Origin of the sequence: Pseudomonas sp. LPB4.O, assembly GCF_038383825.1 — a bacterium.
In the GTDB taxonomy this organism is placed as follows: Bacteria; Pseudomonadota; Gammaproteobacteria; order Pseudomonadales; family Pseudomonadaceae; genus Aquipseudomonas; species Aquipseudomonas putida.
The window spans coordinates 3,030,677-3,087,151 of record NZ_CP151298.1; the positions used below are offsets into that span (position 1 = coordinate 3,030,677).

At 62.4% G+C, this 56,475-nt stretch carries 47 protein-coding genes and 3 pseudogenes (2 of these 50 only partly in view); 31 read left to right on the forward strand and 19 right to left on the reverse strand.

The annotated features are described in order from the left end of the window. The 4 genes from MRBLPB4O_RS13515 to MRBLPB4O_RS13530 all read left to right on the forward strand — a co-directional run. Positions 1 to 1,143: the 3' portion of a glycosyltransferase gene (locus tag MRBLPB4O_RS13515; RefSeq protein WP_341798826.1), read on the forward strand. Its footprint begins 60 nt before the window's first position; the window shows 1,143 of its 1,203 coding nt (coding positions 61-1,203); its start codon lies beyond the left edge, outside the window; it ends in the stop codon at positions 1,141 to 1,143. Then, on the forward strand, positions 1,140 to 2,327 hold the full coding sequence (locus MRBLPB4O_RS13520; RefSeq protein ID WP_341798827.1) for a glycosyltransferase family 2 protein: 1,188 nt from the start codon (positions 1,140 to 1,142) through the stop codon (positions 2,325 to 2,327). Before MRBLPB4O_RS13515 ends, MRBLPB4O_RS13520 begins: the two co-directional genes overlap by 4 nt. After that, positions 2,327 to 3,085 (forward strand): WecB/TagA/CpsF family glycosyltransferase, encoded by a 759-nt coding sequence (locus MRBLPB4O_RS13525; RefSeq protein ID WP_341798828.1) that lies wholly within the window; start codon positions 2,327 to 2,329, stop codon positions 3,083 to 3,085. The genes MRBLPB4O_RS13520 and MRBLPB4O_RS13525 overlap by 1 nt, the downstream gene beginning before the upstream one ends. Before the next feature lie 156 nt (positions 3,086 to 3,241). Further along, a complete protein-coding gene (locus MRBLPB4O_RS13530; RefSeq protein WP_341798829.1) occupies positions 3,242 to 4,663 on the forward strand; it encodes an undecaprenyl-phosphate glucose phosphotransferase in 1,422 nt (473 codons plus the stop codon). Between the two features lie 79 nt (positions 4,664 to 4,742). Here the strand turns inward: MRBLPB4O_RS13530 and MRBLPB4O_RS13535 are convergent, their stop codons facing one another. Then, positions 4,743 to 5,684 (reverse strand): LysR substrate-binding domain-containing protein, encoded by a 942-nt coding sequence (locus MRBLPB4O_RS13535; RefSeq protein ID WP_341798830.1) that lies wholly within the window; start codon positions 5,682 to 5,684, stop codon positions 4,743 to 4,745. 146 nt (positions 5,685 to 5,830) lie between these two features. On the opposite strand from MRBLPB4O_RS13535, the gene MRBLPB4O_RS13540 reads away from it, so the two are divergent. Beyond that, positions 5,831 to 7,207, forward strand: a complete 1,377-nt coding sequence (locus MRBLPB4O_RS13540; RefSeq protein WP_341798831.1) for an L-serine ammonia-lyase — start codon at positions 5,831 to 5,833, stop codon at positions 7,205 to 7,207. A gap of 191 nt (positions 7,208 to 7,398) precedes the next feature. On the opposite strand, the gene MRBLPB4O_RS13545 is transcribed toward MRBLPB4O_RS13540, so the two are convergent. Further along, positions 7,399 to 7,662: a hypothetical protein gene (locus MRBLPB4O_RS13545; protein WP_341798947.1), complete on the reverse strand. Its 264-nt coding sequence runs from the start codon at positions 7,660 to 7,662 to the stop codon at positions 7,399 to 7,401. A gap of 12 nt (positions 7,663 to 7,674) precedes the next feature. Between MRBLPB4O_RS13545 and MRBLPB4O_RS13550 the strand changes: the two genes are divergently transcribed. Next, positions 7,675 to 8,433, forward strand: coding sequence for an RHS repeat-associated core domain-containing protein (locus tag MRBLPB4O_RS13550; protein ID WP_341798880.1), 759 nt, complete (start codon positions 7,675 to 7,677; stop codon positions 8,431 to 8,433). A 439-nt stretch (positions 8,434 to 8,872) separates the two neighbouring features. Here the strand turns inward: MRBLPB4O_RS13550 and MRBLPB4O_RS13555 are convergent, their stop codons facing one another. The 4 genes from MRBLPB4O_RS13555 to MRBLPB4O_RS13570 all read right to left on the reverse strand — a co-directional run bounded on the left by MRBLPB4O_RS13555 (position 8,873) and on the right by MRBLPB4O_RS13570 (position 13,517). Beyond that, positions 8,873 to 9,550 (reverse strand): DUF3313 domain-containing protein, encoded by a 678-nt coding sequence (locus MRBLPB4O_RS13555; protein ID WP_341798832.1) that lies wholly within the window; start codon positions 9,548 to 9,550, stop codon positions 8,873 to 8,875. A 144-nt stretch (positions 9,551 to 9,694) separates the two neighbouring features. Then, a complete protein-coding gene (locus MRBLPB4O_RS13560; RefSeq protein ID WP_341798833.1) occupies positions 9,695 to 10,990 on the reverse strand; it encodes an FAD-binding oxidoreductase in 1,296 nt (431 codons plus the stop codon). 13 nt (positions 10,991 to 11,003) lie between these two features. Continuing rightward, the gene (locus MRBLPB4O_RS13565; protein ID WP_341798834.1) at positions 11,004 to 12,092 is read right to left on the reverse strand and encodes a polyamine ABC transporter substrate-binding protein; all 1,089 of its coding nucleotides are present in this window, start codon (positions 12,090 to 12,092) and stop codon (positions 11,004 to 11,006) included. A gap of 66 nt (positions 12,093 to 12,158) precedes the next feature. Further along, positions 12,159 to 13,517, reverse strand: coding sequence for a glutamine synthetase family protein (locus tag MRBLPB4O_RS13570; RefSeq protein WP_016499593.1), 1,359 nt, complete (start codon positions 13,515 to 13,517; stop codon positions 12,159 to 12,161). A 183-nt stretch (positions 13,518 to 13,700) separates the two neighbouring features. Here MRBLPB4O_RS13570 and MRBLPB4O_RS13575 point away from each other — a divergent pair, with 183 nt between their 5' ends. Next, the gene (locus MRBLPB4O_RS13575; RefSeq protein ID WP_341798835.1) at positions 13,701 to 14,612 is read left to right on the forward strand and encodes a helix-turn-helix domain-containing protein; all 912 of its coding nucleotides are present in this window, start codon (positions 13,701 to 13,703) and stop codon (positions 14,610 to 14,612) included. A gap of 158 nt (positions 14,613 to 14,770) precedes the next feature. Then, positions 14,771 to 16,681, forward strand: a complete 1,911-nt coding sequence (locus MRBLPB4O_RS13580; RefSeq protein WP_341798836.1) for an AAA family ATPase — start codon at positions 14,771 to 14,773, stop codon at positions 16,679 to 16,681. A gap of 38 nt (positions 16,682 to 16,719) precedes the next feature. Here MRBLPB4O_RS13580 and MRBLPB4O_RS13585 read toward each other — a convergent pair whose 3' ends face one another. Then, complete coding sequence (locus MRBLPB4O_RS13585; protein WP_341798837.1) at positions 16,720 to 18,105, reverse strand: aldehyde dehydrogenase family protein; 1,386 nt, start codon at positions 18,103 to 18,105, stop codon at positions 16,720 to 16,722. A 107-nt stretch (positions 18,106 to 18,212) separates the two neighbouring features. On the opposite strand from MRBLPB4O_RS13585, the gene MRBLPB4O_RS13590 reads away from it, so the two are divergent. From MRBLPB4O_RS13590 to MRBLPB4O_RS13605, 4 genes and pseudogenes are all read left to right on the forward strand, one after another. After that, positions 18,213 to 19,082 (forward strand): LysR family transcriptional regulator, encoded by an 870-nt coding sequence (locus MRBLPB4O_RS13590; RefSeq protein WP_016499597.1) that lies wholly within the window; start codon positions 18,213 to 18,215, stop codon positions 19,080 to 19,082. Positions 19,083 to 19,215: 133 nt separating this feature from the next. Further along, on the forward strand, positions 19,216 to 19,659 hold the full coding sequence (locus tag MRBLPB4O_RS13595) for a carboxypeptidase regulatory-like domain-containing protein (protein ID WP_341798838.1): 444 nt from the start codon (positions 19,216 to 19,218) through the stop codon (positions 19,657 to 19,659). Between the two features lie 54 nt (positions 19,660 to 19,713). Beyond that, positions 19,714 to 19,867, forward strand: a pseudogene (locus MRBLPB4O_RS13600) (dioxygenase); the annotation flags it as partial. Between the two features lie 173 nt (positions 19,868 to 20,040). Further along, positions 20,041 to 20,562, forward strand: a complete 522-nt coding sequence (locus MRBLPB4O_RS13605) for an acyloxyacyl hydrolase (RefSeq protein ID WP_341798839.1) — start codon at positions 20,041 to 20,043, stop codon at positions 20,560 to 20,562. Between the two features lie 30 nt (positions 20,563 to 20,592). Here the strand turns inward: MRBLPB4O_RS13605 and MRBLPB4O_RS13610 are convergent, their stop codons facing one another. Further along, positions 20,593 to 22,728, reverse strand: a complete 2,136-nt coding sequence (locus MRBLPB4O_RS13610; protein ID WP_341798840.1) for a TonB-dependent siderophore receptor — start codon at positions 22,726 to 22,728, stop codon at positions 20,593 to 20,595. Positions 22,729 to 22,912: 184 nt separating this feature from the next. Further along, positions 22,913 to 23,803 carry a universal stress protein gene (locus MRBLPB4O_RS13615; protein WP_341798841.1) on the reverse strand — a complete coding sequence of 297 codons (891 nt, stop codon included), beginning with the start codon at positions 23,801 to 23,803 and terminating at the stop codon, positions 22,913 to 22,915. Positions 23,804 to 23,972: 169 nt separating this feature from the next. On the opposite strand from MRBLPB4O_RS13615, the gene hisN reads away from it, so the two are divergent. Both hisN and MRBLPB4O_RS13625 read left to right on the forward strand, forming a co-directional pair. Further along, positions 23,973 to 24,764: a histidinol-phosphatase gene (hisN, locus tag MRBLPB4O_RS13620; protein WP_341798842.1), complete on the forward strand. Its 792-nt coding sequence runs from the start codon at positions 23,973 to 23,975 to the stop codon at positions 24,762 to 24,764. 103 nt (positions 24,765 to 24,867) lie between these two features. Continuing rightward, the gene (locus tag MRBLPB4O_RS13625) at positions 24,868 to 25,599 is read left to right on the forward strand and encodes a hypothetical protein (protein ID WP_341798843.1); all 732 of its coding nucleotides are present in this window, start codon (positions 24,868 to 24,870) and stop codon (positions 25,597 to 25,599) included. 93 nt (positions 25,600 to 25,692) lie between these two features. Here MRBLPB4O_RS13625 and MRBLPB4O_RS13630 read toward each other — a convergent pair whose 3' ends face one another. Then, positions 25,693 to 26,577, reverse strand: coding sequence for an alpha/beta hydrolase (locus MRBLPB4O_RS13630; protein ID WP_341798844.1), 885 nt, complete (start codon positions 26,575 to 26,577; stop codon positions 25,693 to 25,695). Between the two features lie 381 nt (positions 26,578 to 26,958). Between MRBLPB4O_RS13630 and benR the strand changes: the two genes are divergently transcribed. The 13 genes and pseudogenes from benR to MRBLPB4O_RS13695 all read left to right on the forward strand — a co-directional run bounded on the left by benR (position 26,959) and on the right by MRBLPB4O_RS13695 (position 39,890). Beyond that, on the forward strand, positions 26,959 to 27,924 hold the full coding sequence (benR, locus tag MRBLPB4O_RS13635) for a benABC operon transcriptional activator BenR (protein WP_341798845.1): 966 nt from the start codon (positions 26,959 to 26,961) through the stop codon (positions 27,922 to 27,924). A gap of 84 nt (positions 27,925 to 28,008) precedes the next feature. Continuing rightward, positions 28,009 to 28,290: pseudogene (locus MRBLPB4O_RS13640) on the forward strand (RHS repeat-associated core domain-containing protein); the annotation flags it as partial. A 542-nt stretch (positions 28,291 to 28,832) separates the two neighbouring features. Next, complete coding sequence (benA, locus tag MRBLPB4O_RS13645; protein WP_341798846.1) at positions 28,833 to 30,191, forward strand: benzoate 1,2-dioxygenase large subunit; 1,359 nt, start codon at positions 28,833 to 28,835, stop codon at positions 30,189 to 30,191. Continuing rightward, positions 30,188 to 30,673, forward strand: a complete 486-nt coding sequence (benB, locus tag MRBLPB4O_RS13650; RefSeq protein ID WP_004374327.1) for a benzoate 1,2-dioxygenase small subunit — start codon at positions 30,188 to 30,190, stop codon at positions 30,671 to 30,673. The genes benA and benB overlap by 4 nt, the downstream gene beginning before the upstream one ends. 72 nt (positions 30,674 to 30,745) lie before the next feature. Then, complete coding sequence (gene benC / locus MRBLPB4O_RS13655) at positions 30,746 to 31,756, forward strand: benzoate 1,2-dioxygenase electron transfer component BenC (RefSeq protein WP_016499612.1); 1,011 nt, start codon at positions 30,746 to 30,748, stop codon at positions 31,754 to 31,756. 145 nt (positions 31,757 to 31,901) lie between these two features. Then, a complete protein-coding gene (locus MRBLPB4O_RS13660; RefSeq protein ID WP_028613974.1) occupies positions 31,902 to 32,663 on the forward strand; it encodes a 1,6-dihydroxycyclohexa-2,4-diene-1-carboxylate dehydrogenase in 762 nt (253 codons plus the stop codon). Between the two features lie 56 nt (positions 32,664 to 32,719). Next, complete coding sequence (locus tag MRBLPB4O_RS13665; RefSeq protein ID WP_341795512.1) at positions 32,720 to 34,051, forward strand: aromatic acid/H+ symport family MFS transporter; 1,332 nt, start codon at positions 32,720 to 32,722, stop codon at positions 34,049 to 34,051. 56 nt (positions 34,052 to 34,107) lie between these two features. After that, complete coding sequence (locus MRBLPB4O_RS13670; RefSeq protein WP_341795513.1) at positions 34,108 to 35,307, forward strand: benzoate/H(+) symporter BenE family transporter; 1,200 nt, start codon at positions 34,108 to 34,110, stop codon at positions 35,305 to 35,307. 54 nt (positions 35,308 to 35,361) lie between these two features. Next, complete coding sequence (locus MRBLPB4O_RS13675; protein ID WP_341795514.1) at positions 35,362 to 36,612, forward strand: OprD family porin; 1,251 nt, start codon at positions 35,362 to 35,364, stop codon at positions 36,610 to 36,612. A 105-nt stretch (positions 36,613 to 36,717) separates the two neighbouring features. Beyond that, complete coding sequence (locus tag MRBLPB4O_RS13680; protein ID WP_341795515.1) at positions 36,718 to 37,794, forward strand: metal-dependent hydrolase; 1,077 nt, start codon at positions 36,718 to 36,720, stop codon at positions 37,792 to 37,794. A gap of 3 nt (positions 37,795 to 37,797) precedes the next feature. Beyond that, positions 37,798 to 38,490: a TraX family protein gene (locus MRBLPB4O_RS13685; RefSeq protein WP_341795516.1), complete on the forward strand. Its 693-nt coding sequence runs from the start codon at positions 37,798 to 37,800 to the stop codon at positions 38,488 to 38,490. Positions 38,491 to 38,567: 77 nt separating this feature from the next. Beyond that, positions 38,568 to 39,479, forward strand: a complete 912-nt coding sequence (locus tag MRBLPB4O_RS13690; RefSeq protein WP_341795517.1) for a LysR family transcriptional regulator — start codon at positions 38,568 to 38,570, stop codon at positions 39,477 to 39,479. Positions 39,480 to 39,677: 198 nt separating this feature from the next. Then, positions 39,678 to 39,890: a cold-shock protein gene (locus tag MRBLPB4O_RS13695; protein WP_016499620.1), complete on the forward strand. Its 213-nt coding sequence runs from the start codon at positions 39,678 to 39,680 to the stop codon at positions 39,888 to 39,890. 126 nt (positions 39,891 to 40,016) lie between these two features. Here the strand turns inward: MRBLPB4O_RS13695 and MRBLPB4O_RS13700 are convergent, their stop codons facing one another. The 4 genes from MRBLPB4O_RS13700 to MRBLPB4O_RS13715 all read right to left on the reverse strand — a co-directional run bounded on the left by MRBLPB4O_RS13700 (position 40,017) and on the right by MRBLPB4O_RS13715 (position 45,538). Next, the gene (locus MRBLPB4O_RS13700) at positions 40,017 to 41,144 is read right to left on the reverse strand and encodes an alkene reductase (RefSeq protein ID WP_341795518.1); all 1,128 of its coding nucleotides are present in this window, start codon (positions 41,142 to 41,144) and stop codon (positions 40,017 to 40,019) included. 265 nt (positions 41,145 to 41,409) lie between these two features. Beyond that, positions 41,410 to 42,420: an aldo/keto reductase gene (locus MRBLPB4O_RS13705; RefSeq protein ID WP_341795519.1), complete on the reverse strand. Its 1,011-nt coding sequence runs from the start codon at positions 42,418 to 42,420 to the stop codon at positions 41,410 to 41,412. A gap of 72 nt (positions 42,421 to 42,492) precedes the next feature. Beyond that, positions 42,493 to 44,013, reverse strand: a complete 1,521-nt coding sequence (locus MRBLPB4O_RS13710) for an FAD-dependent oxidoreductase (RefSeq protein ID WP_341795520.1) — start codon at positions 44,011 to 44,013, stop codon at positions 42,493 to 42,495. Positions 44,014 to 44,209: 196 nt separating this feature from the next. Then, positions 44,210 to 45,538: an MFS transporter gene (locus MRBLPB4O_RS13715; protein WP_063424194.1), complete on the reverse strand. Its 1,329-nt coding sequence runs from the start codon at positions 45,536 to 45,538 to the stop codon at positions 44,210 to 44,212. A 164-nt stretch (positions 45,539 to 45,702) separates the two neighbouring features. On the opposite strand from MRBLPB4O_RS13715, the gene MRBLPB4O_RS13720 reads away from it, so the two are divergent. Both MRBLPB4O_RS13720 and MRBLPB4O_RS13725 read left to right on the forward strand, forming a co-directional pair. Beyond that, positions 45,703 to 46,800, forward strand: coding sequence for a sugar diacid recognition domain-containing protein (locus tag MRBLPB4O_RS13720; RefSeq protein WP_341795521.1), 1,098 nt, complete (start codon positions 45,703 to 45,705; stop codon positions 46,798 to 46,800). A gap of 225 nt (positions 46,801 to 47,025) precedes the next feature. Next, positions 47,026 to 48,165 carry a glycerate kinase gene (locus MRBLPB4O_RS13725; protein ID WP_341795522.1) on the forward strand — a complete coding sequence of 380 codons (1,140 nt, stop codon included), beginning with the start codon at positions 47,026 to 47,028 and terminating at the stop codon, positions 48,163 to 48,165. Between the two features lie 45 nt (positions 48,166 to 48,210). Here the strand turns inward: MRBLPB4O_RS13725 and MRBLPB4O_RS13730 are convergent, their stop codons facing one another. Further along, positions 48,211 to 49,119 carry a LysR family transcriptional regulator gene (locus MRBLPB4O_RS13730; protein WP_341795524.1) on the reverse strand — a complete coding sequence of 303 codons (909 nt, stop codon included), beginning with the start codon at positions 49,117 to 49,119 and terminating at the stop codon, positions 48,211 to 48,213. 204 nt (positions 49,120 to 49,323) lie between these two features. Between MRBLPB4O_RS13730 and MRBLPB4O_RS13735 the strand changes: the two are divergent. Continuing rightward, positions 49,324 to 49,803 (forward strand): annotated as a pseudogene (locus tag MRBLPB4O_RS13735) (SDR family oxidoreductase); the annotation flags it as partial. A gap of 57 nt (positions 49,804 to 49,860) precedes the next feature. Then, positions 49,861 to 50,970 (forward strand): SMP-30/gluconolactonase/LRE family protein, encoded by a 1,110-nt coding sequence (locus MRBLPB4O_RS13740; RefSeq protein WP_341798881.1) that lies wholly within the window; start codon positions 49,861 to 49,863, stop codon positions 50,968 to 50,970. Here MRBLPB4O_RS13740 and MRBLPB4O_RS13745 read toward each other — a convergent pair. The 4 genes from MRBLPB4O_RS13745 to MRBLPB4O_RS13760 all read right to left on the reverse strand — a co-directional run. Beyond that, positions 50,960 to 51,967, reverse strand: a complete 1,008-nt coding sequence (locus tag MRBLPB4O_RS13745; protein ID WP_341795525.1) for a site-specific integrase — start codon at positions 51,965 to 51,967, stop codon at positions 50,960 to 50,962. The genes MRBLPB4O_RS13740 and MRBLPB4O_RS13745 overlap by 11 nt on opposite strands. A 60-nt stretch (positions 51,968 to 52,027) precedes the next feature. After that, entirely contained in the window at positions 52,028 to 54,352 is a 2,325-nt protein-coding gene (locus MRBLPB4O_RS13750; protein ID WP_341795527.1) for an EAL domain-containing protein, read from the reverse strand. An 81-nt stretch (positions 54,353 to 54,433) separates the two neighbouring features. Then, a complete protein-coding gene (locus MRBLPB4O_RS13755; RefSeq protein ID WP_341795528.1) occupies positions 54,434 to 55,417 on the reverse strand; it encodes an SCO family protein in 984 nt (327 codons plus the stop codon). Between the two features lie 100 nt (positions 55,418 to 55,517). Beyond that, positions 55,518 to 56,475, reverse strand: partial view of an Ig-like domain-containing protein gene (locus MRBLPB4O_RS13760; protein WP_341795529.1) — the end only. 2,438 nt of this gene lie beyond the right edge of the window; 958 of the gene's 3,396 nt are visible here — the last part of the coding sequence; its start codon lies off the right edge, out of view; it ends in the stop codon at positions 55,518 to 55,520.

A 56,475-nucleotide genomic window follows, 5' to 3' on the forward strand; every position in this document is an offset into this window, starting at 1 on the left:
GAGATACTGGCGCTGGAGCGCCAGGGCGTAGAGGTACAACGCATTGCCCTGCGGGGGTGGGATGCCGAGTTGCAGGACGCCGAGGACACGAGCGAACGGGCCAGGACCCGGTATGTGTTGCAAGGCGGCGTCAAGGGGTTGCTGACGCCAACGTTGCAGGTGCTGCGTGCGCAACCGCGACGCTTTTTCCAGGCCTTGCGGGTGGCAATGCGCCTTGGCCTGCGCGCCGACCGCGCGTGGCCCTACCACCTGGTGTACCTGGCCGAGGCCTGCCAGGTGTTGCACTGGCTGCAGGCCGGTGAGGCCAAACACGTGCATGCCCATTTTGGCACCAACTCTACCGAGGTGGTGATGCTGGCCAACCTGCTGGGCGGCCCGGCCTATAGCTTTACCGTGCACGGGCCGGAAGAGTTCGACAAGCCGCAGTTCTTGCACATGGGCGAGAAGGTGCGGCGCGCCGCCTTTGTTGCAGCGGTGAGTTCTTACGGGCGCAGCCAGCTGTTTCGCTGGGTGGCGCACGAGCATTGGGCCAAAGTGAAAGTGGTGCATTGCGGCCTGGAGCGAGGCTTTCATGAGGTGGCGCCAGTCGGTGTGCCGGCGGTGCCGCGGCTGGTGTGCGTCGGGCGGCTCTGTGAACAGAAAGGCCAACTGCTGTTGCTTGAGGCGGCACGTCAGCTTGCGGCACAGTCGATCGCCTTCGAACTGGTCCTGGCAGGTGACGGTGAGATGCGCGGGCAGATCGACGCCCTGATTACCCGGCACGGCCTGCAGCAGCACGTACGCATCACCGGCTGGATCAGCAGCGCACAGGTACGCGAGGAGATCCTTGCCGCGCGCGCGCTGGTATTGCCCAGCTTCGCCGAAGGCTTGCCGGTGGTGATCATGGAGGCCATGGCCTTGCGCCGGCCAGTACTGACCACCTACGTGGCAGGCATCCCTGAGCTGGTGCGCCCGGGGGAGAACGGCTGGCTGTTCCCCGCTGGCGCCGTGGACGAACTGGCGCAGGCCATGGCCGAGTGCCTTGCGCAACCCGCCGAAGTGCTGCAGCGCATGGGCGAGGCGGCTTACCAGCGCGTGCTGCAACGGCATGATATCGACACCGAGGCGGCCAAGCTGGCCGGCTACTTCAAGGCATCCGCATGATGACTGTATTGAGTTGGTTACTGGGCCTGCTGGCGGTCATCGCCCTTGTGCCTGTGTCCGTTTTCTTCCTGCAGATGCTGCTGGCTTGCCTCCCGCCGCGCTCGCGGCCCTTGGGCGTCAGCGTGCGTCCGCGGGTGGCAGTGTTGGTACCGGCCCATGATGAGGCTGCGATCATTCGTGCAACGCTGGCGAGCGTAACCCCGCAGTTGCTGCCAGGCGACCGCTTGCTGGTGGTGGCCGACAACTGCACGGACGACACGGCGCGGCTGGCCCGCGAGGCCGGCGCCGAGGTAGTGGAGCGGTTTGATACGGTGCTGCGTGGCAAAGGCTATGCCCTGGACTTCGGCGTACGCCACTTGGCCGAATACCCGCCCGAGGTGGTGATTGTGGTGGACGCAGACTGCCAGGTAGCCGAGGGGGCGATTGACTGCCTGGCACGCCGTTATCACCAGGCCCAACGCCCGGTGCAGGCGTTGTACCTGATGCGCGCGCCCGCCGGTAGCGGGCTGAAGGTGCAGGTGGCCGAGTTTGCCTGGCGGGTCAAGAACCTGGTGCGCCCGCGTGGCTGGGCGCGGCTGGGGCTACCGTGCCAACTGATGGGGGCAGGCATGGCATTCGGTTGGCACGACCTTGCTTTGATCAACCTGGCCAATGGGCACTTGGTGGAGGATGTAAAGCTGGGGCTGGATCTGTGCCAGCAGGGCAAGCCGCCGGTGTTCTGCCCCGAGGCGCTGGTCACCAGCCAGTTTCCTGCCAGCCAGCAGGGCATGAACAGCCAGCGCACTCGCTGGGAGCATGGCCACCTGGGCTTGATGCTGGCCGATGCGCCCAAGCGTGCGCTGGCCGCCATTCGCCAGCGCAACGGTAGCCTGCTGGCCATGACCCTGGACCTTTTGGTGCCACCTCTGGCGCTACTGGTGCTGGCGCTGCTGGGGCTCAACCTGGTGACCTGGCTGGCTTACCTGCTGTCAGGCCATGCGGCGCCTGCGTGGATCGCACTGGCTGCGCTGGTCATGCTCGGCCTTGCCGTTGTGCTGGCGTGGGCACGCTTCTGCCGTGAGCTGATCCCGTTTTCCGTGCTGTTGTACGCGCCTTTTTACGCCGCAAGGAAAATCCCCCTGTACCTGGGGTTCCTGATCAAGCGCCAGGTCGAATGGGTGCGCTCCAAACGGGATGATGACTGATGGCTCAGTGGCAATGGCAGAAACGCTGGAACCGCATTATCGACACGCTTGAGGTGGTGCCTGACAGCAGCGCGGCGCAGTGCCTGCTCGACCGGCTTGCCGCCCCGAAGTCTGCAACCGTGCTTGGGTTCGTCAATGCCCATGCAATGAACCTGGTGGTGCACGACGGTGAGTATTGTCAGGCGTTGTCGGCGGCCGATGTGCTGTTGCGCGACGGCTCTGGCATGGCGATCCTTTATCGCCGGTTGGGACTGGAGCCTGGGCTCAACATGAATGGCACCGACTTCATACCCAGCCTCATGGAGGCATACCGCGGGCGGCGGGTTGCGTTCTGGGGCACGCAGCAACCGTACCTGAATCAGGCGGTGCAGCGCAGCGAAGCCTTGTTTGGCGTGGTGCCGGTATCGGTCCACGATGGCTTTGCCAGCATCGACACCTACCTGCAGTTGGCCAAGGAACAGCAACCGGAACTGATCGTGCTGGGGATGGGCATGCCCAAGCAGGAAGCGGTGGCGGCCAGGTTGGCAGCCGTTGATGGGCCGTGCCTGATCGTGTGCGGCGGGGCGATTCTGGACTTCCTCGGCGGCAAGGTCAGCCGGGCACCGCAGTGGTTACGGCATGTGGGTGGCGAGTGGGCCTACCGTCTGTTACGCGAGCCGAAACGTTTGTTCATGCGTTATGTGGTAGGCAATCCGTTGTTCTTGCTGCGCACCCTGCTGTGCCGCAAGGCAGCCGATTCGGCCAGGGGCACCGTATGAATCGGCCAAAATCCGCGCTGATGGCGGGTGGCTGCTACAGTGAAAGCAGTGGCTTGGGGGCTGCACGATCCTGCTTCACTGGCGTTGAATAAGCTGTATTCATGACTTGATGTTTGATGGACGGCACTTGCTACGCTCAAATAGATGAGGTCTGAAATGGTTTTCGAACCCAGAAGCAGTCGTTCCTTACTCCAAAGAAGAAGCAGTGTAAGTAACGCCATTCAGGCGGGGCTCGATGGTATTGCAGTAACCGGTATTGCCTGGTATCTCATCTATGATCAGTTTGGTTACATTACCTCCGATTATGTAATCATGTTGCTGTTGCTGATTGGCGCACTGGCCGTCATCTACGACCATTATGCAATCTACCGCACTAACGTCGGCCTTTCGATCAAGGCCTTCCGCCTGTTCAAGGCGTGGTCGGCAACATTCTGTTTTCTTGTGGTCATGGCCTTTCTCACTAAACAGAGTGAAACGTACTCACGGTTGTTGGTCGTGCAGTTGTTCATCATTGGTTACATTGCCCAGTTGTTCTTGCACTTTGCGGTTCGAGAACTGCAAAAACGGTTTACCGCGCATGCGCGGCTGGACAATGCCCTGATTATCGGCAACGGCGACCTGGCCAATTTCCTTTATCAGAAAATCAGCAACAACCCCTGGTTTGGCGAACGGGTTCTGGGGTGTGTGCTGACCGACAAGGCTGGTGAGCAGGCGTACGAAGGTGCCGAGGGCAAGCAGCGCCTGCCCGTGCTCGGTCACATTGCAGATCTGGATGAAATCGTTGCCCAGTATGGCATTCGCACCGTGTACCTGGTGACACCGCTGGGGGGCTCCGAGGTTATCAACGACGTGTACTTCAAGTTGCTGGACAAGTGCATTGCCGTGAACTGGGTGCCGGATATCTTCTCGTTGCGCCTGATCAATCACAGCGTGCGAGAAATTGCCGGTATTCCTGTGCTGACCCTGTCTGAAACCCCGCTGACGGGCATGAGCCTGTTCCTGAAGAATCTCGAGGACCGGGTATTGGCGGCATTGATACTGCTGTGTGCATCGCCTGTGTTGATTGGCGTTGCACTGGCTATCAAATTCACCAGCCGCGGGCCCGTGTTCTTCCGCCAGGAACGTACGGGCTGGACCGGCGAGTCATTCCGTATCTGGAAGTTCAGAAGCATGCATGTTCATCAGCCGGACAATGGCGTCGTCAAACAGGCGCAGAAGAATGACCCGCGATTGACTAAAATTGGTGCTTTCATCCGCCGTACCAGCCTCGATGAACTGCCGCAGTTATTCAATGTGCTGACCGGGGAGATGTCGCTGGTTGGGCCACGGCCACATGCGTTGCAACATGACACGTTATATTCCCAGGACATCGTCGATTACTTTGCCCGCCACAACATCAAGCCGGGCATGACTGGCCTGGCGCAAGTGCGCGGCTTCAGGGGGGAGACCAAGGACATTGAGCAGATGATCCAGCGGGTGGACTCGGACATCGAGTACATCAACAACTGGTCGCTGTGGCTGGACTTTGTGATTCTGGTGCGCACCCTCAATGCGTTTACCGGCAAGCAGGCTTACTAATCATCGAACGCTCGCAAGCCCCCTGTAGGAGCGGCCTTGCCGGGGCCGCTTCGCACCCCATCGCGGCACAAGGCCGCTCCTACACCTTGTTCAGTGGATGCAACTCCCTGAACCCCCGCGCTTCCTCCACCAGCCAGTCATGCACCGCCCGCGCTCCCGGCTGATTCAACCCGCCTGGCGGGTAATGCACCACGTAGCGTTTGTGGTTGGCGATCGCCACGCCAAACGGCACGATCAGCGCGCCGCGCTCCAGTTCGTCATTCAGCAGTGTCCGCCGGGCGATCGCTACACCAATACCGGCAATTGCCGCCTCGATGGTCAGGTGGTTGCGGTTGAAGGTATGGCCACGCCGCACATTCAGGCCGGCGGCGCCAATCCCCTCCAGGTAGAACTCCCATTCTGCATACTCCGAACTGCCACGCCAGGCTGTGATGTCATGCAGCAGCGGGTAGTGCGCCAGGTCTGCCGGCCCATGCAGTGGCGGGCGCCCGCGCAGCAAGGTGGGTGAGCACACCGGGAAGATCTGTTCGTCCAGCAGCGGTGTCGAAAGCATGCCAGGGTAGCTGCCATCGTTCAGGTCGATAGCCAGGTCGAAGTCGCCCGGGGTCAATGCCTGGGCGCTGTCTTCGGCCACCAGGCGCAGCTCGATGTCCGGGTATCGCTGCTGAAAGCGCGGCAGGCGTGGGGTGAGCCATTTGGCCAGGAACGACGGAATGGAGCGCACACGCAAGGTGCCGCGAATTTCACCGGCGTCAAGGCGCAACAGTTCAGCCTCGATACTGCCGTAGGCTTCGGCCACCGTCTGGGCCAGGCGTTGCCCTTCGGCGCTCAACTCCACACCGCGCGCGCGGCGCAGAAACAGCCGGTAACCCAGGCGTTCTTCCAGTTGGCGCATCTGCTGGCTGACCGCGCCGGGGGTGATGTGCAGCTCTTCGGCACAGCGGGTAAAGGACAGATGCCGGGCTGCACAGGCGAATACATGCAGCCAGACGAACATCTGCCCATTGAGTTGCCGTCGCATTGTTTAGTCCTGCTAAAGGCTTGCTTAGAAAGTTTCGTTGGTCATCCATGAGCCAGCGCGTCAGTATCGCGCAAAATCGCATTACCGCTCAATTTCATCAGATAACCGTGCTGTGGATTCATATCAGGGCACGGTCAGGCATTAGCATGGCTATCAGTGTTTTCGACCTTTTCAAAATCGGCATCGGCCCGTCCAGTTCCCACACCGTCGGCCCCATGCGGGCAGCGGCGACGTTTGCCCAGGTCCTGCGTGAGCAGGGGCTGTTGGCGCGGGTAACGCGCGTCGAAGTGCGGTTGTATGGCTCGCTGTCGGCCACCGGGGTTGGCCACGCCACCGATCGCGCCTGCCTACTTGGCCTGATGGGCCAGTGGCCGGACCGCATCGACCCGGCCACCATCGAGTCGCGCATTGGCCAAGTGTTGCAGGAGCATTGCCTGATGCTGGATGGCAGCCACCCGCTGGCCTTCGAGTATGGCCGGGACATGTTGCTGCTCGACGAAAACCTGCCTTACCACCCCAATGCCATGAGCCTGGAAGCGATGGACGGGGAGAGCAGCCTGCTGCTGCAGACCTACTATTCGGTTGGCGGCGGCTTTATCGTCGAGCAGGCCGAGATTGATGCCCCAGCAGCCAAAGCCAATGACGTTGTGCTGCCTTATGAGTTCGACAGTGCTGCCCAGTTACTGGCCTTGTGCAAAGCACACAGCTTGAGTGTGGCGCAACTGATGATGGCCAACGAACAGGCCTGGCGCCCGGAAGCGGAAATACGTGAAGGCCTGCTGCGCATCTGGGCGGCCATGCGTGAGTGCGTGGATAACGGGCTGCGCAACGAAGGCATCTTGCCTGGCGGGCTACACGTCAAGCGCCGCGCTGCCCGGCTGCACCGCAGCTTGCAGGAACTGGGCAAGCCCAACGTGATTGGTTCGACGCTCAGCGCCATGGAGTGGGTGAACCTGTTCGCCCTGGCGGTGAATGAAGAGAATGCCGCCGGCGGGCGCATGGTCACCGCGCCCACCAATGGTGCCGCAGGCATTATCCCTGCAGTGCTGCATTACTACATGAAATTCAACCCGACCGTTTGCGATGCCGATGTGGTCGACTTCCTGCTGGCGGCAGCGGCCGTCGGTATCCTGTGCAAGAAAAATGCGTCGATCTCGGGGGCAGAGGTAGGCTGCCAAGGCGAGGTGGGTTCGGCTTGTTCGATGGCTGCCGCCGGCCTGGCCCAGGTGTTGGGGGCGACGCCGCCACAACTGGAAAATGCGGCCGAAATTGCCCTGGAACACAACCTGGGGCTGACGTGCGACCCGGTTGGCGGGCTGGTGCAGGTGCCGTGTATCGAGCGCAATGCGATTGCTGCGGTGAAGGCGATCAACGCGGTGCAGATGGCGTTGCGTGGCGACGGCGAGCACTTCATTTCGCTCGACCGGGTGATCCGCACCATGCGTGATACCGGGGCGGACATGCATGCCAACTACAAAGAGACCTCGCGCGGCGGCTTGGCAGTCGCCTTTGTCGAATGCTAGTGCGCTGTGAACCAGTGGGGCAAAGGAATTACCTTCGTGGCCATTCGAACGCGCACCCTGTGCTTGTTGGCAGAGCGGATTTTGTTAACGCCAAGGCTGATTCACAGGTTTTTCTTGAGGGATGTTCCCACCGCTCGATACCTGACAAATTTAACAGTAGTATCCGGCCAGCAACGCGCTTAACCTCAAGCTCACTCCCTCTCAGGAAATAAGCCATGGCTGCCGGCGTTGAAAGTCAAATTATACCGTTTGCCAACGCGATAAAAGGGCAGCGCAAAATAGTCGAGAACAGAGCGAGCTTTTACTTTTATCAAAATAGCCAGCTCGCTACCGTTGTCGCGACGCGAGGCAATCAACATATTCTGCGGTTTCAGGATGCGCCAGTGGCACTGCTTGGTCAGGCAAAGTCGGCGATTTTTTTGAAAGCCGATGAGGCTCACACCATACTGGGCCACCAAACTGACGCTATGGCATACACACCCTATGGCTATCTCGGGGTGGCAAGGCCGGAAGCCACACTGCGCTTCACAGGCCATTACTATGATTTTTTGACCGAAGGGTATTTATTGGGCAATGGACATAGGTTATTCAGGCCATTGCTGATGCGATTCTGCAGTCCTGATGCATTCAGCCCCTTCAGTCAGGGAGGGCCTAACGCATATAGTTATTGTTCGAATGATCCTATAAATCGGGTAGATCCCTCGGGTAATGCGCCCGTCTCTCTGAAGCAGAAGCTAGTTCAGGGACTCGTTGAGCGAATAATCGGGCCGCGCTTGCCCGAGCAACACCGTGTTAATTCCTCAGCATCGCTTGGCGAGTCAGGTATGCCGTCTCAGGGGACTAGCCAATCATCAGGTCAGCGTGGGGCTAGCTACACACTGCTTCACGGGCGAGAGATAGCGGAGCTAATAGCTAATCAACTCTCAGGGAAAGACTTGGGCGCTCTTGCCTCTGTATCCCCTGAATTCAACTTACGGTTCCGGGCGATATCTAAAACAAACGCTAAAAAAGTGCCACCGTCGAGGCTCGGGGAAGCTGCGCGTGGCGACGTCAACGGTGTGATTCCCTTCGATGTGAAGGACGTGCGAGCTGCTCAAAGAAAAGCAGAAACAGACCGCAAGCGAATAGACCGAATAGAAAGGTTCGGTAGACCCGAAGGTCCGAGGGGCCCTAGCATTTTTAACACGCCTTCATTCACATGTTTCTTGATACGCAATAGTGGCTAGTGTACTGAGCGGGCAGTTCGTTTACGGAACACACCACCGACATTGTTCAAGTGGCGAGAACGCTACCTGGGCTTGGGCATCAAGGGCTTGAGCCACCCGGGCACTACCTGAGCCCTCCAGACAATGCCGTGGTGCTGTCGGTTGATAAGAGAACCCAGATCCAGGCATTGGATCGCACTCAGCCGAAGCCATACCGGTTTCTTCACGCACCAGGGTGAACTCGAGGCAGGTGTGCCCAGAAAATGCGTGATCGTCCACCCAGGATAGGGATGTGCCAGCCTGTGGGCGATGAAGCCGATGACGTCGACAGCGGGCTCCATTTGTGGGTCTCCGGGATAAGCCATTGGCTTGCTGGATAAAGATCTACCTTCTGCCTCAGTCGCCCGTGCAACACGGGCGGTGGGCAAGTCAATGTCAGCTGTCCTTCCCAGGCACCACGCTAGCGGGCTTTCTGCTTGGCTTCAATGAAGCTCGCCCGCATGTCCTTGGCCCAGCCATCGAGCACCGGCTTGACGTCATTCAAGGTCAGCTTCTGGGTATCGTTCTCCAGCTCCTGACCCGCGCCTTTGCGTACCACCTGGGCGAGTACTTTCTGGCTGGCACCGTCCAGGAACGCCGCCTCCACGCCGACATCCACGTCCTGGTCACGGCCGCCCGTGGCGGTGTTCACGCCTGCGGCGATCAGCGCGATGGGGATCACCTCATAGGGTTTGAGGCCCTCGTTGCTGGTAGACACTGCCGTGATCGCCGGCCGCACCACGATCACGCCCGGGCCAGGCCCGTTGGCCAGCGGCATGACACCGCCGATTTCACGCCGCAGCGCTTCGTTGAAGTAGCGGGTGATTTCCCCCAGTGTCTGCGCGGAGATGACCGGGGTGGGCTGCGGTTTGGGGTAGAACTGGCTGGGCTCGATGAACACCTGGCTGTACTGGTTGATGTTGACCTTGGGGTCGATCCAGCGCATTACCGGGGCACCCGTCGGGCTCTTGGCTTCTTGCAACCGGCTGTAATCCTTGAGGAAGCCGGAGTAATCCTTAGGGTCCACGCGATTGCTGGAGCAGGCGCCCACGGCAAGCAGTGCGGCGCACAACAGGGTAATGCGAGGCAGTGATTTCATGATGAAGGCGTATCCATGAGAGGTCGGCCAGAACAACGCTAGCAGCTGCGCCGCAGTTGGCCAGTGGGCGAGTTCAATCCCCTGTGGAAAAGGCAAAAAGTGGCGGCGCCCGATCTCCCGGGCGCCGCGTGGTTTGCGGTGAACTCAACCCAGCGCTTCGCGCAACCGGTACCACAGCATGCCCATTGCCAGTAGCGGCGAACGCAGGGCCTTGCCGCCAGGAAACGTCAGGTGGGGCACGGCGCTGAAAACGTCCAGGCCTTGGCTGTGGCCCAGGGCGATGCTTTCGGCCAGCAGTTTCGCCGTCCAGTGCGTCACGTTCAGCCCGTGCCCGGAATAGCCCTGGGCGTAGTAGACGTTTGGGTGCTGACTCAGGCGCCCGACCTGGGGGAAGCGGTTGGCGGTGATGCCGATCATGCCGCCCCACTGGTAGTCGATGCGCACGTTGGCCAGTTGCGGGAATACCTTCAGCACCTTGGGCCGCATGTAGGCGGCGATGTCCTTGGGGTCGCGGCCGGAGTAGTGGCAGGCACCGCCGAACAGCAGGCGGCGGTCTGCGGTGAGGCGGTAATAGTCCAGGCCGACCTTCTGGTCGCACAGCGCCATGTTCTGCGGGATCAGGGTAGTAGCCAGTGCTTCGGGCAAGGGTTCGGTGGCGACTACGTAACTGCCGGCCGGCAGCACCTTGCCACTCAGCCGCGGTTCCAGCTCATCGAGGTGGGCGTTGCAGCCCAGCACCAGGCTGCCTGCTCGCACCTTGCCACGGGCAGTGTGCAGGGTCACGCGGGGGCCGTGCTCGATTCGCAGTACGGGGCTTTGTTCGAAGATGCGCACGCCCAGGCTATAGGCGGCACGGGCTTCGCCCTGGACGAGGTCGAGTGGGTGCAGGTGGCCCGAGCCCATGTCTACCAGGCCGCCGGCGTACTGGTCGCTGGCGACGATTTCATGCAACTGCCCGGGGCCTACCAGACGGGTCTCGGGGCGATAGCCAAGCGTTGCCAGGTCATCCTGCTCGTCCTTGAAGGCGGCGAACTGGTCAGCTGTGTTGGCCAGTTCGCAGAAACCCCAGCGCAGGTCGCAGGCAATGCCGTACTGGGCGATGCGGCTGGCCACCAGCGCCACCGAATCGATACCAGCTTGTTTCAGGTAGCGCACGCCGTCCTGACCGACATGCCGGGTAAAGCCGCTGACGTCATGGCCGATGCCGCGGATCAGCTGGCCGCCATTGCGCCCGCTGGCGCCCCAGCCGATGCGCCGGCCTTCCAGCAGCACCACCGACAAACCACGTTCAGCCAGCTCCAGGGCGGTGTTGACCCCGGTCAGCCCGCCGCCGACCACGCACACATCGGCCGTCAGTTCGTCGTCCAGGCTGGGGTAGGGCGCCGCGTTGCGTGCCGTGGCAGCGTAGTACGAAGCAGTGTGTTGGGAATCGAAAGACATGGGCGTTCTCGGCTCAGCGGTTGGACTTGATCTTGCTCCAGGAGCGGGTCATGACGCGCATGATCTTCGGGCTCGGGGTGCTGGAGATGTACAGCTTGTCCAGCACGTCCTGGGGTGGGTAGATCTCGGGGTTGTGCACTAGCGATGCATCCATGTAGGCCTTGGCGTCCGGGTTGGCGTTGGCATAGCCGACCGTGGCACTGACTTTGGCGATCACTTTGGGGTCGAGCAGGTAATTGATGAAGGCCAGGGCCTGGTCGGGGTTGCTGGCGTCCTTGGGGATGGCCAGCAGGTCGAACCACAGGTTGCTGCCTTCCTTGGGAATGCTGTAGGCGACTTTTACGCCGTTCTTCGCTTCCACAGCGCGGTTGGCGGCCTGGAACACGTCACCGGAGTAGCCGAAGGCCACGCAAACGTCGCCATTGGCCAGGTCGGACACGTATTTGGATGAATGGAAGTACGTGATGTAGGGGCGCAATTCGAGCAGGCGTGCTTCAGCCTTGGCGTAGTCCGCCGGCTTTTCGCTGCGCGGGTCCATGCCCAGGTAGTTGAGTATTGCCGGGAACAATTCGTCGGGCGAGTCCATGAAGGCCACGCCGCACTGCTTGAGCTTTTTCAGGTTTTCGGGCTCGAACATCACCGCCCACGAGTCGATATGGTCGACGCCCAGTGCCGCCTTGACCTTGTCGACGTTGTAGCCGATGCCGTTGGTGCCCCACAGGTAGGGCACCGCGTACTGGTTGCCGGGGTCGTTCTGTTCAAGCTGCTTGAGCAGCTTGGGGTCCAGGTGTTGCCAGTTCGGCAGCTTGCTGCGGTCCAGCGGCAGGAAGGCGCCAGCCTGGGCCTGGCGGGCGAGGAAGTGGTTGGACGGCACCACCACGTCGTAGCCGGTGCGCCCGGCCAGTAGCTTGCCTTCCAGGGTTTCGTTGGAGTCAAACACGTCATAGACCACCTTGATCCCGCTGCTGGCCTGGAAGTCAGCCAGGGTGGTGTCGCCGATGTAGTCGGTCCAGTTGTACACACTGACCGAGGGCGTGGCCTGGGTGGTGGTGGCGAACAGCAGGGTGAACGCAGCGGGGATCAGGGCTTGCAGATGACGCATGGGGACACCTCGTTGGTCTTGTTCTTCGAGTTCGGTGTACTGGGGCGCAAAGCGCCCCGGGGTGGGTCAGACGCTCATCATCAGGAACTCACGCTCCCAGGAGCTGATGACCCGCTTGTAGTTCTCGTGCTCGGCACGCTTGACGGCCACATAGCCCTGGACGAACTGCTTGCCCAGGTACTGCTGCACGGTCTCGCAGTCTTCCATGTGCTGCAGGGCGTCTTCGATGGTGATCGGCAGGCGCAGGTTGCGCCGTTCGTAGGCACGGCCTTGTACGGGTGCACTGGGGTCAAGCTGCTCGACCATGCCCAGGTAGCCGCACAGCAGGCTGGCAGCGATGGCCAGGTAGGGGTTGGCGTCGGCGCCCGGCAGGCGGTTTTCCACCCGCATTGCCTCTGGGCTGGAGGTGGGCACGCGCAGCCCGGCGGTGCGGTTTTCTTCACCCCACTCGACGTTCACCGGTGCCGAGGTGTCTGGCAGGAAGCGGCGGAACGAGTTGACGTTGGGCGCGAACATTGGCAGCAGCTTGGGGATGTACTTCTGCAAACCGCCGATGTGGTGCAGGAACAGCTGGCTCATGCTGCCGTCTTCATTGGCGAAGATTGGCTTGCCGGTGGCGATGTCGACCACGCTCTGGTGCAGGTGCATGGCACTGCCCGGCTCGTCGGTGATCGGCTTGGCCATGAAGGTGGCGGCCACGTTGTGCTTGAGTGCAGCTTCGCGCATGGTGCGCTTGAACACGGTGATCTGGTCGGCCAGGTCCAGCGCGTCGCCGTGGCGGAAGTTGATCTCCATCTGCGCAGGGCCGTCTTCGTGGATCAACGTGTCCAGGTCCAGGCCCTGGATCTCGCACCAGTCGTAGACATCCTCGAACAGCGGGTCGAATTCGTTGGCGGCATCGATCGAGAACGACTGGCGACCGCTTTCGGCACGGCCAGAACGCCCCAGCGGCACCTGCAATGGCAAGTCCGGGTCTTCACAGCGCTTGGTCAGGTAGAACTCCATCTCGGGCGCGACGATCGGCTGCCAGCCCTTGTCGGCGTAGAGCTTGAGCACTTTCTTCAGCACGTTGCGCGGCGACAGTTCGATGGGGTTACCTTGCTTGTCGAAGGTGTCGTGGATCACGATCGCGGTTGGCTCGATCGCCCACGGGATCTGGTACACGGCGGAGGGGTCGGGCCGGCAGACCATGTCGATGTCGGCGGCATCGAGCAGGTTGTAGTAGATGTCATCGTCAACGTAGTCGCCGGTGACCGTCTGCAGCAGCACGCTTTCGGGCAGGCGCATGCCACGCTCGTGGAGGAACTTGGCGGTGGGCGCGATCTTGCCGCGGGCGATGCCGGTCAGGTCGCTGATCACGCATTCGACTTCGGTGATGCGGTGTTCTTTCAGCCAGGTGTACAGCTGATCGAAGGGGGCGTTCATACAGACCTCTTGGTTGGGTTTTAGTGTGGGAGCAATGCTTCTCGCGAAAGCCATAGCAAGGCGAACAAGGCGTTGTACTTCCCAGGTGACGCACTGGAGACTATCTTGGTCGCAGCCCCCAGGGCCGATCTATCCATTTTCTTCGGCAAGCAATGCACCAAAAGAGTGCAATTAGGATCTCGCGTGACAACGCCCAATGCGCTGCAAGTCCAGGCCTTCCATACCACCGACGTCTCGGAGCAAGTGCGCGCTACCCCCGGCTGGCAGCAGCAATACCGGCAGATGTCGCCGGGGCATTTCAGCGGAGAGCTGCGCTGGCTGGGGATGGATGGCGTGGAAGTGTACGAGGAGCGACTGAATACTCGCGTAGAGCAGTTTTTCCGGGCGCCGAGCGGTTCACTGGCGTTTTGCTTCGACCGCAGCGAAAACAGCCTGTACCTGCTGAACGAGCAAAGCCGCAACATCTGGATCACCCCGGAGAACTACCAGGAAGTGGCAGTGGTGTTCGACCAAGCCTTCCTGGCCCGCCATGGGCTGGACCCGCAACGCCTCGAAGGGCTGTTCATGGTGCCGCTGGGCAGTGGGCAGAACGCGTTGTTTGGCAGTTGGCTGAGTGCCACATTGACCCGCCTCGGGCAGGCCGACTGCCCATTGCAGGGGCAGGCCCTGGCGGAACAACTGCTGGAGGATTGCCTGTTCATTCTCGATAACGCCAGCCAGCGCCTGCAGGGCATAGCCTTGGGGCGGCGCGACGAAGAACGGGCGATCATGCGCCGGGTCAGCGAGTGGGCGGCGGACTGCCCAGAAGAGACGTTGAACCTGGTGGAGCTGGCAGATGTTGCCGGGGTCTCGTTGCGCCAGTTGCAGCAGGCGTTCAAGGCATTTACCGGCATGCCGCCTGCGCAGTGGCTGCGCTTGCGCCGGCTGAATGGCGCGCGTCGCGATCTGTTACGCGATGGCAGGGCGACCGTGGCCGAGGTCGCGATGCGCTGGTCATTCTGGCATTTAGGAAGGTTTTCAGAGAGTTACCGGCAATTGTTCAAGGAGTTTCCGAGTGAGACCTTGAAGCGAAGCAGGGCTAAGGTAGCAAAATAACTGCTGGCCTCTTCGCGGGCTTGCCCGCTCCCACAGGGACCTGAGGCGGTCCTGTGGAAGCGGACGCGCCCGCCAAGAGGCCGGCCCAGCCAGCACTGAACTCAGCATCTCACGCCGAAAGTTGCTATCGTGCCGCCCTGATCCACACCGAGGTGCCGATGTTCTACCTGCCTTTGCCCAGCGACCAGGCCGACCGCCTCGCCAGCGAACCCAAAACCGACTTTTTCACCACTGCCAGCGTCCTCGAAGCCGCCGCAGTGTTGTTCGCGCAAAACCTGCCGCGCCAGCCCGCCACCGCCTCGGCCGACGCGCAAGAGCGCCGTTTCGCCGAAATCGTGCGCATCGCCAACGAAGTTGAAAGCGCCGCGCCTGGGCGCTTTCAAAGCCAGGTAGCGCAGCACTTCGATCGTGAAGCCTTTGCCATGGGCCTGGGCATGCTGGGCGAAAACGGCATTGCTCTGCTGTCGGCCGAGGTGCAGTACACGCTAGACGAACTGTTGGATACCGAAGGCCAGTGGAATTTCCAGTTCGCCGACACCTACCGCCAGCGGGCCACACCGCTGCATCCGGTGTACCTGCCGTCGCTGGCCAGCGACCTGATGCTCAGCGACCAGCAAAACCGCCTGCTGCGCGAGTTTCTCAGTGGTATCGACGAGTCAGTGGCGGTGCAGGGCTTTGCTGGCACTGGCAAGACCTTCCTGATTCACCAGTTTGCCCGCCTGCTGGAGCCACAGCGCACGTTGCTTCTGGCTTTGACCGAAAGCCAGTTGCGCGCCTTGCAGGCGCGGGTAAAGGACGCTGCCGCCTACACCGCGCTGACCTTCGGTCAGTTGGCTGACGAGCTGCTCAACCGCGACCTCACCAACAACGGCTGGCGTCTGCGCGACCCGTATCGCACCAAACTGTCATGGCGCCCGCAGAATGAGCAGGTTGTACGCTGGCTGGCCATCCCTGACATCGGCCCGCTCGCCGCGCGCGATGTGGTTGCCTTGTGCGTCCGCGCCGTGCGCACCTTCTGCCACAGTGCCGATACCCAGCTTCAGCTGCACCATTTGCCCTGGGCCGGGCCGGGTACTTCGCCGCTGGATCAGGAGGTACTGCTGGAAAAGGCCCGCCTGTATTGGCAAGAGCTGATTCGCCCGTCCGCGCGGGAAGTCCAGCTGCCGGTGCGCGACTACCACCGGGTCAAGTTGCTGTCGTTGACCGGTTATGTGATCGATAGCCGCTACACCCACGTGATCGTCGACGAGGCTCACGAGCTGTCGGCACCGATGCTTGCCGTGCTGGACCGCAGCCCGCAGTCGATCATTGCGCTGGGCGACGAGTTGCAGAACCTCAACGGCCTCAGGCCGCACCATGGCAGCTTCATCCGCCAACGTTACATCGACCATTCCCTGCGTGCCGGGCCGGCGATGGACAATGTGCTCAACCCGCTGATCCAGGCCCACCCGGCGGCGATCCAGGCGGCTTTCAGTGGTAGCGCCGAGCACTACACGCGGGTCAGTTTCTTCGATACGGTGACCGTGCCGGAACAGCCCACCGCGCTGATCGTCGATGACGAATGGGGGCTGTTTGGCTGGTTCCAGCGCCTGACGCACCAAAGTGTGCCGTTCGTATTGCTGAAAAGCGCGCGCAAGGACTTCGAACTGTTCGTCGAGGACTGCATCGAGCTATACCGCTTTGGCACTCGACCGCGTCACCCGATGTTGTTCCGCTACGCCAGTTGGCAGGCGCTGGAGCAGGACAAGGGCGATGACAAGGCGTTTGTTGCCGTCGCCAACATGCTGCGCAAAGGCTATACGCCGGAACATTTTGCCAAAGCCAAGAGCCGTTACCGCTGGGACAAGGCGCCCAAGTTGTTCCTGGGGCGGGTACGGGATGTGAAAAACATGGAATTCGCCCGGGTGATGGTGTCGCCGGAGCTGATGGTGGCGCCGCAGGTGGCGGGCAACCGCAATGAGCGGGCGCGGATGCTGGCGGGGCTGTATACCGCCTGTTCGCGGGCGCGGCATGAACTGATCGTGCCGGGGGAGATGCTGGACTGGGTCAAGGACCAGGTTCGGGATTGAGGCATCTGGGGCCGCAGAGCAGCCCCAGAAGTTTTGAATCAGTTACGGTCCAGCCACACCGTCTGGGCATTGGTGAACTCGCGCACCCCGAAGTGCGACAACTCACGCCCGAACCCGCTCTTCTTCACGCCGCCAAACGCCACGCGGGGGTCAGAAGCGCAGTAGCCGTTGATGAACACGCCACCGGTATCCAGTGCCGCAGTCATGCGCTCGGCCAGCGCATAGTCGGCGGTGTAGATGGTCGCGGCCAGCCCAAACTCGCTGTCGTTGGCCAGTTCTACCGCATGCTCGGCATCACGTGCAGTGATGATCGCGGCCACCGGCCCGAACAACTCCTGCTTGAATGCGGTCATTTGCGGGGTGACGTTGGCGAACACGGTCGGCGCATAGAAGTTGGCCACGCCTTCGACCTTGTTGCCGCCCAGCAGCAGGGTGGCGCCTTCGGCGAGGGTCGCCTGAACCTGGCCGTCCAGCTCGTCGCGCAGGTCGTAACGGGCCATCGGGCCGATGTAGGTGTCGTCTTCCAGTGGGTTGCCGACTTTCAGCTCGCGGGTTGCTTCAACGAACTTGCGCGTGAACTCCTCGACAATGCTGTCTTCCACGATCAGGCGCTTGGCCGCTGCGCAGACCTGGCCGGTGTTCTGGTAACGGCCAATGACTGCGGCCTTGACGGCGGCATCCAGGTCGGCGTCGGCCAGCACGATGAACGGGTCGGAGCCACCGAGCTCCAGTACACACTTCTTCAGTGCCGCACCGGCCTGGGCACCAATCGCCATGCCGGCACGCACGCTGCCGGTCAGGGTCACGGCGGCGATACGCGGGTCGTTGATGGCGCGGGTGACGCCATCCGGGGTCACGTTCAGCACTTCGAACACGCCATCCGGCAGGCCGGCTTCCTTGAACAGCTCGCCCAGCAGGTAGGCGCTGCCCATCACGTTCGGTGCGTGCTTGAGCACGTAGGTATTGCCTGCCAGGATCGCTGGCACGGCGCCGCGCAGTACCTGCCAGACCGGGAAGTTCCACGGCATCACGGCCAGGATCGGGCCGAGCGGGCGGTATTCGATACGGGCTTTTTCAACCTGGGTCGGCTCAGCGGCAAGCATGGCCGGGCCGTGTTCGGCATACCAGCGGCACAGGCCGACGCACTTGCTGACTTCGCCACGGGCCTGGGCAATCGGCTTGCCGATTTCGCGGCTGATCATCTGGGCAAAGGCTTCGGCCTTGGCTTCGAGGGTGCTGGCCAGGGCCAGCAGGTACTCGCTGCGCTGACCCAGCGACACTTGGCGCCACTGGCCGTAGCCAACCTTGGCACGTTGCAGCGCCGCTTCCAGTGCGGCGTCGGTGTCGAACGGGTAGGCGCCGATCTGCTCGCCGCTGTACGGGTCGAGGGAGATGGCGTGGGTCAGGCTGCTGATCGCGCTCATGGCAGGACACTCTCGTTGTTGTTAATCAGTGAGGCCAGACTAGTGGGCTATGGCTTTAATGAAAACTGAATAATAATGAGCGAAACATTCACGTTTGGAGAAAGGCTGTGGACCTGGTGCAACTGGAGATCTTCAAGGCCGTGGCAGAGCAGGGCAGCATCAGTGCCGCCGCGCAGCACATCCATCGGGTGCCGTCTAACCTGACCACGCGCATCAAGCAACTGGAAGAAGACCTGGGCGTGGAGTTGTTCATTCGCGAGAAAAGCCGCCTGCGCCTGTCGCCTGCAGGTTGGAATTTTCTCGAATACACCCGGCGCATCCTCGACCTGGTGCACGAGGCGCGCCTGACCGTGGCCGGTGAAGACCCGCAGGGCACCTTTGCCCTCGGTTCGCTGGAAAGCACGGCAGCGGTGCGCATCCCGGCTTTGCTGGCGGCGTACAACCAGCGCTACCCCAAGGTAGACCTGGACCTGTCCACCGGGCCATCCGGGACCATGCTTGAAGGCGTGTTGTCTGGCCGGCTGGTGGCCGCGTTCGTCGACGGCCCGGTGCTGCACCCGACACTGGAAGGCATGCCGGTGTTCGAAGAGGAAATGATGGTCATCGCGCCGCTCAACCATGCGCCAGTTACCCGCGCCCAGGATGTGAACGGTGAGAGCATCTACGCCTTCCGTGCCAACTGTTCGTATCGCCATCACTTCGAAAACTGGTTCGTCAAGGACCAGGCAGTGCCGGGCAAGATTCACGAGATGGAGTCGTACCATGGCATGTTGGCGTGCGTCAGCGCTGGCGCAGGCCTGGCCATGATGCCGCGTAGCATGCTCGACAATATGCCCGGGTGCAGCACGGTCAGTGCCTGGCCTATGTCGGAAGATTTTCGCTACCTGAAAACCTGGCTGGTCTGGCGGCGGGGCGCGGTATCACGCAGCCTGAGCATGTTCGTGAAACTGCTTGAGGAAGGGCGTACAACCTCTTGATCAGTATCTAAATTTACATTCGATTTATGGGTTAGTGCCGAATGTCACGATGACGACCATGCATCAGCCAGAACACCAATACCCCGGGAGGATCAAATAAGAGGTAAGCCATCCTCTAAAGGAGGGTCGTACCATGCGTAACCACCACTATGCCCTCGGCGCGGCGTTGCTTGTCACCCTGGCCATGCCATGGACCCTGGCTGCCGCTGCCGACCTCAATGCCCCCATCGACATGCAGGCCGTGCAGTTGCAACCGCAGGAACAGAACGGCGTGCGCTACTTGCAAGGCGGCATTGGCCAGGACGAAGCCAATGCGCTGCGCAAGACCACCGGCTATGACCTGCACGTAGAGCTTTCGACTGGCCCGGAAGGCAAGTTCCAGAGCGGTGCCACTGTCGACATCCAGAATGCCCAGGGCCAGCCCGTACTCAGCGTCACGGATGCCGGGCCGCTGCTGTATGTACAGTTGCCTCCCGGCAAGTACAAGGTCACTGGCAATGCCCAGGGTGAGACGGTGCAGCAATGGGTCACCGTGAACGGCAAGGCCGCCACGAACGTGAACCTGAACTGGCGTTGAGGGATAAACGGGCGGGAGTACAGATGTACTCCCGCCTGGACGGAGCGCATCCGCATGAGCCTGGAGCTTCAGCTGAAGATGTTGAACGAGCGGGGCTACGTGTTGCTCCCCGGTGTGCTCGACCCCCATGAGAATCGCCTTGTTGCGCTGCGCCATCGATGACCTGCAGCCGATTCACTGGGACTACCAGAGGCAGCTGGAACACTACATCTTGACTAGCTGACTTCGCCAATAGTGGCAATTCACTTTCAACTTTCTGATTATCTGGACAATAATCAGAAACTATTACTTCGTGTGACCGGCCTGGATGCGCCGGTCACCCAATAAAGATCGAGGGGCAAAAGCCCCCGCTTGCCGTGTAGACCATCAGGAGAGTCGTTGATGAAAACCCGTCTCGCAGCTTCGCTGGCCGCTGCAGTGCTGGCCTTTGCAGGGGCCAACCTGGCCCAGGCCGCGCAGGTGTCAGGCGCCGTAGGCGCCACTAGCCAAGGTGACATGACCTACCGTATCGGCCTGTCGTTCGACTGGGACAAGAAATGGCTGGAAAGCAGTACCGGCTATGTCACTGGTTACTGGGATGCAGCCTACACCTACTGGGAAGGTGGTGACGCCAGTGGTGCGCACTCGCTGTCATTCAGCCCGGTGTTCACCTATGAATTCAGTGGTTTCACCTACACGCCGTACATCGAGGCCGGTATTGGCCTGGCGGCGTTTTCCAAGACCGACGTGGGTGACCAGCGCATGGGGTCGGCGGTCAACTTCGAAGACCGCATCGGTTTCGGCCTGAAGCTGCCAGGGGATCAGAAAATCGGGATTCGCGCGATGCATTATTCCAATGCGGGGATCAAGCAGCCTAACGACGGGATCGAGTCCTACTCGCTGTTCTACAGCAAGGGTTTCTGAAGCAGGGGGCCGCATGGTGGCCCCAGCCTTTCAGAACGTATAGGAAACCCCGGCCTGCACCGTCCGGGGTGCTCCCGGGTAGGCGTAGGTGTTGAACGCACCTTCGTCATATTCCTTGTTGAACAGGTTTTTCACGTCCAGGTTCAGGCGTACGTGCTCATTGAGCTGGTAGAAGCTCAGCAGGTCAACCACAGTGTACTGGTCCATGTTGTAGGTGACCGCCTCGGTCTGGCCATTACGGTCATCCACGTACTTCACGCCAATACCCAGGCCCAGGCCTTTGGCGAAGCCATCCTGGAATTCATAGGTGTTGAGCAGGCTGAAGCTGTTACGTGGAATGTTTGCCAGGCGGGTGCCGCTGGGCAAGCGGTTGTCCTTGGTAACTTCGGCATCGACATAAGCGTAGCCGCCGATTACCCGCCACTCTGGCGTGATGTTGCCAGCAATGTTGATGTCCAGGCCGCGGCTGCGCACCTGGCCAGCGGCGACATTGTAGTTGGGGTCCACCGGGTCGCGCGTCAGTACGTTTTCCTTGACGATATGGTAGACCGCTGCGTCCACGCTCAGCTGGCGATCGAGCGCTTCCCATTTCACGCCCAGTTCGTAGCTTTTGCCCTTCTCAGGGTCAAAACCACCCCCCGTCGCACCTGCAGGCGCACCGCTGTTGGGCTTGAATGAACGTGCAGTGTTGGCATACACCGCCACGGTGTCGGTCAGGTCGTACAGCAGGCCGAAACGTGGAGTAACGCCGTTTTCGCCCTTGCTGAAGTCACCCGCTGCGCTGAGCTTGTTGACATAGTCATGCTCGAAGCGCTCGAAACGCACGCCGGCCAGGGCCTTCAGACGCTCGGTCAGGGCCACCTGGTCCTGGACGAAGAATGCCCAGGTCTTGAGGTTTTCCTTGTCGTGGGTGGTGGTACGGGTCAGGGCAGGGCGCGCCTGGCCCAGCGCCGGGTCGAAGATATCGATCGGGTAGGCGGTGGCGCCTGCTGCGGAGCGCTGGATAATCGAGTTGTAGTCGTAGTCTTCGTACTCGACACCGGTCAGCAGCGTGTGGGCGAAACCGCCGGTGTCGAAGTGGCCGGTCAGGTTGAGCTGGTAATCACGGTCGGTCCACTCCAGCTTGCGGTAGTTGAAGTTGCGCCCCAAGGTGCGGCCGTCGGGCTGCAAGCCATTGGCTTCCACGGCATTGCCTTTGAGCGAGCCGTCCAGCCACTGCATGCCGCCGCCCAAGGACCAGTTGTCGTTGAGCAGGTGCTCGAAGCGTAACTGGGCCATGTTGTTGTCGTTGTGCAGCAGATTGTCGCTGCCTTTTTCCCAGATGTTGGTGTCGCGTGAGGCTGTGCCGAGCTGACCGGGCAGGCGTGTCAGGCCGCGATCCAGCGGGTGGTTGTTACGCATGAAGTCGCCTTCAAAGATGATCCTTGTGGCGTCATTGACCTGCCAGCTGATGACCGGTGCGACATCATAGCGCTCGCTTTCCACGTCATCGCGGAAGCTCTCACCACCTTCGCCCAGCACGTTCAGGCGGTAGGCCAGCGAACCGTCCTGGTTCAGCGGCCCGGTCGCGTCCAGCGTTGCCCGGTGCATGCCTTGGTCATCGAACTGACTGCCCAGGGTGACCTTGGATTCCGGCAGTGGCTGTTTGCTGACCACGTTGAACGTGCCGCCGGGGTCGCCGCGGCCATACAGGCTGGTGGCCGGGCCACGGATCACTTCCAGGCGCTCGACGGTATTGGCGTCGGGGGCGTTAGGGTAGCCGCGATTGATCGGGAAGCCATTGCGGTAGAACTCGCCGGTAGTGAAACCCCGCACAGTGAAGGTGGTCAGGCCCTGGCCGCCAAAGTTGTTGGCACGGCCGACTCCGCCGGCGTAGTCCAGGCCGTCCTGCAGGCGCGTGGCGCCGGTGTCTTCCAGCACATCCTTGGGCACCACGCTGACCGATTGCGGCGTTTCGTGCAGCACCGTGTCGGTGCGGGTGGCACTGGCCGAGCGATTGGCTTTATAGCCGACGACCGGGCCATCGGCGCGTTCACTGTCGGCAGTACTGGTGATGCTCAGTGCCTGGAGTTCTATCTGGGCCGGTTCGCTGAGCGGTTCAGGCTCGGCCAAGGCCAGTGGGGAGACAGCATGGAGCACACAAAGCGAAACGAATGTGCGACGCATCGACGGTACGATCCTGAAGTAGGGCACTGAAGAAAAGGTGGACAAGCGCCGCGAAACTACTACGAATCATTATCAGATGCATTATTTTTAAGTGGCACTGGTGTGCCAGATACCAACAGGTGGACGCCGTGCCGGCCTCCTCGCGGCTCAAACCCCGCAGAGGCCGGCGCAGGCATACTGGCACTCAGCCAACGGCCTTGATCGCCAGCACATTGCACAGTGGGTGCTCCAGCACATGCGCCGTGGTGCCGCCCAGGTAGGTCTGCATGGCGTCATGCCGGTGGCTGCCCATCACGATCACATCCGCCCGGCTGTGGCCGACAAACTGGGCAATGGCCCTGATCGCTGCGCCTTCCAGGAAGTGCCGGCGCTCCAGCGGGACCTGGTGATGGTCACCCAGGCGATTGAACGCCGCACGCTGCGCAGTCCGGACGCTGCCATCGAAGCCGGGCATGGTCACGGTGCCGGCGCCGAAGTCGGCGATATGGGTCTTGGCCGCGTCGCACACATGCAGCAGGTGCAGCTCGCCGTTGCACTGCAGGGCCAAGGCACGGGCGCAGTTGATTACCTGCTCATCCAGGTGTTCGCCAGCACCGTGGCTGTTGAGGTCCACGGCGGCGGCAATCTGCCGGGGCAGGGGCAGGCGGATGTCGCTGACCAGGTGCACGGCAATCGGGCTGTCCTTGAGCAGCAGCCAATCAAGTGGGGTGACCAGCAGGCGTTTGAGCACCGGTTCGTGCTGCACGTCCTTGACCAGCAGGTCACAGCCTTGCTGTTCGACCCGTTCCAGCACGCTGCCCAGTGGGTCGCGGGTCAATAGTAATTCGGTGGACACGTCCAGGCCCGCATTGCCCAACTGTTCGGCCTCATCGGCCAGCCACTGGCGGTTGTCACTGAGCAGCCGCTCACGTTCGCGGCCATCGCCCATCAAGCCAAAGGTGTCGACATCGTCGACGAACACATTGATATCCAGCAGTGCACCGCTGGACTCAGCCAGCGCCGCCGCGCGTTGCAGCGCTGGCGTATGGCGCATCTGCGGGCCGAGCATGACAAACAAACGCTTGAACTGGCTCATCTCACACCTCCACGTGTGGCAGCCCCCCGGTTACCTGGTTCTGTTCAGTCTAGACCCGTGTGCGCCCGGTCAAACCGATCAGGCGTTTTCCACCTGCGCCTGCCTGAGTGCGGCTAGCGCCATGTGTCGGGTATGATGCGTGCCCCATCATTGTCACGAGGCCTGTCCCATGTCCCTGAGCGCTGAACAGATCGGCGAATTTTGCGCTTTCGCCGAGCAGTTGGCCGATGCTGCCGCAGTGGCGATCAAGCCATACTTTCGCGCCAGCCTGGATGTCGAGGACAAGGGCGGGCGCCTGTACGACCCAGTGACCGTGGCTGACAAGGCGGCCGAGGACGCCATGCGCGCGCTGATCCAGGCCCGCTACCCAGACCACGGTATTCTTGGTGAAGAGGCGGGCGTGGCCGTCGGCAGCAGCCCGTTGACCTGGGTGCTCGACCCGATCGACGGTACCCGTGCCTTCATCACCGGCCTGCCGCTGTGGGGCACGTTGATTGCCCTGAACGATGGCGCGCGCCCTGTGGTTGGCGTGATGAACCAGCCATTCACCGGTGAACGCTTTGTCGGTACCCCTGAAGGTGCCTGGCGCAGCGGTACGCCACTGAAAACCCGTGCCTGTGCCGACCTGGCTTCGGCCACGCTGATGTGCACCACGCCGGACATGTTCGATACCACCGAGCGCAAAACCGCGTTCGAGGCCGTTGCCGGCAAGGCGCGCCTGATGCGCTACGGCGGCGATTGCTATGCCTACTGCATGCTGGCCTCGGGCTTTGTCGACGTGATTGTCGAAGCGAGCCTGCAGCCGTATGACGTACAGGCACTGATGCCGATCATCGAAGGGGCGGGTGGGGTGATCACTGCCTGGGATGGCAGCAGTGCACAGAATGGCGGGTGCGTTGTGGCCTGTGGTGACCCGGCGCTGCATGCGCAGATGGTAGAGATGTTGCGCCACGCCATGTGAGCCACCTATCCCCGATCACTGCACTTTTTACGATTTCCGGGCTCTATGCTTGGCCAGGCTGCACTGACCCCCGGTGCGGCCGCCGAATATCGACCCGGTGCCGATGGTTGCAAGCTCCCCGAATTTCCTCCCACGCCTGCTGCTGGCAGGCGCGCTTACATGCCTGTGCGCCTGCACCCAGGAGCAAGGCCGCGATATTGTCAGCCAGTTCGGCAACGGCAAACCCAGTGAGTTGTTCCAGACCAGCGTTGACCGCCTGGCCACGCTATCGATGCGCGACAACCTGCAAAGCCTGTACCTGCTGATGAACAAGCTGTACCTGCGCAACCCCAACCAGTTGAAGATGTCGGGCTATGTGGACGCTGCCACGGCCGAGCGGCAGATCCGCATGGCTATCGAACATCGTCAGCCACTGCCGCAACTGGGCAACCGCCGTGACCTGGCGGCATTGAGCTACGCCCTGAGCCCGGAGTTTCGTGGTGATCGGGTGGGTGCTTTCATCTACGCCATCGGCAGCATGCTGATCACCGCGCATGGCGGGCGTACCGAGTTCTACATGACCGATACCATCGACCCGTTGTTCATCAACAATGCGGCGCGCAATATCGAAAAGGCCACCTGGATGCTCAGCCAGCGGCAGGACGCCAATGGGGTGTTGCTGCTGTTCTCCAACGAGATTTCGGAAGAGGGCAGCAACCTGAGTTTTGCCGTGGAGTTTGGCAAGATCGTTGCGCGGCTGGACCTGTTAGCCGAGTTGCTGGATGAACGTTATCGGCGGATTGGTTTGAATTACGCGCAAAGCCTGTTGCTGATGAACTTTTTGCCGGTGCAGTGAACCGTAGCCGTAGCGCAGGCCCTTGTAGGAGCGGCCTTGTGCCGCGAAAGGGGCGCGCAGCGGCCCCAGGATTTCAGCCACCCAAGGCCAGGTTCAGAGCAGCGCCTGTATCGCCTGCCGGTAACGCTGCCCGGCCAGGCTCATGCTGTTGTTATGGGTCGCCCCCGGCACCAGCAGCAATGTCTTGGGCTGCCGGGCCGCGTCGAACAGCTGCTGGCTGAAGCGCGGCGGTACGAACCGGTCATCCATCCCATGCACCAGCAGCACCGGCAGGCCGATGTCGCTGATCTTGTCCAGCGAGTCGAACTTCTGCGACATCAACCAGCGCACCGGGAGGGAGGTATTGGCCACCGCTGCGGCGACATCGCCCAGGGAGGTGAAGGTCGACTCAAGGATCAGCCCGCGTGCCGGCGCCCCAACACCGCTTTGCTGCGCTTCACGTGTCAGTTCGCTGGCCAGTTCCACCGCCACCGCGCCGCCCAGCGAATGACCGAATATCAGGCGTTTTCCGGCATCCGGCTGCAGCTGGGCAAAGCGCTCCCACGCAATGCGGGCATCTTCGTACACCGTGGCCTCGGATGGCAGGTCGCCCCGGCTCTGGCCAAAGCCACGGTAATCCACGGCCAGCACCGAGTAGCCCATGGCATGCAGCTGCTCGATGCGGAACAATTGCCCGGTCAGGTTCCAGCGCACACCGTGCAGGTAGAGCACCGCCGGGGCATTGGCGCGCTTGGCTGGCCACCACCAGGCGTGCAGGCTCTGGTTATCGCTGAAGCTGCGCGGGCGCAGGTCGAGTTCCTGCACGTCGCTGGGCAAACCGCGGAACCAGCTGGCTTGGCCAGGCTCGATGCGGAACACCAGCTCGCGCTCCTTGTGCTGCAGCATGGCGCAGCTGGAGGGTAGGCCAATGACCAGCAAGGTGGCGCACAACCAGGTGAGCCAGCGGCGGCGCAGGTGGGTAAGGAAGAGGGTAGGCATGTGCGCTTTCTAGCAGAAGCACTGTGCCGGGTGTTGAAAAAGTGACCGAATGGCAGGGTGGTTTGATTGCAAGCTATTTCTTGAAGAACAGGAATATTACCGGTCTCGCGCGGGTTTATTCCCGAAGCGGTCGGTACAGGGACATACTGTTCGATAAACGAACGCCAGCTCCATCTGGCTTGTCCGCTATCCGCCCATCCAATCCCGTCGCCGCATTGCTCAACCCCCGCCATTTTGCTGTAGTGTGCCCATCCACCGGTTGTCGCCTGCCCCCGGCTATCCGCCACCGGCCCGATAGAATGACCGTGACGACCGCAACCACCGCCCACAAGGCCGTAGGAAGCGGCGACCAGAACAATAACGATACCGAGTGCCTTGCCTATGGAAAGCCGCCTGCTGAGCGAGCGCAGTAGCGTGTTTCACCACGCCGACCCTTATGCTGTGTCCGATTATGTGAACCAGCATGTAGGCCAGCATTGCATCGGACTGTCCCGCACCACCCACCCCCAGGCCAGCCTCAGCCACCGCAAGTTCGCCGAGCTCGACCTGTGCCGCATCAGCTACGGGGGCAGCGTGCGCGTTACCTCGCCGGCGCTGGAAACCATCTATCACCTGCAAGTGTTGCTCAACGGCAACTGCCTGTGGCGTGGGTATAAGCACGAGCAGCATCTGGTGCCGGGCGAGTTGCTGCTGATCAACCCGGATGATCCGGTTGACCTGACCTATTCGGAAGACTGCGAGAAGTTCATCCTCAAGGTGCCAACACGGCTGCTGGATTCGATCTGCGACGAACAGCGCTGGCAGCGGCCTGACGGGGGGGTGCGGTTCTTGCGCAATCATTACCGGCTGGATGAACTGGACGGGTTCGTCAACCTGCTGGCCATGGTTTGCCATGAAGCGGAAGTGAGCGATTCGCTGCCCAGGGTGCAGGGGCACTACAGCCAGATTGTCGCCAGCAAGTTGCTGACCCTGATGAGCACCAATATCCGCCGCGAAAGCCTGAGCGCACCGCAGGCCGGGCTAGAGCGCATTCTTGATTACATCGAACGCAACCTGAAACTGGAGCTGTCCGCAGAAGTGCTGGCGGAGCAGGCCTGTATGAGTTTGCGTTCGCTGTATGCGCTGTTTGAACAGCACCTTAGCACCACGCCCAAACATTACGTGCGCCAGCGCAAGCTTGAGCGGGTGCATGCGTGCCTGAGCGACCCGACTTGCGGTGTGCGCAGTGTGACCGAACTTGCCCTGGATTACGGCTTCCTTCATTTAGGTCGGTTTTCCGAGGTGTATCGGCAGCAATTTGGCGAGTTGCCTTCGCAGACGTTCAAGCGTCGGGGTGAGGCGCGCTAACGAGGCCACCTGATATTTCTGCCAGTTGCTGGCATTTCATGCACAGCCCACCATCTGCCTTATTTCGGGTAAAGGGTGGTCACCATGTCGACATCGCAAATTTCTTATTGTGCACTGCGCTACACCGTTTATGGGCGGGATGGCGGCGAGCAATGCGCATCTGTGCTGCGCTTCAATGGGCAGAGTAAAGAACCTGTTACAGGGCACTACTTGCTTGGGAACGGATATCGCGGCTTCAATTCAGCCTTGATGCGTTTCAATTCGCCGGATAGCTTTAGTCCTTTTGGTGACGGGGGGCTCAACGCCTATTGCTATTGCGGGGGCGACCCGGTGAACAAAATTGACCCCAGCGGTCACGCGGGGATTGAGCTCAATAGCTTCGTGAATGGCGGTCTATTCACAAAGCGCTGGGGGCTTCGCACGCTCGCATCGATGGTCGCCGGTCAAAGCTCAAAAGCTCCAGCATTGAAAACCTTGAGTGTGAAGAAGGCTCTCTCTGAAATCGACGCTAGTCTGCAGGGAAGGATGAAGAAGGTGGAGCGATATGAGTCTTGGCAGCCGCGCGACGTACAACGACTAGAAAACGCTTCTTTTTGGCTTTACGGAAGGGCCAATCGGTTTGAGTTGGCAAAAAAAAATTTTGATGCCGGAAATTTCCCATTAGAAGCTCAAGCAGCGTATGAGACATGGCATGAGATTTTAGCTGTAAAAAAATGGGTCGATTCTAAGCTGATTAAGATCAGGCCAATGGTAGAACGCAAGAAATTATTCGAAGTGCTGCCGTTTCCTCCCGAGAATATGCCGAGAATTCGTAGAGATGGATAGCACTCTGCACAATCCGGATAGCCCCCCGCCAGTCGTCTCCCTAACCTGACCAGGTCTAAACAATAACAAGGGAGACCCTGGCCATGTCCGTGGGATTCGACTACCTCAATGCCATGCTCGAGGACGACCGTGAAAAGGGCATCTACCGCTGCAAGCGCGAGATGTTCACCGACCCACGCCTGTTCGACCTGGAAATGAAACACATCTTCGAGGGCAACTGGATCTACCTGGCCCACGAAAGCCAGATCCCCGAGAAGAACGATTTCCTCACCCTGACCATGGGGCGCCAGCCGATTTTCATCGCGCGCAACAAGGACGGTGAGCTCAATGCCTTCCTCAACGCCTGCAGCCACCGCGGTGCCATGCTGTGTCGGCACAAGCGCGGCAACCGCTCCAGCTATACCTGCCCGTTCCACGGCTGGACGTTCAACAACAGCGGCAAGCTGCTGAAGGTGAAAGACCCGAGCAACGCCGGCTACCCCGACAGCTTCAACTGCGACGGCTCCCACGACCTGACCAAGGTGGCGCGCTTCGAGTCGTACCGGGGCTTTTTGTTTGGCAGCCTGAATGCCGATGTAAAGCCACTGGTGGAGCACTTGGGCGAATCGGCCAAGATCATCGACATGATCGTTGACCAGTCGCCTGAGGGCCTGGAAGTGCTGCGTGGCGCCAGCTCGTACATTTACGAAGGCAACTGGAAGCTCACCGCCGAAAACGGCGCTGACGGCTACCACGTCAGCTCCGTGCACTGGAACTACGCCGCTACCCAGAACCAGCGCAAGCAGCGCGAGGCGGGCGACGAGATCAAGACCATGAGCGCCGGTGCCTGGGCCAAGCAGGGTGGAGGCTTCTACTCCTTCGACCACGGCCACTTGCTGCTGTGGACCCGTTGGGCCAACCCGGAAGACCGCCCGGCCTATGAGCGCCGCGACCAGCTGGCTGCCGACTACGGCCAGGCGCGTGCCGACTGGATGATCGAGAACTCGCGCAACCTGTGCCTGTACCCGAACGTGTACCTGATGGACCAGTTCAGCTCGCAGATCCGCGTTGCCCGGCCGATTTCGGTGAACAAGACCGAAATCACCATCTACTGCATCGCCCCCAAAGGCGAGAGCGCCGATGCCCGCGCCAAGCGCATCCGCCAGTACGAAGACTTCTTCAACGTCAGCGGCATGGCCACCCCGGACGACCTGGAAGAGTTCCGCTCGTGCCAGACCGGCTATGGCGGCGGCACTGGCTGGAACGACATGTCCCGTGGCGCCAAGCACTGGGTCGAAGGCGCCGATGAGGCAGCCAGGGAGATTGACCTCGAACCCCTGCTGTCTGGCGTGCGTACCGAAGACGAAGGCCTGTTCGTGCTGCAGCACAAGTACTGGCAGGACACCATGATCCAGGCCCTCAAGGACGAACAGCAGCTGATCCCTGTGGAGGCCGTGCAATGAGCCTGTATGAAACCGTGCGCGACTTCCTCTACCGCGAAGCGCGCTACCTGGACGACGCCCAGTGGGACCAGTGGCTGGAACTGTACGCCAGCGATGCCAGCTTCTGGATGCCGAGCTGGGACGATGACGACACCCTCACCGAAGACCCACAAAGCGAAATCTCGCTGATCTGGTACGGCAACCGTGGCGGCCTGGAAGACCGCGTGTTCCGCATCAAGACCGAGCGCTCCAGTGCGACCGTGCCTGATACCCGCACTTCGCACAATATCAGCAACATCGAGATCGTCGAGCAGGGCGAGGGCAGCTGCCAGGTGCGTTTCAACTGGCACACCCTGAGCTTCCGCTACAAGACCACGGACAGTTACTTCGGCACCAGCTTCTACACCCTCGACCTGCGCGGCGAACAGCCGCTGATCAAGGCCAAGAAGGTGGTGCTGAAGAACGACTACGTGCGCCAGGTCATCGACATCTACCACATCTGATACAGGTTTTTGCGAGTACTGCCCGGTGCGTCCTGCGACGCGCCGTGGGCCGGCTCGCCTGCGAGGTGCAACATGAGCTACCAGATCGCACTGAATTTCGAAGACGGGGTTACCCGCTTCATCGAGGCTACCGGCCATGAAACCGTGGCTGACGCTGCCTACCGCCAGGGCATCAACATCCCGCTGGACTGCCGCGACGGCGCCTGCGGTACGTGCAAGTGCAAGGCCGAATCCGGCCGCTATGACCTGGGCGACAACTTCATCGAAGATGCCCTGAACGAAGACGAAATTGCCGAAGGCTACGTACTGACCTGCCAGATGCGGGCTGAAAGCGACTGCGTCATCCGCATCCCTGCTTCGTCGCAGCTGTGCAAGACCGAACAGGCCAGCTTCGAGGCCGCCATCAGCGATGTGCGCCAACTGTCGGCCAGCACCATTGCCCTGTCGATCAAGGGTGAAGCGTTAAGCCGCCTGGCCTTCCTGCCGGGGCAGTACGTCAACCTCAAGGTGCCGGGCAGCGAGCAGAGCCGCGCCTATTCGTTCAGTTCGTTGCAGAAGGGCGGCGAAGTCAGCTTCCTGATCCGCAACGTACCGGGTGGGTTGATGAGCAGCTTCCTGACCAACCTGGCCAAAGCCGGCGACAGCATGAGCCTGGCAGGGCCGCTGGGCAGCTTCTACCTGCGGCCGATCCAGCGCCCGCTGTTGCTTTTGGCCGGCGGTACCGGCCTGGCGCCGTTCACCGCGATGCTGGAGAAAATCGCCGAGCAGGGCAGTGAGCACCCGCTGCACCTGATCTATGGCGTGACCAACGACTTCGACCTGGTCGAGCTAGACCGCCTGCAAGCGCTGGCGGCGCGCATCCCCAACTTTACCTACAGCGCTTGTGTGGCCAACCCGGACAGCCAGTACCCACAAAAGGGCTACGTGACCCAGCACATCGAGCCACGCCACCTCAACGACGGCGATGTGGACCTGTACCTGTGCGGGCCACCGCCGATGGTCGAGGCGGTCAGCCAGTACGTGCGCGAGCAGGGTATTACCCCGGCCAACTTCTACTACGAGAAGTTTGCGGCGGCGGCCTGACAGATCGCCGGGGCCGCTTCGCGGCCCTTTCGCGGCACAAGGCCGCTCCTACAGGGAAACGCGATCCACGTGGGAGCGGCCTTGCGTCGCGATGGAGGGCGCAGCCCACCCAATTGCCATTAACCGGGTCATGCAGGAAAAACATATGAACAACAGATTCCAAGGCAAGGTTGCCCTGGTCACCGGCGCCGCTCAAGGCATCGGCCGGGGCGTGTGCTGGCGGCTGAAGGCCGAAGGCGCGCAAGTGGTGGCGGTAGACCGTTCCGAACTGGTCCACGAGCTGGCCGGCGAAGGCATGCTCACCCTCACCGCCGACCTGGAGCAACACACCGATTGCGCCCGGGTCATGGCCAGTGCGGTGGAAACCTTCGGCCGCCTCGACATCTTGGTGAACAACGTCGGCGGCACCATCTGGGCCAAGCCTTTCGAGCACTACGAAGTCGAGCAGATCGAGGCCGAAGTGCGCCGTTCGCTGTTCCCCACCCTGTGGTGCTGCCATGCCGCGCTGCCGTACATGCTTGAGCGCGGCAGCGGCGCCATCGTCAACGTTTCTTCCATCGCCACCCGTGGCGTCAACCGGGTGCCTTATGGCGCAGCCAAGGGCGGCGTCAACGCGCTTACCGCCTGCCTGGCCTTCGAAACTGCAGGGCGCGGCATCCGCGTCAACGCCACTGCGCCCGGCGGCACCGAAGCGCCACCCCGGCGCGTGCCACGCAACAGCGCCGAGCAAAGCGAACAGGAAAAACACTGGTACCAGCAGATCGTCGACCAGACCCTCGACAGCAGCCTGATGCACCGCTACGGCAGCATCGACGAGCAGGTGGGGGCGATCCTGTTCCTCGCTTCCGACGAGGCCTCTTACATCACCGGCGTGACCCTGCCGGTAGGTGGCGGCGACCTCGGCTGAGCAACACCCCAAGGCAAGAGCTTTCCATCACAACAAAAACAAGAGCGACAGATGCCATGCGAACCCTTGACGTACACCCGATCATCGATAACGCGCGCTTTACCCCGTTTCACTGGATGGTCATGGCCTGGTGCGGCCTGTTGTTGATCTTCGACGGCTATGACCTGTTCATCTACGGCGTGGTACTGCCGGTCATCATGAAAGAGTGGGCCCTGACCCCGTTGCAGGCCGGCGCGCTGGGCAGTTACGCGCTGTTCGGCATGATGTTCGGCGCCCTGGCATTCGGCAGCCTGGCCGACCGCATCGGGCGCAAGAAGGGCATTGCCATCTGTTTCGCCTTGTTCTCGGTGGCGACCATCTTCAATGGGTTTGCCAGCAGCCCGAGCGAGTTTGGCATCTACCGCTTCATCGCTGGCCTGGGCTGTGGTGGCCTGATGCCCAACGCCGTGGCACTGATGAACGAGTACGCCCCCAAGCGCTTGCGCAGCACGCTGGTGGCGATCATGTTCAGCGGTTATTCGGTGGGCGGCATGCTTTCGGCGGGCGTTGGCATCTTCATGCTGCCGCGCTTCGGTTGGGAGTCGATGTTCTTCGCCGCTGCTGTACCACTGCTGCTGTTGCCGGTGATCCTCTACTACCTGCCAGAGTCCATTGGTTTTCTGGTGCGCAAGGGGCGTACCGAGGAAGCGCGGGCGTTGCTCAAACGACTCGACCCGCACTGCGACGTGCAGGCCGATGACGTGCTGCAGGCGGCTGACCGTAAAGCAGGTGGCGGGGCGTCAGTGCTGGAGCTGTTCCGCAACGGCCTCGCCATCCGCACCCTGGCACTTTGGCTGGCGTTCTTCTGCTGCCTGCTGATGGTTTATGCACTCAGCTCCTGGCTGCCAAAACTGATGGCCAACGCTGGCTACAGCCTGGGTTCCAGCCTGTCGTTCCTGCTGGCGTTGAACTTCGGCGGCATGGCTGGGGCCATCCTCGGCGGCTGGCTGGGTGATCGCTACAACCTGGTCAAGGTAAAGGTGGCGTTCTTCATTGCCGCCGCGCTGTCGATCAGCTTGCTGGGCGTCAATAGCCCGATGCCGGTGCTGTACCTGCTGATCTTCATTGCCGGCGCCACCACCATTGGTACGCAGATCCTGCTGTATGCCGGCGCCGCGCAAATGTATGGGCTGTCGGTGCGTTCCACGGGGCTTGGCTGGGCCTCGGGTATCGGCCGCAACGGCGCCATCGTCGGCCCCTTGCTGGGCGGCGCACTGATGGGCATCAACCTGCCCCTGCAACTCAACTTCATCGCCTTCGCCATCCCAGGCGCGATTGCCGCCCTGGCCATGGCCGTGCACCTGGCCAGCGGCCGTCGGCAAGCCCCGGCCATCGCGGCGCAGGCATGACCCGAAAAGAACAAGAGCCAGCCACAAAGACCGGCCACTGCCTTGCGGGATGCGCCATGAAAACCCTGATCAAGGACAGCTCACTGTCCGCCATTGTCGCGGGCTGCATCGCCACGATGATCTCCTACGCCGGCCCGCTGGTGATCATTTTCCACGCTGCCGAAGCGGCCGGGCTGTCGCACCAGCAGTTGTCATCCTGGGTCTGGGCCGTGTCCATGGGCAGTGCCGTGCTTGGTGCGCTGCTCAGTTTGCGCTACCGCGTGCCGGTAGTGATCGCCTGGTCGATCCCAGGCTCCGCGCTGCTGGTCACTGCCTTGCCGCAACTCGGCCTGGAACAGGCCGTAGGTGCCTATCTGGTGGCCAACCTGGTCCTGCTGCTGATCGGCATCAGCGGGGCCTTCGACCGCATCATCGCGCGCTTGCCGGGGTCCATCGCCGCTGGCATGCAGGCTGGCATCCTGTTCGGTTTTGGTATCGAAGTGTTCCGCGCCTTGCCAGTGCAGCCGTTGCTGGTACTGGCGATGTTCGTCACCTACGTGCTGATGCGCCGGGTTCAGCCCCGTTACGCAGTGGCTGCGGTGCTGTGCGTGGGCGCCCTGGTGACCGTGGCCAGCGGTGCGTTCCGTAGCGAGGCGCTGGTGCTGGAACTGGCTTCACCGCAGTGGATCACCCCTCAGTTCAGCCTGCCAGCGGTATTCAGCCTGGCGCTGCCGATGGTGCTGGTGGCGCTGACCGGGCAGTTCATGCCGGGCATGGCGGTGCTGCGCAATGCGGGTTACGCCACACCGGCCAGCCCGTTGATCAGCGCCAGTGCCCTGGCCGGTGCCGTCCTGGCGCCATTCGGCTGCCACGGGCTGAACCTGGCGGCGGTTACCGCCAGCCTGTGCACGGGCCATGAGGCCCACGAAAACCCACGACGGCGCTATGTGGCGGCAGTGGCTGGCAGCACGCTGTACCTGTTGCTGGGCATAGCCGGTGCCACGTTGATGTCGCTGTTCGCAGCCTTTCCCGCCGCACTGATCGCGGCCCTGGCCGGGCTGGCCCTGTACGGCGCCATCAGCGAGGCGCTGGCCCGCAGCCTGGCAGAACCGGCCGAGCGCGATGCAGGCCTGTTCACCTTCCTGGTCACCGCTTCGGGGGTGGCCTTCCTTGGCCTGTCGGCAGCGTTCTGGGGGCTGCTGTTCGGCCTGCTGGCCCATGCACTGCTCAGGCTGCGCCAGCCGCGTGCCGGGGAGGTGCTGCGCCGCACCCCATGAACCGCCGTGTTCCCAACGCTTTATCCATAAAAACAAGATCAAGAGAGCTTCGGAATGAACAACACCCCTTGCGTAGCCCTGGGCCTGACTTTGCTCAGCCAACCATTACTGGCCGACGAAGGCAGTTTCTTCGAGGATTCGAAGGCCACCCTGAGCGCCCGCAACTATTACTTCAGCCGCGATTTCTCCGACATTGTCGGGGCCAACAAGCAGTCCAAGGCCGAGGAGTGGGCGCAGGGCTTCATCCTCGACTTCAAGTCCGGTTACACGCCCGGTACGGTGGGCTTTGGCGTGGACGCCCTGGGCCTGCTGGGCATCAAGCTCGACAGCAGCCCCGACCGCACCAACACCGGCCTGCTGCCGGTGCATGGCGACGGCCGTGCTGCCGACGAGTACAGCCGCCTTGCGCCCACCTTCAAGGCCCGCCTGTCGAAGACCGAACTGCGCGTCGGTGAACTGCAACCGAACCTGCCAGTGCTGACCTTCAGCGACATCCGCCTGCTGCCGCCGACCTACCAGGGCGCCAGCGTGAGCTCGTCTGAAATTGACGGGCTGACCGTGCAGGCCGGGCATCTGAAAAGCACCCACCTGCGCAACGAAGGCGGCGACGGCAAGATGAACGCAATGCTCGGCCATGTGCCGATGCGCCAGGCCGAGAGCGATGCCTTCAACTACGTGGGCGGGGACTATGCGTTCAATGCCAACCAGAGCAGCGTCAGCCTGTGGTACGGGCAACTGGAGGATATCTACGAACAGGGCTTTGTCGGCCTCAAGCACAGCAAGCCTGTGGGGGACTGGGTGCTCAGTGCCAATCTGGGCTACTTCACCGCGCGTGAGGATGGCGAGGCGTTGCTGGGCAACATCGACAACCAGGCGTTCTTCTCGATGTTCACCGCCCGGCATGGCGGGCACAGCTTCCATGCTGGCTACCAGGGCATCTATGGCGACAGCCCGTTCCCACGGGTGTTCGCCAATATTTCGCCGCTGGGTAACGAGGTGCCGACCTATGAATTCGCTTACACCGACGAACGCTCGTACCAGGTGCGCTACGACTACAACTTCGCCGCCATGGGCGTGCCAGGCCTGGTGGCGACCGTGCGCTACATCACCGGCAACAATGTCGATACCGGGCTGGGCTATGAAGGCCGTGATCGCGAGCGCGACCTGGACATCGGTTATGCGGTACAGAGCGGGCTACTGAAAGGGCTGGGGATTCGGGTGAGAAACGCCATGGCACGTTCCAATTACCGCAGCGATATCGACGAGAACCGGCTGACCCTGGTGTACACCTGGCAGTTGTTCTGAAAGGTCTCCACAAAATCACGAGCATTACGCCGCTCCTACACGGGAATTGCGTATCGGCACAGGTTGAGGGTAGCTTTCAGGAACCACCTTTCAGGGATGCTACCCGTGGACTCCATTACCCAGGCCGTACTCGGCGCTGCCCTGCAAGGCACCGTACTTGGCCGCATCCAGGGCCGCCGCTCGCTGTTGTATGGCGCCGCCCTGGGCACGCTGCCCGACCTTGATGTGATCATCCGCTATGCGGACCCTGTGTCGCAGATGACCTACCATCGCGGCTTCTCGCACTCGCTGTTCGTGCTCACCGGGCTGGCTTTGCTGCTGGCCTGGGGGGTCAATAAATGCTGGCCCGGCAAAGGCTACACCTTGCCCAGGCTGTTCCTTGCCTTCTGGCTGGTACTCATCACCCACCCGTTGCTGGATGCCTTTACGGTGTATGGCACGCAACTGTTCTGGCCACTGCAACCCACCCCCCAAAGCTGGGCCGCAGTGTTCATTATTGATCCGGTCTATACCTTGCCACTGCTGGCGGCAGTCATCTACACAAGCATCAAGGGCGTTACCGGCCGGGCTACACGCCTGTTGACCCTTGCACTGGTGTTCAGTACCGCTTACCTGGGTTTCGGCCTTGCCGGGCGTATGGCAGCCGAGCAACGCTTCCAGGCGGCACTGGACCAGCAAGGCAACGTCGTGAGCGAGGTTCGCGCCGTGCCGATCGCATTCAACAGCCTGGTCTGGCGGGTAATGGCCAAGACCCAAAATGGCGACTACTACGAAGGCATCAGCAGCGGGTTCGACCGGAAGGCGCCGGAAATGCAACGCTTGCCGCGTAACCTGGAACTGGCAAACGCGCTGGCAGGCGACCCTTTGCATCAGCGCTTGCGCTGGTTCACCGGCGACTGGCTGCGGTATGACCAGATAGGCGATGCGCTGGTGGTTACCGACTTGCGCATGGGCATCCCGGGCAACTACACCTTCCGTTTCAACATGGCGCACCGCGACACCCAGGGGCACTGGATTGCCGATGTGCCTTCGGTGTGGGACGGCGCCGGGCCCGGGTCAATGTTCAACGGCAATGACCTGGTGCTGATCTGGCGTCGTATCGTCGACCAGCAGCCACCTTTGCCCCTGGCTGCCTGGACCGACCGGTACCTGGGGGCAGGTGCGGTCGAGCGCGGGCACTGAGGCATGCGTTCGGCCGGGCTGGACCTGGTCAAATGGACAGCGATGCTGACCATGGTTGCCGACCACCTGCGCTTCATATGGCCTGAGGCCGATGGTTTGTTCGTGCTCGGCCGGCTGGCGTTTCCGCTGTTTTGCCTGGCCATTGCGGTGAATGTGGGGCGCGCCAGGGCAGAGCTGTTCCATACCCGCGCCAATCTGCGCTATCTGTCGCTGATGCTGCTGTTCGCGGTGCTCTCGGAGCCTGCCTATCGTTGGCTGGACAGTGGTTCGCAGACGTTCAGTGTAATGCCGACACTGGTGCTGGGGTTGCTGGTTGCCTGGGGTGCGCACCACCCATTGCGGTCGGCGCGCGTGCTTGGCCTTGCAGGCCTGCTGGCGGGGTGGTTGTTCAGTGATCAATTGATGTACGGGCTGGCGGGGGTGTTGCTACCTGGCGCCTGGCTGGTGGCACGCAGGCAGGGCGGATTGGCCTGGTTGCTACCCTGCCTGATGGCCATTGGTGGCAACCTGACCAACAACTGGCTGCGCGAGCACTTTCTGGCCCCCATTACCCTACTGACGCTGGTTGCAGCTGCGCTGGCAGTCCCTGTCGGGTGGCTGTTGTTGCGTCATGATGCTTGGCGGGTACCTGCGGTAGGGCGGTGGGGATACCTGTTCTATCCCGTGCATCTGCTTGTGATCAAAGGCTTGTCGTGAGGCTTGCCGTTCCCGGCGCTTGCAATTCACAGATCCAGACCCATCTAAACCGGCCGCATCACACTTAGGAACCGTCCATGGAACCCAACCGCTTCGGCGATATCGCCGCCTTCGTCAGCGCCGCCAAGGCCGGCAGCTTCACTGCCGCCGCCGCAAGCCTGGGCCTGACCCGGTCGGCGGTGGGCAAGAGCGTTGCTCGGCTGGAGGCCCGCATGGCGGTGCGTTTGCTCAATCGCACCACGCGCAAGCTGAGCCTGACCGATGAAGGCCTCGTGGCATTCGAACGCTGGCGACAGATACTGGATGACCTGGACGAGGTGGAAATCGCCATGGCCCAGCGCCGCGGCAAGCCCACCGGTACCTTGCGCCTGACTGCGCCGCTGTCGCTCGGCCAGCGCCATGTGCTGCCGGTGCTGGACCAGTACCTCAAGCAGTGGCCGGAACTGCGCGCAGACATCCGCTTCACAGACCGCTTTGTCGACCTGGTCGAGGAGGGCGTAGACGTTGCGGTGCGTATTGGCGCACCCAAGGAAGACTCGCAGCTGTTGACCCGCACGGTGGCCTGGCAGCAGTTTGTCACCTGCGCTTCGCCCGCGTACCTCGAAGCGCGAGGTATTCCCTTGGTGCCTGCCGACCTTTATGGTCACGACAAGATTGCCTTCCTCGCGGGCGAGAAAGCCATGCCTTGGCGCTTTGACACTGAAGCAGGCCTGCACCTGTGCGAAGACCCTGGCCGGTTGAACATCGACAGCTCGGAGGCGATGCTCGACGGCGCCCGGGCCGGCTTCGGGCTGATTCACCTGCCAACCTACATCACCGGTGACGACCTGCGCGCTGGCGCCCTGGTGGAAGTACTGCACGCCTACCGGCCACCGGCGGACCCGATTCGCATCGTGTACCCGAGCAAGCGCCACCTGTCCCCTCGGGTACGCGGTTTCATCGACTTGTTGGTCGCCAGCTGGGAATCGGGCGGGCCTTGGGAGCACTGATTGGGGATTATCAGGCCCCCATGCCGAGCCTGTATCTGGGTTTATCGCTGGCATCGGCGACTTTTTTGTGTACTGGTAAAAGTGTGAGTGGCTAGTTGGCTTCATATCGCCCAAGATGGAGTGTGAAGATGCCAGTCGATCGACTGGCGGCTCAGCTACCCACGTAAACGCACCAGCCAGCATTAGAGGATTTAGAGTATGTCCAACAGACAATCAGGAACGGTCAAGTGGTTCAACGATGAGAAGGGGTTCGGTTTCATCACTCCCGATGGCGGTGGCGACGACCTTTTCGTCCACTTCAAAGCCATTGAATCGGACGGCTTCAAGTCGCTGAAAGAAGGCCAGAAAGTGTCTTTCGTTGCCGAAAAGGGCCAGAAGGGCATGCAGGCTGCGCAAGTGCGCGCCGAGTAAGATGCCTGAGTGACTGGTACGCTAAGGCGTGCCCGGCCACTGGAAAACGGAGCCCTTGGAGGGCTCCGTTTTTTGTCTTTCAGATCCAGGGGCAGGATGGCCGTCTGTATCCGGTGAATACCCTGATTATCGGTGAGCCCAAGCTTCACCAGCGCCCATGGCCTGGTGCAGAAACGGATAATCTGTATAGCCTTCGGGCCCATTGGCGTAGTCGAACTGTGCCCGATGTTCGTTCAGAGGCGCCTGCACCCGCAGCCGCTGTACCAGGTCCGGGTTGGCAATGTAGCTGCGCCCGAATGCTACGGCATCGATCAAACCGCGCCCAATCAAGTCTTCGCCTTTCTCGGCGGTGTAGGCACCCGCAGCAATGATAACCCCCGGATAGGCAGCGCGGATCGCCTGGCGGAACTCGTCACGCAGCGGCTTGCCGCCGGCCCAGTCCGGCTCGGACAGGTGCAGGTAGGCGAGGTTGCGCTTGGCCAGTTCGCGGATCAGGTATAGCCCTGCGGCCTCCTGGTCTTCGCCATTGTCCACGCCATTGAACCCGCCCAGCGGGAACACGCGGATACCCACGCGCTCGGCACTCCAGTTGGCAATTGCCGCGTCCACTGCTTCAAGCACGATGCGCGCCCGGTTTTCGACGCTACCGCCGTAGCGGTCCTCGCGCTGGTTGGCGCTCGGGGTAAGGAACTGGTGCAGCAAATACCCGTGGGCAGCGTGCAGTTCGATGAAGTCGAAGCCGGCTTCTCGGGCGTTCACCGCTGCCTGGCCGAAGTCGGCGACGATGCCTGCAATTTCGTTCTCGTTCAGGGCGCGCGGTGCGGAGGTTTCTACACGTACCAGGTTGCCTTGCTCGTCACGCAGGGTGGTACGTGCGCCGGCCGGCAGCGCCGAGGGCGCCACAGGCGCTTCGCCGCCAGGTTGCAACGAGGTGTGCGACACCCGGCCGGTGTGCCACACCTGCACGGCGCTGTGGCCACCTTCGGCATGAATGCCTTCGTTGATGTGCCTCCAGGCGGCAATCTGCTCGGCGCTATGAATACCGGGCGAGCCGGAATAGCCCTTGGCCTGGAAGGAGATCTGGGTGGCTTCGGTGATGATCAGCCCGGCGCTGGCACGCTGGCGGTAATACTCGGCCATCATGGGGGTTGGCACATCGCCCGGCTCGAGGCTGCGCAGGCGGGTGAGGGGGGCCATGAACACCCGATTGGCCAAGGTGAGCGGGCCGATTTGCAGGGGTTGGAAGAGTTTCATTGCAGCTCCAGAGGTGAAAACCAATGGTGCGCACGATACCGAGATGATTGGGGAAAGGGGGGACCGGAAGCCCGGCGCAGGGCTCCCCAATGGCGTTGTCAGTACCGGCCCTGTAGGAGCAGCCTTGTGCTGCGAAGAGGCCGGTAAGGCTAAAGATTGTCTTCAGCTGCAATGGCCTCTTCGCAGCACAAGGCTGCTCCTACAGGGCTTGTGGTCGCCTTGAAACCATCGCAGGTTTACCCGCGAAAAGGCCGGTACGGGATATTCAGCTACGGGCCAACCGCCCGCTCACATAGTGGGCCACATCATTGAACCCCGGCGTGGACGCATGCCCCGGCGTCACCAGCGAATCGATGAACGCTTCATCCTCCGCCGTGATCTTCACCGCCAATGCACCACCATAGGTATCCCACTGTTCCTCGGTACGCGGCCCGACAATCGCCGAACTCACCCACTGGTTGTTCAACACCCAGGCAATGGCAAACTCGACAATGCCTATACCCTTTGCCTCTACATAAGCCTGGATCTGCCGGGCGATGGCCAACGACTCCTGGCGCCACTCCACCTCCATGATGCGCTTGTCCTGGCGCCCGGCGCGGCTGCCGGCATCGGGCACGGCACCCGGCGCATACTTGCCACTGAGTACGCCCCGGGCCAATGGGCTGAATGGCACCACGCCCAGACCGTGTGCGGCGGCTGCAGCGAGCTGCTCCGGTTCGGCCTGGCGGTTGACGATGTTGTACAGCGGCTGACTGACCACCGGCTTGGGCACACCCAGTCGCTCGGCAACGTGGCAGACCTCGGCAATGCGCCAGCCACGGAAGTTGGACACGCCCCAGTAGCGGATCTTGCCCTGGCGCAGCAGGTCGCCAATGGCCTGTACGGTCTCTTCCAGCGGCACCTTGTGGTCTTCGCGGTGCAGGTAGTAGATATCCAGATAGTCCATGCCCATGCGCGTCAGGGTGGCTTCCAGCGCGTTGAAGATGTGCTTGCGTGACAGCCCGCTGCGGTTCGGCAGGCCGTCGGCCAGGCCGAAGCCGACCTTGCTGGCAACGATCCAGTCCTGGCGATGGCGCGCCACTGCTTCTCCGACGATTTCTTCCGAGCGCCCGGCGTTGTACACGTCGGCGGTGTCGATGAAGTTGATGCCCTGGTCCCAGGCCTTGTCGATGATGCGCAGGGCGTCCTCGGTGCTGGTCTGCTCGCCGAACATCATGCTGCCCAGGGTAAGGGCGGAAACCTGCAGGCCACTGTGGCCGAGGGGGCGGTAGATCATGCGCGTTGGTCCTTTTGCAGTCGGCTGATCCACCTGTTTTACACACAACCGGGGCGCTTTTAAAGGCGGCTGTCAGCCAAGCAGCGCGATCGCCTCCTGCAGGTTCAATGGGCGTTTCAGGCGCTGCGACAGCGCCGCCATGGCATCGGAGTAACCTTTGGCGATGACGGCCTCGACCTGTTCACCCACACACTGAAAGGCAATGAAATCGCCTTTTTCCGGCTCACCGACAAATTCGATCCGGTTCCACTCCCGTGCGTGGCCGAGCACTTCATAGGTGCGGCCGTGCTGGTAGGTCCAGAAGAATGGCACATCGGCGTAGCGGCGCTGCTCGCCGAGCATGTTGGCGGCGGCGATCACCCCGTGTTGCTGGGCCAGGCGCCAGTGCTCGATGCGTACAGGGCGACCCGAGAGCGGGAACGTGGCGATGTCACCTGCAGCCCACAAACCGTCAGCGGCGCGCATTTCTGCATCGACCCGCAGCGACTTGTCCTCGTTCAACTGCACGCCCTGCAGGAAAGCGGTGGCCGGTATCACGCCGGTGCCAAGCAATACCAGTGGCGTCTCCAGGCGTTCACCGTTGGCCAGCAGCACCGCTTCGACCTTGTCCCGGCCTTCGAACCGCTGGACTTGCGTAGGGCCATGGAAGGTGACCCCTTTGCGCTCATGCAGTTCGCGGATACTGCGCCCGATGCGATCACCTAACTGCCTGGCAAGCGGGACTTCATGGCGAGTCACCACGTGCACCTGAACGCCGTACCTGCGCAGGGCCGAGGCCGCCTCCAGGCCGATGAAGCCGTCACCTACGATCACCGCCGGCTGGCCGGGTTCGGCTGCGTCGAGCAGCTGTGCGGCATCCTCCCGCGAGCGCAAGGTGAACACGCCGGGCAAGTCGGCGCCGGGGATATCAGGGCGCAGTGCCTTGCCGCCGCTGGCCAGCAGGCAGGCGTCGTAACCGATCTGCTGGCCATCGACCAGCGTAATTTGGCGTTTCTGGCTGTTCAAGGTGCGCACCTTGCCGTGCTTGCGCTCCAACTGGCCCTTGCGCAGGGCGTCGGCTTCGAGCAACGCCGGTACTTCATCGGGCGTCATCTGCCCTGCAATCACGAATTTGCTCAGCGCGGTGCGGTCGTAGGCCGGCTGGCGCTCCTGTTCGATCCACACCAGCCGGCCAGCGAAGCCATGGGCCAGCAAGGTGGCTACCGCGGCGCTGCCGGCCGCACCAGCGCCGACCACAACGAAGCAGCGGGCATCGCTGTGCCTGGGTGGTTCGATGGCGGGCAGCGGTTGGTCGTCGACCCAGATTTCATCGTCCTTCACCCAGGCCTTGTAGCGGCGCAGGTCAGCCAGCGCAGGGGGTTCGCAGACCACACCGTCATCGACGGCGAATGCAGCCTTGTGCCAAGGGCAAACCAGCAGGCCGCCGCAGACCAGGCCTTCATCCAGTGGGGCACCTGCGTGGGGGCAGTTGCCCTGGTAGGCATGCACCTGTTCGCCCTGGCGAATGAGGATGAGCTCTTCATTGCCGGCCTGGACGCGCAAGGGGCGGTGTTCGTCGAGCTGGGCCAGACGGGCCACGGCGTGCTGGGTCATGGGGTTCTCCAAAGGGGCCTTTGGAACCATTTGACGCCTGGGGTAGGGAGGGGATGCGTTGAACCGACGATCGGTGGAGGAGGGAAATGTAGGGTGGCCTGGCGGGCCTCTTCGCGGGTGAAACCGCTCCGACAGGATCACCACAGCCTCGAAGGCTGTGGCATGCCTGTGGGAGCGGGTTTACCCGCAAACAGGCTCAACTGGCGCGTGCAGAACTCAGCGCACCCGACCGCGTGACACGCAGGGCGACCAGGCTACCCAGCACGATCAACGCCGCCAGCGAATACAGCGCGGCATCGGTGGAACCGGTCTGGTCCTTGATGAACCCCACCAGGTACGGGCTGAGGAAACCGGCCATCTGGCCCACGGAGTTGATGATCGCCAGCCCGGCAACTGCTGTACCGGCGCTGAGCAGGGCGGTTGGCATCGGCCAGAACATCGGCAGCCCGGTCAGCGCGCCCATGGTGGCGATCGACAGGCCCAGAATGGCAATGGCTGGGTTGCCGGCGAAGTTCACCGCAATCAGCAGGCCAACGGCGCCCATCAGCATCGGCACCACAAGGTGCCAGCGGCGCTCGTTGCGCAGGTCTGCCGAGCGGCCGCAAAGGATCATGAACACACCGGCCAGCAGGTACGGGATGGCGCTGAGCCAGCCGATCAGCAGTGGATTGTCGAAGCCCATGTTCTTGATGATCGACGGCAACCAGAAGTTGATCGCGTACACGCCACTCTGGATGCAGAAGTAGATGAAGCCAAAGGTCCAGATAAGCGGGTTGGTCAACACGGCGAGCACGCCATCGCCCGTGGTTTTCGGCTTGCCCGCAGCGTCGGCTTCGAGGTCGTTGGCGATCAGCTGGCGCTCGGCCGGGCTCAGCCAGGCGGCTTTCTGGTAACCGTCGCTGAGCAGGAACACCGCCAGCACACCCAAGGCAACGGTGGGCAGGCCCTGGATCAGGAACATCCATTGCCAGCCGGCCAGGCCGTGCTGGCCGGCGGCAAAGTGCTGGAGGATCCAGCCGGAGAACGGCCCGCCGAGCAGGCCCGACACCGGGATTGCCGACATGAACAGGGCCATGATGCGGCCGCGACGGGCGGCCGGGAACCAGCGCGAAAGGTACAGCACCACGCCCGGGAAGAAGCCGGCTTCGGCAGCGCCGGTAAGCAGCCGCAGGGCGTAGAACTCGGTGGGGGTTGTGACGAACAGCAGGCAGGTGGACAGGCTGCCCCAGGCAATCATCATCAGCGCAATCCAGCGCCGCGGGCCGAAGCGGTTGAGTGCCAGGTTGCTCGGCAGGCCGCAGAGCACGTAACCGATGAAGAAGATGCCCGCGCCAAGGCCGTACACCGTTTCGCTGAATTTCAGGGCGTCGAGCATTTGCAGCTTTGCAAAGCCGACGTTGACGCGGTCCAGGTAGTTGAACAGGTAGCAGATGAAAATGAACGGAATCAGCCGCAGGGTGATGCGCCGGTACAGCGCGTTGCGGGTGGTGTCCGAGCCTTGGTCAGGGGCGGGGCTGTGTGCCATGATCGGGTTCTCTTTTGTTATGGTTTTTGCCGCGTCGCCTGTTCCGGCGCTCGCCCTGACGAGTCTCGGGGACTGCGGCTAGCCTGTCTTTGTGCTTTTGCACAGTGCTTGGCCCAGGCTGCTGTGCCCGAGCCCAAAAGCCTAACACCCTAAAGGACCACGCAATGTTCGAACTCGACCATGACCTGGCACAGGATATCGTTGACCGGGCCATGGCCATTCTGCCGTGCAACGTCAATGTCATGGACAGCCAGGGCTTGATCCTGGGCAGCGGCGAGCCGGAGCGCATCAACACCCGACACGAAGGGGCGCAACTGGTGTTGGCCAACGGCCGAATCGTCGAACTGGATACTGACGCGGCCAAGTGCCTGAAGGGTGTGCAGCCTGGGGTGAACCTGCCACTGATGCTCGATGGCCGGTTGATGGGTGTACTGGGCCTGACCGGGGACCCGCAGCAGGTGCGCACCTATGGTGAGCTGGTACGCATGACTGCCGAGATGCTGTTGGCCCAGCGCCATCTACAGGCCGACCAGCAATGGCGACGGCAGCGCTGTGATGATTTGCTGGCGCTGTTGCTGGGCGGCAGCGGTGATTCACCTCGGCTGCTCGACGAAGCCCGGCAATTGGGCCTCAAGCCTCAGCTGCCGCGGGTACCTTGCCTGTTCGAACTGGCCTCGGGGCCACCCGCCGAGGCGTTGTCGGCGTGGTTGATGAGCCGGTATCCGGACAGCTGGTGTGTCAGCCCGGCCCGCCAGTCATTGCTGTGGTGCCGGCCGGCCAGCGTGGCACTGGATGAGCCGCGCCTGCTGGAGCGCCTGCAACGCCATGGCTGGGACGTGGAGCGGCTGGCCCTGGGCAGTGCCGCGCAGAGCCTGGAGCAGTTGCGCCGGGGTTACCGCCGGGTACGCGATTTGCTGGCTTATGGCCGCGAGGTATTGCCTCCCGAACGCTTGCTCAGCCTGCAGCGCTACCGGCTGCCGGCGCTGCTGTGGCGTCACCGCAATGATGATGCGCTGGATGAGCTGCTGGAGCCGCTGCAGCGCATACGCGCCAGGGACAACAGCGGCCAGCTGCTCACCACCCTGCGCGCCTGGTGTGCCCATGACGGCCAGAGCCAGGCCTGTGCCGATGCCCTGGGCATCCACCGCAACAGCCTGCGCTATCGCCTGGAGCGGATTGCCGAGCTGGGCGAGGTCGACCCGCTACGCATGGAAGGGATGCTTAGCTTGTACTTGGGGTTGCAGCTGTTGCCAGCAGATTGACGCGATTCCCGTAGGAGCAGCCTTGTGCTGCGAAAGGGCCGGTCAGGGCGACAAACTTGCTCCGGCCATGCGGGCCTCTTCGCAGCACAAGGCTGCTCCTACAAGGCCGGCAAGCAGTTACGAAGGCATCCGCCCAAACAACCCGTCCGGCGTTTTGTGCATTTGACCGAGGCCCCCTCGGCGAACAGCTGTCAGCATGCCGCTCATCAGGACAGGAGAATCCCCATGAAGATCGTCATTGCCCCCGACTCGTTCAAGGACAGCCTCGACGCTGCCGGTGTCGCCCGCGCTATCGCCGTGGGCCTGCGCGAGGCGTGGCCGGACGCTGAACTGGTCGAGTGCCCGATGGCCGACGGCGGCGAAGGCACCATGGAGGCGATCCTTGCCGCCAGCCACGGCGAATTGCGCCGCCAGACCGTGCGCGGGCCGCTGGGGCAGAGCGTGGAGGCCGGATGGGGCTGGTTGCCGCAAAGCCGTACGGCAATCATCGAAATGGCCCAGGCCAGTGGCCTGCAACTGGTACCGACCGGCCAGCGCGACGCTTGCCGCAGCAGCACCTGGGGCACAGGCGAGCTGATTGCAGCCGCCTTGGCCGCCGGTGCGCAGCGGGTAGTACTGGCCATCGGTGGCAGCGCCACCAACGATGCCGGCAGCGGCATGTTGCGCGCACTTGGCCTGCGGCTGCTGGACGCTGACGGGCAAGCGCTGGAGGAGGGCGGCCTGGCCCTGGCCAAGCTGGCCCGTATCGACGCCAGCGACCTCGACCCCCGGCTCGCCGAAGTGCAATTTGAAGTGGCGGCTGACGTCGACAACCCGCTGTGTGGCGCCAATGGTGCTTCGGCGATCTTCGGCCCGCAGAAGGGGGCCAGCCCGCAGCAGGTGCAGGCCCTGGACCAGGCGCTGGGGCATTTTGCCGATATCTGTGCACAGGTGCTGGCTAAGGATGTGCGCGACTACCCAGGTTGCGGCGCTGCCGGTGGCATGGGCTTCGCTGCCCGGGCCTTCATGGGCGCACAGTTCCGCCCTGGGGTGGAGGTAGTGGCCGAGCTGGCCGGCCTCGATGAATTGGTGCAGGGGGCAGATCTGGTGGTGACGGGTGAAGGCCGTTTCGATGCCCAGACACTGCGTGGCAAGACACCGATGGGTGTGGCCCGGGTAGCCAAGCGTCATGGCGTGCAGGTGGTGGTGCTGGCCGGGACCTTGGGTGAGGGTTATCAGCAGTTGTATGCCCATGGGGTCGATGCTGCATTTGCGTTGGCCAGCGGGCCGATGAGCCTGGAGCAGGCTTGTGCCAATGCTGCGCAGCTGCTGCAGGCGCGGGCTTGTGACATTGGTCGGCTGTGGCGCGTTGCAAAGCGAACCTGACCTGCGCTGAACCCTGTGGGAGCGGGCGTGCCCGCTCCCACAGGGTTACCTGATGGTGGGCTGGGAATCGAACATGGCAATGAAGTTGGCCAGTGCTGGCGAAGCGTTCTGGGGGTTCCATTTCATGTACAGGCCGATCCCGGGTGCGGGTTGCTTATCGATCGGCCGGATCGGGCAAAACTGCACCCGCTCACGCGCAGTGGAACCGACGAACGAGGCCGGCACCAGGGCCACGCCAAAACCGCATGCTACCAGGCCCAGCAAAGTGTGAATCTGCGCAGCTTCCTGCACCACCCGGGGGTAAAAACCCGCCGCCTCACACAGCGCAAGCAACTGCGCGTGATAGCCACCGCCCAAGGCTTGCGGGGTGAATACGAAATCCTCATCGGCAAACTCGCGCAGGTCGACTTCCCCCTGTTGCGCTTTCGCGTGGCTGGCGGGCAAGGCCATGACGATCTGTTCATCAAGCAACAACCGTGCTTCAAGGGTGCCAGCCGGCAGCGGCAGCCTGCGCATGAAACCGATATCTGCCTCACCGGCCAGCAAAGCCTTGGCTTGTGACGCCGATGGCATCTCGCGGATGGTTAACTGCACGTTCGGATAAGTCTCGCGAAAACGGCGCAAGCTGCTGAGCAGCGAGTCGTAATAGGCGATGGAAATGGCCGTGATGGTCAGCTTGCCGCTGCCCCCCGCAGATACACTGCGGGCGTACTCGATCCCCTGTTCCAGCTCAGCCAGCGTGCGGTAGGCCGTGTCCAGAAACGCCGCACCCGCTGCGGTCAGGCGCACCCCGCGCTTGTTGCGCAGCAGCAGGCTGAAGCCCAGTTTTTCTTCAAGGCGGTTGATCGCCTGGCTCAGCGGTGGTTGCGCCATGTGCAGGCGCTCGGCGGCCTTGTGAAAGTGCAATTCTTCGGCCACAGCGATGAACTGCCTGAGCAAACGTGTTTCGATCATCCACTATCCCTGCAGCGTGGCTACTCGTCGGTGATATCCCTGAGATATCAAAGGTGCATGCTTTTAATATTAAGTCATAGATTTGTTTGTTGATATCGTAAAAAGGAGAATTGAAGGTAGCCAGAAATGCCCGTTACAGACCCTTTTCACAATAAAGTTGCGGTCATCACCGGTGCCGCACAAGGCCTGGGCCTGGCCTATGCCATGGCGTTGGCCGAACGTGGCGCGCAGGTCGTCATCAGCGACCTGGGCACCGACCGATCGGGGCAAGGGCAGGACGCTTCGGCACTCGAACACGCACTGACGGCCATGCGTGGCAAAGGCTTTGCGGTGGTTGGGCACGCCGGGCAACTGGAGGACGAGGGCGCCTGCAAGCAACTGGTCGAGCTGGCCATCGAGCAGTTTGGCGCGCTGGATATCCTCATCCACAATGCCGGCTGGGTCGATTACCAGCGTATCGAAGATCATGAATCCGCCTTCCTGCAACGCGCGCTGGGCATCAATGTGCATGCGCCCGTGTGGCTGGCCAAGCATGCCTGGCCCCACCTCAAGCGCTCCGCAGCGCCACGGGTAGTGCTGACCACCTCGGACCGTGCCATGTACCAGCGCTATGCGCAGCCTGGGCTGGTGGCCTATGCCGCCGGCAAGATGGCCCAGGTCGGCATCATGAACGCCCTGAGCATGGAGGGCCAGGAGCACGGCATCCTGGTCAATGCCATATCGCCGGTGGCCAAGACCCGCATGTGGGGCATCAGCCAACCGCCAGAAGAGCTGAAGCCCGAGTGGGTTACGCCTGGCGTGCTGTACCTGGCCAGTGCGCTGTGCCATGACACCGGCTACATCTTGCGCGCCAGCAACGGCCAGTTCACCGCCACCCGCTTCAACGAAAACAGCGGCGTCAGCTACCCCCGGGACCTGGGCCGTGTGCAGGCCGCCGACCTGGCGGAAGTGGCCGAGCGCTGGAACCGCATCAAGGAATGCAACTACGTGCCGGTCAAAGTCGCCAACACGCGCGCGGACCTGGGTGAAAGCCTGGTCTGGGATGAGCGCAGCGGCGCATTGTACTTCGTTGATATTTCTGGCGGGCGCATCAACTGCCTGACACCGGACGGCGAAGTTCACAGCGTTTACGCGTCAGCCGCGCGCATTGGCGCCTTGGCGCTAACCGACCGGGGCAACCTGATTTTCACAGAAGATGCCAGCGTGGCCATCTTCGATGTACCGGCGCGCAAGGTGCTCCAGCATTCTGCATCTGTCCACCCGCGTTCAACCTACCGCTTCAACGACGGCGCCTGCGACCCGCAAGGACGCTTCGTTACCGGGCTGATGGACGAGGCCTTGAGCGGCAATACCGGGGCGCTGTTCCGCTTCGACGGGCAGTTGAACGACCAGGTGATCCACGACGACATGGCCTTGCCCACCGGCCTTGCCTGGTCGCAGGATGGCCATACGGTGTACTTCGTCGATTCGGCGGCGCGCGCCATCTACCGCGCCGAGTACCTCGTCGAAGGCCGACTGGGTGCGGTGACGCTGTTTGCCGAAACCCCCGCTGAACTGGGGCGGCCGGATGGCCTGGCGCTGGACCGCGAAGGCGGGCTGTGGGTGTGCCAGTACCATGGCAGCTGCCTGCTGCGTTACGACCGCCACGGCCACCTGACCGACCAGGTGTTGATGCCGGTACCGTGCCCCACCAGTTGCTGCTTTGGAGGGCCGGGCTTGAACACCTTGTACATCAGCACCGCGCGCTTCGACATGAGCCCGGAAGAGCTGCACCATTACCCCGATGCTGGCGACCTGTATGCCATCCGCCCGGAAACTGGCGGCGTTGCCCGGCACAGCTTCAAGGAATAAGCAGTTGCGTCTGGCCGGCCGGTAAAACGGCCAATTCGCCAAAGCGCTGCGCCGAGTCGATATAGCGCAAGGCCGACTTGGCGTCTTTCCAACCCACGTAGCTCATCAGCGATTTCAGTTCCCAGCCATTGGCGGTTGCCCAGGTGGCGAAGCCACGCCGTAGCGAGTGGCCGGTATACAGCGCCGCCGGTACCCCGGCACGCTCCAGCATGCGCCGCAGCAAGCCGACCAGGCTGTTGCTGTTGAGCGCGCTGTCACCGAGGTTGCCCCAGCGGTCGAGCTTGCGGAACACCGGCCCATGGGCAATGCCGGCGACCTCCAGCCATTGCAGGTAGGCCGTGACCGGGCACAAGGCCTTGAGAGCAGGGGTGCGGTGTTGCACGCCCAGGGCTTCTCGGTCGCCCTTGCTGCGCGGCAGGAACAACGTGATACCGACACCCGCTTCGGCCTTGATATGTTCGATGCGCAGGCGCGCCAGTTCATCACCACGAAAGCCACGCCAGAAACCCAGCAACAGCAGCGCACTGTCACGGCGGGCCCGGCGCAGGGCGGCCAGGTCGTGATGTTCACGGGCCTGGCGGGCCTCCTCTTCAAAACAGGTCACCGCAGTTTGCAGGTGCTGCAACAACAGCGGGGCTGCCTGCTTGGGCGGCGTCGGGTGCAGGGTGCGGATACCGCGGAGCACCTGGCGCACCAGCGGCACCTTGGTCGGGTCGGGGAAGCCTTGGGCGACGTGCCATTGGCTGAGCGCAGCCAGGCGCTGGCGCAGGGTGCTGACGGCATGCTGGTCGGCGTGGTCGGCCAGGTAGCGGGCAATGCTCTCGGCAGTGGCCGGGAGAAAACCGCCCCAGTGGGTTTCGAAGTGCTCGATGGCAGCCTGGTAGCTGCGCCGGGTGTTGTCGCGGGTGGCGGCGCGAAGGTAGCGCTCGATATCGGTCATGGTACGGGTGTCGATGGGTAATGGGCACACGATAAACCGAATCAAGGGATATTGCATGCCAGCGCGGTCTCTGTAGGAGCGTCAGCTGGGGTCAGTGGGTCAGCGCCAGGGTTGGCATTACACGCATGCTTTCTCCTCGACGCCATTGAAGGGCGGGTAGTCGCGCAACTGCGCCGGCGACAGTGGCCGGCTGAAGTGGTAGCCCTGGGCGATATCACAACCGGCAAGCTTCAGGCACACCACCTGTTCGCGGGTTTCCACGCCTTCGGCAACCACTTCCAGGCCCAGGCGCTTGGCCAGGATGATGGTGGAGGACACGATTGGGCTGTCATCAGGGCTGTTGGACAGCGGGGCGATCAGCGAGCGGTCGATCTTCAGCTTGCTCAATGGCAGCGAATGCAGATGGGCGAAGCCGGCGTAGCCACGGCCGAAATCATCCAGGCTGATGCCCAGGCCGGCGCCGCGCAGGGTATGCAGGTGCTCCACGGCCGTACCTTCGGGGTCGAGGATGGTGGTTTCGGTAATTTCCAGCTCCAGCCGCTGCGGGGCGATGGCATACCTTTGCAGTTCGTTCAGCAGCCGCATGGCGAAGTCGCCCTGGCGCAGTTGCAGGGCGGAGACATTGACGGCCAGCCGCGTTCCGCGGCCCTGTACGTCCCAGTCTGCCAGCGCCTCGCAGGCCAGGCGCAACACCTCCCAGCCCAGATCGACAATGAAGCCGCTGCGCTCTGCCAGGTCGATGAAGCGGTCCGGGTACAGCAGGCCGAACTCGGGGTGGTCCCAGCGCACCAGCGCTTCGTAGCCCAGTACCTGCTGGGTGTCGAGGCGGATCTGCGGCTGGTAGTGCAGCACGAACTGGCGCTCGGCCAAGGCGCTGCCGAAGGCCTGTTCAAGGGTAAAGGCCTGGATGTCGGCCAGGTTCAGCGAGGGGTCGAAGAAGCGGTACTGGGCCCGGCCGGCCTGCTTGGCCGAATACATTGCGGCATCGGCACTGCGGATCAGGCTGTCGATGTCCTGGCCGTCGCGTGGGCAGATGCTCACGCCTACACTCGGGCTGGTGTTGACCTCCTGGCCGTCAAGGGCATAAGTGGCCGACAAGCGCTGGACCAGTTCACGGACCCAGGCATTGATCTGGTCTTCGCTGCGCTCACCCGCCAGCAACACCACGAATTCGTCGCCGCCAAAGCGCGACGCCTCGTCACCGGGCTCCAGCAAACGCTGGATGCGCCCGGCTACGGCCTGGAGCAGCAGGTCGCCGATCTTGTGCCCGAGCGAATCGTTGATCGACTTGAAGCGGTCCATGTCGATGAACAGGATTGCCATCAACCGGCGCTTGCCACGCTGGCGGGTCAGCGCCTGACCGGCCACCTCGACGAACTGGCGGCGGTTGTGCAGCCCGCTGAGGTGGTCGGTGGCGGCGGCATGGCTGCTGCGCCGGTGTTCGTCCTCAAGGCGGCCGATAAGCTGCTGGTTGACCTGCTGGGCATGTTCCAGGGCGCTGAAGGCCTCTTGCCGCTTGCGCAGCAGACGCAAGGTCCACAGCAGGCTGGCGATGATCATCAGCGTCATGCTCAGGTTCAACCAGAATTGCCGGGAATAGGCCAGGGTCGAAGGTGCGAGGATTTCATCCTGGCGCTGGCTGACCACTATGCTGAACCCGCGCTTTGGCACATGTCGGTACAGGCTCTGGTACGCGTCGCCGGCCGCGTATTGGGTCAGCATGCCCGCGTCGCTGCCGGTATCCGGCAGTTCAGGCTGCAACCCGTCGCCGGCCACCACTACGCCGCTGGTGTCTATGCGCAGCCGCTCCAGCCCGTCATCCTGCAGCAGGCGCACCAGCCCGCTGCTGCCCAGGTCGATATGCTGGAACAGCACCGCCAGGTAGCCGATGTCCAGCTGCACCACCAGGATGTTTTCGATTTCGCGGCCTGGCAGGTCGGTCAACGGCAGCAGAAACGGCAGGCGCCAGTTGGGCAGGGTGGCCTGCTGGTCCGGCGCCTGCACGCTGGGCAGAAAGGGCTGGAAACCATAGCGGGCAACGTGCAGTTGCAGCTGGCGTAACCAGTCCTCGGGCAGTGCGGAAGCTTCGTCGGTATGGCTGGCTGACAACAGCCGGCCTTGCCGGTCGTACAGGCTCATGCGCTTGAACACCGGGTCCTCGGCCAGTATCCGCGCCAGGCTGAAGTTGCCCTGGCGTAGCACCTTCATGTCGTCCTGGGTGACCCGGCCAACGGCCTGGGCGCGGTCGACCAGCTGGCGCAGGCTTTCACCGACGATGCTGGCCAGGTTCAGGTGCTCGGCGGCCTTGGCCGACAGCGCGTCCTGGCGGGCGGCGGCTTTCTGCGTGATGTGCAGCCCCCAGAGAAAGGCCAGGGTGGCTGCACAGAGCATCAGGATCAGCAGTCGCAGGAGGCTGGCGGATGAAAGCGAACGGCGTATCACTGCTGACAGTTCCCGACCCTGGGTGATGCTCAAAAAATACGACAAGGAGATGACAGGTTGATGACTAATGGCTAATCGCCTTTAAGGGTTTTCCCTATTCGCGACAGGTGTTTGCAGGCGCGCGGTTTCTTCCTCGATATAGCTCATCAATGCGCTGACTTCGGCATCGCCCAGGCGCATGTTGGGCATGGCCAGGCGGTTATATTGCTCATACAGCAGCATGGCCAGTGGGTCTTTCTCGGCCAGCATCTGGTCGGGCTCCTTCAGCCAGCGGGTCAGCCAGTTGGCGTCACGCTGGCGGGTTACGCCCAGCAGGTCGGGGCCGATACCTGGCTGGCCTGGCTCGGTGTTGCCCAAGGTGTGGCAGGAAGAACAACGCGTACGGAAAATCTGCTCGCCACTGCTGGGCGAACGTATCTCGGGGGCCTGGGCATAATCATTGTTCATGGCGCTGGCCTGCTTCCAGTTGTGCAAGCTGTTGCCCAGCCGGTCAGCGAGGATGTACGGGCTTTCGAAGGGCGAGGCCTTCATCCAGCGGCCGGTGGCCTGGTTGCCGATGATAAGGCTCAGGTTGTGGTCTTTGGAGCGGCCGTTTTCCAGGCCGTCTATCCACAAACCCAGGCTACGGCGCAATTGCTCGATGTCGTCGGGCTCGCCGGTGAGCAGCGTCCAGCCAGGGCCGATGCCGAATTTTTCGGCGTAGCGCTTCAGGGTGGCGGGGGTGTCGTTGTAGGGGTCGATGCTGATGGAATAGAGGAATATGTCCTTGCCGACCCGGTCACCCAGAATCTTTTGCACCTGGCGCAACCGCGCGGTTTCCACCGGGCAGGAGTCAGTGCAGCCGGTGAAGATGAAGTTGATGGCGACCACCTTGTCCTTGATAAGGTCGTCGAAGAAACGCACCTTCTCGCCGTCTTGGGTGAGCAGGGGGATGTTGGGGAAGTAGTCGGCGCCCCAAGGGCTCGCGCTTGCTTCAGCGACCGGTTTTTGCGGTTGCAGTGGCCAGAACGGGATGCTGGCGGCAAATACCGCGAGTACCAGCAGGAAACGCCATGAGCCAGGCATGATAGGGTCCTCGATGGTGTGCAGCCCTTCGCGGGCACGGCCGCTCCCACAGAACCTTCACAGCGCTCGCGGCTGCGCGATTTCTGTGGGAGCGGTGCACTCACTGATATCTGACTGGTGCAGTCACCGTCTGGCCCAGCGCCGATTTCACCGTGACCGTTGCCGGCGTGGCCGGACCGAAGCCGGTGGTGGTCACCGTTACCCGCCAACGGGCACCCGTAGTAGCAGCTGTCAGCGTCGCGTTACCCAGGCTGACCGGGCCGCCGGTAGTTGCCACAGTCACAGTGATGCTGTTGCCCGTGGCCACCGTGGTGGTCCCTTGCACATCCCAGGTGAAGCGGTTGCCGCTGCGCACCTGCACCGTGGCACTGGTGACCTGGATCTGGTCAATCGCTGCCGCCGCACTCACGGCGATGCTGACTGTGGCCGGGGTTACCGACTCGGCCCCTTTGGCATCACGCACCGTGTAGTTGAAGCTGGCAGTGAACGGCGTGGTGACCGTGGCAGGTGGGGTATAAACCACCGTGGTGCCGCCCGTGCTGACTGAACCCTGGCCGAAGTCTGGCTGGCTGAGGCCGGTCACGGTCAGCGGTACGTTGCCGTCCGGATCGGTGTCGTTGGCCAGCACGTTCAGGGTAATTGGCTTGCCAGCGGTAGTGGCTGCACTGTCATTGGCTGCGACGGGGGGCTTGTTGGCCGAGTCGTCATTGTCGTCATTGCCTTTGGTACGGAAGGTCGGCAAGCCCACCGAAGCCATGTATCGCACGCCATCCCATCCTGGCAGCGGGGTCGGCATCACCTGGAACTGCCCCGGGTGCTCAACGTCCCAGCGCAGCAGCATCGACGAGTCCTCATGTTGGGTGTTGTGGCAGTGCTCCATGTAGGTACCGGCGAACTCGCGGAAGCGGATGGCCATTTCCACTTCTTCCGAAGATTCGGTCTCCGGCCCGATGCGGTACACGTCCTTGCGCGCCCATTTTTCCCATTCTGGTGGCGCCTTGCCGTCACGGCTCAGAATCACGCCTTCCTCGAAGTGCACGTGCACCGGGTGGCTCCAG

What these genes read in the sequence shown, in the direction of transcription:
- MRBLPB4O_RS13585 (WP_341798837.1), bottom strand. Translation starts at nt 18,105, where the DNA reads ATGAGCGCGATCAGCAGCCTGACCCACGCCATCTCCCTCGACCCGTAC.
- MRBLPB4O_RS13605 (WP_341798839.1), top strand. Translation starts at nt 20,041, where the DNA reads ATGAAAACCCGTCTCGCAGCTTCGCTGGCCGCTGCAGTGCTGGCCTTT.
- MRBLPB4O_RS13710 (WP_341795520.1), bottom strand. Translation starts at nt 44,013, where the DNA reads ATGACCCAGCACGCCGTGGCCCGTCTGGCCCAGCTCGACGAACACCGC.
- MRBLPB4O_RS13755 (WP_341795528.1), bottom strand. Translation starts at nt 55,417, where the DNA reads ATGCCTGGCTCATGGCGTTTCCTGCTGGTACTCGCGGTATTTGCCGCC.
- MRBLPB4O_RS13720 (WP_341795521.1), top strand. Translation starts at nt 45,703, where the DNA reads ATGTTCGAACTCGACCATGACCTGGCACAGGATATCGTTGACCGGGCC.
- MRBLPB4O_RS13570 (WP_016499593.1), bottom strand. Translation starts at nt 13,517, where the DNA reads ATGAACGCCCCCTTCGATCAGCTGTACACCTGGCTGAAAGAACACCGC.
- MRBLPB4O_RS13535 (WP_341798830.1), bottom strand. Translation starts at nt 5,684, where the DNA reads ATGCGACGGCAACTCAATGGGCAGATGTTCGTCTGGCTGCATGTATTC.
- MRBLPB4O_RS13670 (WP_341795513.1), top strand. Translation starts at nt 34,108, where the DNA reads ATGAAAACCCTGATCAAGGACAGCTCACTGTCCGCCATTGTCGCGGGC.
- MRBLPB4O_RS13715 (WP_063424194.1), bottom strand. Translation starts at nt 45,538, where the DNA reads ATGGCACACAGCCCCGCCCCTGACCAAGGCTCGGACACCACCCGCAAC.
- MRBLPB4O_RS13700 (WP_341795518.1), bottom strand. Translation starts at nt 41,144, where the DNA reads ATGAAACTCTTCCAACCCCTGCAAATCGGCCCGCTCACCTTGGCCAAT.
- hisN (WP_341798842.1), top strand. Translation starts at nt 23,973, where the DNA reads ATGTCCCTGAGCGCTGAACAGATCGGCGAATTTTGCGCTTTCGCCGAG.
- MRBLPB4O_RS13730 (WP_341795524.1), bottom strand. Translation starts at nt 49,119, where the DNA reads ATGATCGAAACACGTTTGCTCAGGCAGTTCATCGCTGTGGCCGAAGAA.
- MRBLPB4O_RS13550 (WP_341798880.1), top strand. Translation starts at nt 7,675, where the DNA reads ATGGCATACACACCCTATGGCTATCTCGGGGTGGCAAGGCCGGAAGCC.
- MRBLPB4O_RS13675 (WP_341795514.1), top strand. Translation starts at nt 35,362, where the DNA reads ATGAACAACACCCCTTGCGTAGCCCTGGGCCTGACTTTGCTCAGCCAA.
- benC (WP_016499612.1), top strand. Translation starts at nt 30,746, where the DNA reads ATGAGCTACCAGATCGCACTGAATTTCGAAGACGGGGTTACCCGCTTC.
- MRBLPB4O_RS13705 (WP_341795519.1), bottom strand. Translation starts at nt 42,420, where the DNA reads ATGATCTACCGCCCCCTCGGCCACAGTGGCCTGCAGGTTTCCGCCCTT.
- MRBLPB4O_RS13740 (WP_341798881.1), top strand. Translation starts at nt 49,861, where the DNA reads ATGTGGGGCATCAGCCAACCGCCAGAAGAGCTGAAGCCCGAGTGGGTT.
- MRBLPB4O_RS13540 (WP_341798831.1), top strand. Translation starts at nt 5,831, where the DNA reads ATGGCTATCAGTGTTTTCGACCTTTTCAAAATCGGCATCGGCCCGTCC.
- MRBLPB4O_RS13595 (WP_341798838.1), top strand. Translation starts at nt 19,216, where the DNA reads ATGCGTAACCACCACTATGCCCTCGGCGCGGCGTTGCTTGTCACCCTG.
- MRBLPB4O_RS13665 (WP_341795512.1), top strand. Translation starts at nt 32,720, where the DNA reads ATGCGAACCCTTGACGTACACCCGATCATCGATAACGCGCGCTTTACC.
- MRBLPB4O_RS13685 (WP_341795516.1), top strand. Translation starts at nt 37,798, where the DNA reads ATGCGTTCGGCCGGGCTGGACCTGGTCAAATGGACAGCGATGCTGACC.
- MRBLPB4O_RS13560 (WP_341798833.1), bottom strand. Translation starts at nt 10,990, where the DNA reads ATGTCTTTCGATTCCCAACACACTGCTTCGTACTACGCTGCCACGGCA.
- MRBLPB4O_RS13660 (WP_028613974.1), top strand. Translation starts at nt 31,902, where the DNA reads ATGAACAACAGATTCCAAGGCAAGGTTGCCCTGGTCACCGGCGCCGCT.
- MRBLPB4O_RS13630 (WP_341798844.1), bottom strand. Translation starts at nt 26,577, where the DNA reads ATGCCTACCCTCTTCCTTACCCACCTGCGCCGCCGCTGGCTCACCTGG.
- MRBLPB4O_RS13520 (WP_341798827.1), top strand. Translation starts at nt 1,140, where the DNA reads ATGATGACTGTATTGAGTTGGTTACTGGGCCTGCTGGCGGTCATCGCC.
- MRBLPB4O_RS13725 (WP_341795522.1), top strand. Translation starts at nt 47,026, where the DNA reads ATGAAGATCGTCATTGCCCCCGACTCGTTCAAGGACAGCCTCGACGCT.
- MRBLPB4O_RS13690 (WP_341795517.1), top strand. Translation starts at nt 38,568, where the DNA reads ATGGAACCCAACCGCTTCGGCGATATCGCCGCCTTCGTCAGCGCCGCC.
- MRBLPB4O_RS13530 (WP_341798829.1), top strand. Translation starts at nt 3,242, where the DNA reads ATGGTTTTCGAACCCAGAAGCAGTCGTTCCTTACTCCAAAGAAGAAGC.
- MRBLPB4O_RS13695 (WP_016499620.1), top strand. Translation starts at nt 39,678, where the DNA reads ATGTCCAACAGACAATCAGGAACGGTCAAGTGGTTCAACGATGAGAAG.
- benR (WP_341798845.1), top strand. Translation starts at nt 26,959, where the DNA reads ATGGAAAGCCGCCTGCTGAGCGAGCGCAGTAGCGTGTTTCACCACGCC.
- MRBLPB4O_RS13555 (WP_341798832.1), bottom strand. Translation starts at nt 9,550, where the DNA reads ATGAAATCACTGCCTCGCATTACCCTGTTGTGCGCCGCACTGCTTGCC.
- MRBLPB4O_RS13580 (WP_341798836.1), top strand. Translation starts at nt 14,771, where the DNA reads ATGTTCTACCTGCCTTTGCCCAGCGACCAGGCCGACCGCCTCGCCAGC.
- MRBLPB4O_RS13625 (WP_341798843.1), top strand. Translation starts at nt 24,868, where the DNA reads ATGGTTGCAAGCTCCCCGAATTTCCTCCCACGCCTGCTGCTGGCAGGC.
- benB (WP_004374327.1), top strand. Translation starts at nt 30,188, where the DNA reads ATGAGCCTGTATGAAACCGTGCGCGACTTCCTCTACCGCGAAGCGCGC.
- benA (WP_341798846.1), top strand. Translation starts at nt 28,833, where the DNA reads ATGTCCGTGGGATTCGACTACCTCAATGCCATGCTCGAGGACGACCGT.
- MRBLPB4O_RS13615 (WP_341798841.1), bottom strand. Translation starts at nt 23,803, where the DNA reads ATGAGCCAGTTCAAGCGTTTGTTTGTCATGCTCGGCCCGCAGATGCGC.
- MRBLPB4O_RS13525 (WP_341798828.1), top strand. Translation starts at nt 2,327, where the DNA reads ATGGCTCAGTGGCAATGGCAGAAACGCTGGAACCGCATTATCGACACG.
- MRBLPB4O_RS13565 (WP_341798834.1), bottom strand. Translation starts at nt 12,092, where the DNA reads ATGCGTCATCTGCAAGCCCTGATCCCCGCTGCGTTCACCCTGCTGTTC.
- MRBLPB4O_RS13610 (WP_341798840.1), bottom strand. Translation starts at nt 22,728, where the DNA reads ATGCGTCGCACATTCGTTTCGCTTTGTGTGCTCCATGCTGTCTCCCCA.
- MRBLPB4O_RS13745 (WP_341795525.1), bottom strand. Translation starts at nt 51,967, where the DNA reads ATGCAATATCCCTTGATTCGGTTTATCGTGTGCCCATTACCCATCGAC.